Below are 55,954 nucleotides of genomic sequence, written 5' to 3' on the forward strand. Positions count from 1 at the left end.
TTCTTCCCCCCTGTCGGCGTTGGGGGCTGCCCCCCCGGCCTAGCCGCCACTCGGCATTCCGGGGTCAAGGGATGCGGCGGGAGCAGATCGCTGCGGTCAGGTAGACCAGCGCGGCGGTCGCCAAGGGAAGCGCGAGGCCGGTGGTAAGGGTCATCAGAGACGCCAGAACTGCCACGCCCAAGGCCGAGCCGAACTGACGGGCGGCGTTGAAGGCTGCCGCCGCCAGGCCGGTGTGCGCGGGTCCGGCGGCCGAGACGGTCAGGCTGGTCGCGGCAGGCATGGTCAAGGCCATCCCGAATCCGGTGAGCAACAAAGCGATCGCGATGACCGGGTACGGGGTGTGCGGCCCGACGCAGCCCAGGCCGAACAGGCCCGCCGCACCCGTGGACATGCCGATCAGGATGACCCGCCGCGGCCCGTAGCGCGCGGTCATCCGGCCACCAAGCGCGGAGCCCACAATCCCGATCGCCATCTCCGGAAGCAGCGCGAGACCTGCGGTGGTAGGCGAATAGTGCAGGGACCGCTGGAAGAAGAGACTGATCACGAACAGCTGACCGTAGAAGCCGAAGTTCTGGGCGAAGCCGATCAGCGAGCTGCCGACGAAGGCGTGCGAACGGCGAAGACTGTTGGGCAGCAATCCTTTTCCGGAACGAGCAGCGTGCACGCCCAGCAGCAGCCCAGCGACCGCGGCCACCACGGCGACCGTCAGAGGCCCCGGTGGTACCGGACGCGCGCCCGCAAGGATCGCGGTCGCCGTGACACCTGCCACCGCAAGGGCGGCGGCAGCCTGACCGAACACCGGAATTGGTTGTGCGGCACCGAGAACCGGCGGCACGGTGCGATTCAGGAGCACCGCCGCCAGCGCGCAGATGGGCACGTTAACAGCGAAAATCGCAGGCCAGCCGATGTTTTCGGAAAGCACACCGCCGAGCACCGGCCCGCAACTGGCCGCTGTGGAGCCGATCGCACCCCAGATCCCGGTGGCGCGGGCGCGGTCCTTCGGATCGGGGTAGGTGTGGCGGATGAGTGCCAGCGAGGCCGGAATCAGCAGCGCCGCACCGATTCCCTGCAGAATTCGGGCGGCCACCAGCACCGCGACGGTGGGCGCGGCAGCGCAAGCCAACGAGGCAACCCCGAAGAACGCCAACCCCACCTGAAACGAACGACGAGCACCGAACCGATCGGCCAGCCCACCCCCCGCCATGAGCAGTGCCGCGAGCGTGACGGTATACCCGTCCACCACCCACTCCAGCCCCGCCACCGTGGTGTGCAACCCGACCGCCATCCGATCCAGCGCGATCGCAACAATGGTGGTGTCGAGAATGACGAGAAAATACCCCGCCGAGATCGCGGTCAACGCGAGCCCTCCGCTCGCGGCGCGGGTCGGTTCCAATGTCCGGGTCATGCCCCAAGCCTGGTGCGAAATCCCTTCGGCCCGAACCGAACCATCCCCACGGCACGAGAGGGGGTTAGGCGCTTCGCAGGGTTGTGGTGTCGACGCCCAGGGTTCGGTGCAAGGCTTGCCAGCCGTGGGGGGTGAAAGAGATAGCGCGCGGGGTTTTGCCTGGGGCACACCACTTTTCGTCGATCATTCGCTGGAGCAGCAGAGCGCCCAGGCCGCCTGACAGGTGGTGACGGCGCTCGGACCAGTCCACGCAGATGCGGACCGCCGTTCGGCGACCGAACCGGTGGGAATCCGTTGCGCTGATACCCAACTCGCTCAGGAGGGGGTGCGGGCCCGCCGCTGTCCAGCGACCGCCGATCATGTCGAGGGTTCCGCTGCCGCTCAGCGAGTCGAAGACCGCCACCCCGACCGCACCGGCCAGGTGGTCGTAGCAGGTGCGAGCGACTCGGAGATCGCGGTGGACGCGTGCGCCACGTAGCGAGCGGACGGGTTGGACCGGGGAGATGAGGGCCATCGCCTCGAGGACCTGGACTACCTCCGGCAGCGCAATGCTGTAGTAGCGGTGGCGGCCTGCCTTCTCCACTGTGAGCCAGCCCTGGTCGACCAGCTTCGCGAGGTGCTCGCTCGCCGTGGCCGCACTCACGCCACCGGCCCGTGCCAGCTCACCGGCGGGCTGGGCTCGGCCATCGGCCAGCACGGTCAGCATCCGGGCCCGGGCCGGGTCGGCCAGCAGTCGTGCGACAGCGGAGACATCCACGTCGCCGTCTCTGATCGGTTCCATGGGTCCAGTCTGCCGCTCGAACATTTCGGCACCGGCCGAACCGTCCCGCGTCAGAACAGGGTCATCGGATCGGTGGGGAGGGGGTCCGGGAGGGGGTCGAGTTGCGGGAGGTGGGAGCGGACTTCGGCGTGGAAGCGGCGGGCCAGGGTGCGGGCGGTGGCGTTGTCGGGGGTGTGGATGAAGATGGTCGGTGAGCGGCCCTCGCGCAGCCAGGCGACGGTGGTGTCGATCCAGGGCTGCCAGCCGGCGATGGTGGCGGCGGGGTCGTCGCGGCCGTGGTAGCGGACCATCGGGAATTCGGTGAGGGCCCGGCTGCGGCGGGGGTTGTTGGGTTTCTTGACCCGGGCCTCGTATTCGGCGGGGCTGGCGGCGGGCCCGGTGAACAGGACCGTGGTGTCGAAACTGACCCATTCCGCGTTGACCGCCTCCAGCATCGACTCCAGCTGCGCTGTGGCGCGCGGGTTTTCGAAGAAGACGGGGTGGCGGATCTCGACGGCGCAACGATAGTGCGCGGGCAGGCCCTCCAAGAGCTCGGCAAGGGCGGGGAGGTTGGTGAACGAAGCGGGCAGCTGCACCCACAGGGCGTGCAGGCGGCGGCCCAGCGGCTCGATGGCGTCGAGGAAGTGCGCCATCTCGTCGTCGATGCCGGTGAGGCGGCGGTCGTGGGTGATGGTGCGGGGCAGCTTCATCACGAAGCGGAAGTCGGGATCGGTTTGGCGGGCCCAGGATTGGACGGTGCGGCGTTGCGGGACGGCGTAGAAGGTGGTGTTGCCCTCCACCGCGTTGCAGTGCGAGGAGTAGTCGCGCAGGCGCTCGGCCGGGGGTAGCGGCTTCTCCTGCCAGTCCGGGTGTTGCCACATTGCGCAACCGACAAAAAGCCGCATACCTGTCACATTATGTCAATGACTTCCGGGGCCGCAGCCAACCGTAGGTAAGCTTTACCGCCCGAGTCCAGTTCTCGTATTCCTCGGCCCGCAGGGTGGGGTCCATGCGCGGCACCCACTGCGCGGCGACGCGCCAATTGTGGCGCAGGCCCTCGAGATCCGGCCAATAACCGACCGCGAGGCCTGCCGCGTAGGCCGCGCCGAGCGAGACGGTCTCGGCCACGATGGGCCGCATCACCGGGATATCGAGGACATCGGCGATGATCTGCATGAGCAGGTTGTCCGACGTCATGCCGCCCGCCACCCGCAGGGCCTGGGCCTGCAGTCCGGAGTCGGCGTTCATGGCTTCGAGGACGTCGCGGGTCTGCCAGGCCGTCGCCTCCAACACCGCACGGGCGATGTGTCCCTTGGTGATATACGAAGTGAGCCCGATCAGCAGGCCGCGCGCATCACTGCGCCAGTGCGGTGCGTAGAGGCCGGAGAAGGCGGGCACCAGGTAGCAGCCGCCATTGTCTTCGACTGTGCCCGCGAGGGTTTCGATCTCCGGCGCGCTGGCGATGAGCCCGATATTGTCGCGCAGCCACTGCACCAGCGACCCGGTGACCGCGATCGGCCCCTCCAGCGCGTACACCGGTTCCGGCCCCACCTGATAGCCGATGGTGGTGAGCAGCCCGTGCTCGGAGCGCACCAGTTCGCGCCCGGTGTTCATGAGCAGGAATCCGCCTGTGCCATAGGTGCATTCGGTCTCCCCCGGCGCGAAACAGGTCTGACCGAACAGCGCAGCGTGCTGATCGCCGAGCGCCGCCGCGATCCGCACCCCCGGCAGCACCCGCCGCGCCGTCCCGAATTCACCGGTGGAAGGCTGGATGTCGGGCAGCATGGCGCGCGGAATATCGAAGAACCGCAACAGTTCCGCGTCCCACTCCAGTGTGGACAGGTTCATCAGCAGCGTGCGCCCGGCATTGGTGACATCGGTGACGTGGATCCCGTGATCGGCTCCCCCGGTGAGATTCCAGATCAGCCAGGTCTCCATGGTCCCGAACAGCACCTCGCCGCGCTCGGCCCGCTCACGGAGCCCCGGCGTGCGATCCAGCAGCCAGCGCAGCCGCGGCGCGGCGAAGTAGGTGGCCAGCGGCAGCCCGCACAGTTCCCGGATCCGTTCCGCCCCAGCCGATTCCCGCATCTGTTCGACGAGCTCCTCGGTGCGCACGTCCTGCCACACGATGGCCCGGCCGATGGGCGTCCCGGTGTTCCGATCCCACACCACCGTGGTCTCGCGCTGATTCGCGATCCCGACGGCCGCCACCTGTTCCAGGGTGATCCCCGAATCCCGCAGTGCCGCAGGCACGATGCGCTCCACATTGCGCCAGATCTCCAGCGCGTCCTGTTCCATCCACCCCGGCCGCGGATAGTGCTGCTTGTGTTCGCGCTGCGCCACCCCGGTCAATCGGGCCCGCTGATCGAAGAGGATGGCCCGGGTCGAGGTGGTGCCCTGATCGATGGCCAGCACGTACTTCTGCGTCATTGTGAGCCTCCGAGATCGCGTGAGACAGCGGCCGCCGCGTCGCGAACCTGGGCGATCGGCGCGGGCCGGAAGTGCAGTTGCCCGTCGCAGAGCCGATCTATCGGCCCGCTGATGCCTATCGCACCGACCACCAAACCACCTCGGGAGCGAATCGGCGCGGCGACTCCAGCCTCGCCGGAACGGTATTCGCCGATCTCCCCCGCCCAGCCGGTACGCCGCACCTCGGAAATGGCGCGGCGCACGGTGATCGGATCGGTGATGGTGCGATGGGTGAGCGCGGGCAACCCGCTGTCCTCGACCGCGTCCGCCAGTTCCGTGTCGTAGGCCAGCAGCACCTTGCCCAGCGCCGTGGCGTGCGGCGGCAGTTCCTCGCCGACGGTCAGTTCCTGTTCGGTGTTGTCGGGCCGGAACACGTGGTGGATCACCACGACTCCCCCGTCCACGTCCGCGGCGATCCGCACCGATTCCCCGCTGCGGGCGGCCAGCGCGTCGGCCCGGTTGATGGCTCGCGAGCGCAGTTCGTTGGCGTCCAGCCGCCCGGCCCCGAGATCGGACAGCGCGGGACTCAATTGATATTTGCCGCTCCCCGCGTCCTGATCCACGAACCCCACGCCCTGCAGCGTCCGCAGAATGCCGTGCGCGGTCGGCTTGGCCAGTCCGAGAGCCGCGGCGATCTCCCCCACTCCCATGCGCCCGGACCCGCGGGCGAGTAGCCGCAGAATGGCCGCGGCACGCTCGATCGACTGAATCGGTCCCGGCATGCCCGTAACCTATCAGCAAACCGTTCGGCATTGTCGAACGCGTCGCCTGTCTTAGCGCCCTTTCACTTCGTAGCGTGGACGTCGGGCTTGCTGAACCCAGGCCCACCAGCGCAGACGGACTCAACGACGAGTTTGGTGGAAAGGACCGCGATGACGCAGTACGTCGGAGCCATCGACCAAGGCACGACCTCCACGCGATTCATGGTGTTCGATCACGGCGGCAATGTGGTTGCCCGCCATCAGCTCGAGCATGAACAGATTCTTCCGCAGGCAGGCTGGGTCGAGCACAACCCGGCGGAGATCTGGGAGCGCACCCGTACCGTCATCAAGAGCGCCCTCGCCGGCGCCCGCCTCACCGCAGCGGATCTGGTCGCCGTCGGCGTCACCAATCAGCGCGAGACCACCATCGTCTGGGACCGCCGCACCGGCGTCCCGTACTACAACGCCATCGTCTGGCAGGACACCCGCACCGATCGCATCGTCGCCGAGATCGACAAGGCGGGCAAGGGCGATCTCATTCGTCAGCGGGCCGGTCTGCCGCCCGCGCCGTACTTCTCCGGCGGCAAACTCAAGTGGATCCTCGACAATGTCCCGGGCGTACGGGCGGACGCGGAGAACGGCGACGCCCTCTTCGGCACCCCCGACACCTGGTTGATCTGGAACCTCACCGGCGGTGTGCACGGTGGCGTGCACGTCACCGACCCCACCAATGCCTCGCGCACCATGCTGATGGATCTCGAAACCCTGGACTGGGACGACGAATTGCTCGCCCTGTTCGATGTGCCGAAGGCCATGCTGCCGCGCATCGCGCCGTCCTCGAACCCGGAGGGCTTCGGCACCAGCTACCCCGACGGCCCGCTCAAGGGCGCGGTCAAGATCACCGGTGTGCTGGGCGACCAGCAGGCCGCGACCGTCGGTCAGGTCTGCTTCCGGCCGGGCGAGGCCAAGAACACCTACGGCACCGGTAACTTCCTCATGCTCAATACCGGTACGGAGATCGTGCACTCCAAGCACGGCCTGCTGACCACCGTCGCCTACCAGTTCGGCGATGAGAAGCCGGTGTACGCGCTGGAGGGTTCCATCGCCGTCACCGGGTCGGCCGTGCAGTGGCTGCGCGACCAGCTCGGCATCATCTCGGGCGCGGAACGCGTTGAGGCCCTTGCGCTTCAGGTGCCCGACAACGGCGGCGTGTACTTCGTTCCCGCCTTCTCCGGCCTGTTCGCCCCGTACTGGCGAGCGGACGCGCGCGGCGCGATCGTCGGCCTGTCCCGCTTCAGCAATAACGCCCACATCGCCAGGGCCACACTGGAATCCATCTGCTACCAGACCCGCGACGTGGTCGAGGCCATGCAGCAGGACTCCGGGGTCAAGCTCGACACGCTGCGCGTCGACGGCGGTGTCACCTCCAACGAACTGGCCATGCAGATCCAGGCCGACTTCCTCGGCGTCCCGGTCTCGCGCCCGGTGGTCGCGGAGACCACCGCGCTCGGCGCGGCCTACGCCGCCGGTCTCGCGGTCGGATTCTGGTCCAGCACAGACGAACTCGTCGCCAACTGGCACGAGGACAAGAACTGGCAGCCCACCATGACCGAACAGGCACGGCAGAAGGGTTACGCGCGCTGGCTCAAGGCCGTCTCGCGCACCCTCGATTGGGTCGATCTCGACGATGACGACGACCAGCACCGCTGAGCGGTCCCCACAGACTCACATCACCGATCACAAGGAGTATTTCGTGTCCGCACAATTGGATCCCGCCTACCGCGCCCGGGCGATTGATTCGCTCGGCGACACCGAAATCGACGTGCTCGTGATCGGTGGTGGAGTGACCGGAGCGGGCGCGGCCCTGGATGCCGCCTCGCGCGGTCTGTCCGTCACCCTGGTCGAGGCGCGCGACTTCGCCGCCGGTACCTCCAGCCGTTCCTCCAAGCTCATCCACGGTGGCCTGCGCTACCTCGAGCAGTACGACTTCGCCTTGGTCCGTGAGGCTTTGCGCGAGCGCGGGCTGCTGCTCAACAAGCTGGCCCCGCACCTGGTGCACCCGGTCTCGTTCCTGTTCCCGCTGCAGAAGCATTACGAGCGCTTCTACATCGGCGCGGGCATCGCCCTGTACGACACCCTGGGCGGCGCGCGCTCGGTCCCGATGCACCGGCACCTGAGCCGTTCCAAGGCACTGGAATTGGCCCCGGCGCTCAAGGAAGACGCCATGACGGGCGCCATCCGCTACTACGACGCGCAGGTCGACGACGCGCGCCACACCATGACGATCGCCCGCACCGCCGCCCAGCACGGCGCGACCGTGCTGACCCGCACCAAGGTCACCGGGCTGCTGCGCGACGGCGAGAAGGTCGTGGGCGCGAAGGTGATGGATCTGGAAACCGGTCTGGAGCACAGCATCCGGGCCAAGACCGTGATCTCGGCGACCGGCGTGTGGACCGACGACATGATCAAGATGACCGGCGTCGACTTCCCGTTCCACGTGCGCATGTCCAAGGGCGTGCACATCATGGTGCCGCGCGAGAAGCTGGATATGGGCAGCGGTATCGCCATGAAGACCGAGAAGTCCGTGCTGTTCGTGATCCCGTGGGCCGAGCACTGGATCATCGGCACCACCGACACCGACTGGTCGCTGGACAAGAACCACCCGACCGCCACCGCCGGGGATGTGCAGTACATCCTCGACCACGTCAATTCGCTGCTGCGCGAACCGCTTACGCGGGCCGACATCGTCGGCACCTACGCGGGCCTGCGGCCGCTGATGACCGGCGCGAACAAGGAGACCTCCAAGCTCTCGCGTGAGCACGCGGTCGCCGAGCCGGCCCCGGGTCTGTTCGTGATCGCGGGCGGCAAGTACACCACCTACCGGGTGATGGCCGCCGACGTGGTCGACGCCGCCGCCGAGCGTCTCGGCAGCGATGTCGCGCCGTCGGTGACCGCGAGCCTGCCCATCCTGGGCGCGGTCGGCTACCAGGACATGCTCGACACCGTCGCCGATGTGGCCGCGCGGGCCGAACTTCCGGTCGAGACCGTGGAGCACCTGCTGGGCCGCTACGGCTCGCTGTCGGAGGAGATCTTCGACCTCATCGCCGCGGTTCCCGCACTGCGCGAACCGATTCCGGGCGCGGAGGACTACATCGGGGCCGAGGCCGTCTACGCCGCCACCCACGAGGGCGCGCTGCACCTGGACGACCTGCTCACCCGCCGCACCCGCATCTCCATCGAGGTGCCCGACCGCGGCCTGAAGGCGGCCCCGGAGATCGCCCGGCTCATCGCCCCGCACCTGGGCTGGACCGACGAGCGCACCAACACCGAGATCAACCGGTACTTCGATCGCGTGCACGCCGAGCTGGCCGCCAATGAGGAGAACGACGACGAGGCGGCCAATACCGCTCGCCTGATCGCCACCGCCTGAACTCCATAGCAAGGCGTTTCCGAACTCCATAGCAAGGCGTTTCGACGTCGCGCGGACCTGTTGCCGCGCGGCGTCGAAGCCGTCTCCCGATTCATGAAAAGCGCCGTGCCGGAAGCATTTCCGGCACGGCGTCGGCGTTTTCGGAATCACGAAATTACCGGCCTGTTGGACTTGTGTCCGACGTCCCTCACCCTTTAGCGTGTTTCTAGATATTTGCTGAACGGTGGATAAGAGAATCCGGTTCAGAGTGGCATCGGACGCCGATCGGAAGGCGAATCAATGGGCTTCAGCTCTATTTTTGTCAGTGAAGCATTGGGCACCGGGGTACTGATACTCCTGGGCGCAGGCGTGGTTGCCAATGTGGTGCTGGCCAAATCGAAAGGCTTCGACGGCGGCTGGCTGCTCATCACCTTCGGGTGGGGCCTGGGCGTTTTCGGCGGCGTGTATGTCGCCTACAAGACCGGCGGTCACCTGAATCCGGCGGTCACCATCGGCAATCTGTTCTCGGGCGCGAAGGAATACGCCCCCGGTATCGAGGTGAATTTCACCAATACCGTTGCCTACCTGTCGGGTCAGCTGGTCGGCGCATTCCTCGGCGCGTGCGCCGCGTACGTGGTCTACAAGAAGCATTTCGACGAGGAGCCCGACGAGGGCAAGAAGCTGGGCGTATTCGCCACCGGCCCGGCCATCCGCTCCTACAAGTGGAACTTCCTCACCGAGGTCATCGCCACCTTCGCGCTGGTCTTCGTCATCCTCGCCTTCGGTAAGACCCCCAGCGGCCTCGGCCCGCTGGCGGCGGCCCTGCTGGTGGTCGGCATCGGCGCGTCGCTCGGCGGCCCGACCGGCTATGCCATCAACCCGGCCCGCGACCTCGGGCCCCGCATTGCCTACGCCCTGCTCCCCACCCGTCGCGCGGCGAGCGTTGCACCGGAACGGATTCCGGCGACCGTCGCGGCGGGCGGCGCGGCCCAGCGCGTCATCGAGGAGAACCCGGGCGACCCGGTCTCCTCCACCGAGAAGAACGCCGACTGGTCCTACGCGTGGGTCCCCGTGCTCGGTCCGCTCGTCGGCGGCGCGCTCGCGGGCCTCGTGGCCCAGTGGTACATGTAGTCCCCTCCCCCTCCAAGGCCCATCGACCTCGGCGAACGCCGAATGTCGGTGGGCCTTGTTAGTTTTCGCGTCATACCAAGTTCGACGCGGGGAGCAAGATATGAGCGGCGGGGAAACCACTTACCTGGAGCTGTCGGAGGACAGCGGTTCGGCACACAAGTTCTACGAGATCGTCGTCGCGGGGACCGGCGTGACGGTCCGGTACGGACGCATCGGGGATGCGGGGCAGAAATCGTCGAGTAACTATGCGACAGAAGAGAAAGCACGCGCGGCGGCGGCCAAGAAGATCGCAGAGAAGACCCGCAAGGGCTACGCACCGGCGGTGATGGGAGTGCGGGGAAAGCGGCCGATCACGCGGCGGGCCATCGTCAGCCAGCGTTCGACCGCGAAGAAGGCCCCCGTGCTGTGGACCTTCGATTCGGGTGCGCCCGCGTTCGGAATCTTCGCCGACGCCGAGCGCTGCCTGGTCGGCAATCAGCGCGGAGACGTCTTCACGCTGACCCCGGGCGGCGAGGTGACCGGGCATTTCAAGCTGCCCGATGGCGTGAAATGCATTGTGGCCGACGACTTCTGGATCTACGCGGGCTGCGACGACGGGCGCGTGTACGACCTGTCCGGGAAGGTGCCGCGGGCGGCCTACGATATCGCCGCCGACGTCGACATCTACTGGCTCGACATCCACGACGGCATCCTCGGCGTCGCCGATCGGCAGGGTGGGCTGACGGTCATCGACCACGAGGAGGAGTCGCTGTGGACGCGACGCTCCAGCGGTAATGCCGGATGGATGGTGCGCATCGACAAAGACGGTGTGTACCACGGGCATTCGAACGGTGTCACCGCCTACGGGCTGGCCACCGGCGACCAGAAATGGCATGTCGGCACCGCCGGCTCGGTGCTGTTCGGGTGGCAGGAGACCGACGCCGTGTACGCGGGCACCGCGCATCGGCAGGTACGCATGGTGGCCAAGGACGGGCAGGCCGAGCGGACCTATCAGTGCGACGCGGCCGTATTCTCCTGTGCCACTTCACCGGACGGTCGATACGTCTTCGCCGGTGACAACCATTCGTCCGTGTACTGCTTCGATGCCGAAGGCAAGCGGCTGTGGAAGCTGGCCACCGGCTGTGGGTCGGCGTATTCCATGCAGTACCACGACGAGAAGCTGTATCTGGTCACCACCAACGGCACCCTCGCCTGCCTGGATGTCAGTCAGCCCGCCATCGGCAATGCCGAGCAGGGTGTGCTGCCGGAGACCCTGTCGATCAAGGCCCCCGAGATGTCGGCCGTGGCCCCCAGCGCCACCGTGGAGGTGACCGCCGACGCCGGGAACGGCATCGTGGTCGAATGCGTCCAGGAGGGTACGCACCTGCGCGTGCACGTGGTGTCGGACGGCTACCAGCGCGGCTGGAATGTGCAGTTCCCCCGCGAGATTCGCGAGGCCGGGGTGCGGTACGTGGTCGACGCGGTCTCCGAGTCGGCGCGCGGCGGGTTCTACCGGGTGCGCGGCGACATCCGTAAGCTGCGCTGAGCAGGCCGGATCAGGCTCCTACGCTGGACAATTCGCCGGGGGTCGCGCCCAGACGGTGAAAGTGCTCGGGGCCGACCTCGACGAAAATGGCCTGGCCGGTGGCGATGACGGTGTCGCCATCGGTCAGCGTGCTGTCGATGAAGAATTTGCGGCCCTCCCGGGCACGCAGCAGCGAAGTGACCACCAATTCCCGGTTCAGGCGGGCGGGGGCGGAGAACGTGACGTCGAGTTTCACGGTGACGGCCGACAACCGCAGGGGCATCAGGATCGAGCCGGAGGCTTCGTCCAGGGCCGCCGCGATAATGCCGCCGTGCGCGACGCCGGGCGCGCCCTGATGCCGCTCATCCATGGTGAAAGTGCCACGGACGGTGTCACCGCGACGCTCGAAGGCGATCCGCGGCGAGGCCGGGTTCGAGGGTCCGCAGCCGTAGCAGTGGGCGTGGTGCGGCGGGAAAGGGCCCTCGGCGAGCAGGTCCCCCAGGGGCAGCGGCGCGACGGCGCGATCTTTCTCCATACCGATAAGTTAACCCAGATTCGAAACCGGGTGAGGCATCGGTACGGGTCGAATAACCGACCGGGTTCCATGTATTGGGAATTCGGTTCCACATTCTGACAGCGGTGCGAGAATACCCGGGTCAGACATCGGATCTACTCCGAGAGAACGTCATGAACCGCATCGCTCGCCGCATGGCCGCCGTTATCGGCATCCTGATCGCAGCCGGGACCACGGCCTGCGGCTCCGACCACTCCACCACGACACCGGCCGCTCTCACGGTTCGATCGGGCATCCCGAATTCCGCCAAGAAGTTCGAGGTCGTCAGCCCGGACCTGAAGGACGGGCAGGCCATGCCGCAGGGCCAATGGGCCAACTCGAACGGTTGCACCGGCGGCAATCAGGCCCCGAAAGTACAATGGTCGGGCGCGCCCGCCGACGCGAAGAGTTTCGCGGTCACCATGTTCGACGTGGACGCGCCCACCGGCAGCGGCCTGTGGCACTGGCTGACCTGGGATATCCCCGCGACCGCCACCGACCTGACCGCCGCCCCGAATGCCGTCTCCGGCACCAACGACCTCGGCATGGCGGGCTACCTCGGCCCCTGCCCGCCCACCGGCGACGGCCTGCACCACTACTGGATCACGGTGCTGGCCTTGGACACTCCGACTCTCGGTCTGCCCGCCACTACGCCGCCGGCCCTGGCCGCGTTCGCGCTCTACCACCGCATCCTCGGCTACGCCCGGATGACCGTGACCGCCCAGCAGTGAGCGAGGTCAGCGTTTGCCGCTGGACGCTTTGCTCTTGCCGTGGCCATTGCCGTTGGCGCTCTTGGCATTCGGCTTGGACTTGTCCTTGCCGACGCTGAGGATGGATTCCTCGGTGATGGTGGCGTCGGTCTTCTTGCCGCCGGTGTGGTGGATGGCCTCGATCTGCAGGCCGTTGTCGTCGGCGTCGATGCGGACCGTGTCGCCGGGGGCCAGCGAGCCCTCGAGCAGCTTGCGCGACAGGGCGTTGTCGAGTTGCTTCTGGACCGTACGGCGTAGCGGGCGGGCACCGAATTCGGGCTGATATCCGTTGTCCGCCAGCCAATCCATGGCCTTGTCGGAGACATCGAGGGCGATGTCCTGGGCGTGCAGGCGGCGGCGGGTGCCGTCGAGGACCAGGTCGACAATGGTGCGCAGTTGGGCCTTGTCGAGGCGGTGGAAGATGATCTGCTCGTCGAGGCGGTTGAGGAATTCGGGGCGGAACTGCTTGCGCAGGCGCTCCTCCAGCTGCGGTGTGATCGATTCCAGCTCACCGTCTTTGGCGCTCAGGATGAGGTCGGAGCCGATATTGCTGGTGAGGATGACGATGGTGTTCTTGAAATCGACGGTGCGGCCCTTGGAATCGGTGACACGGCCGTCGTCGAGCAGCTGCAGCAGCACGTTGAACACGTCCGGATGCGCCTTCTCGACCTCGTCGAACAGAATCACCGAATATGGCTGCCGCCGTACCTTGTCGGTGAGCTGGGCGGCATCGTCGTAGCCGACGTATCCGGGCGGCGCGCCGACCAGCCGCGACACCGTGTGCTTCTCCTGGAACTCGCTCATATCGAAGCGGATGAGCCGGTCCTCGTCGCCGAACACGGCCTGCGCCAACGCCTTCGCGAGTTCGGTCTTGCCGACGCCGGTGGGGCCGAGGAACAGGAACGAACCGATGGGCCGGCCGGGGTCGCCCAATCCGGCGCGGGCGCGGCGCACCGCCTCGGCCACCGCCACGATGGCCTCTTCCTGGCCGATCACCCGCTTGTGCAGATCCTGTTCCAGCTTCAGCAGTTTCGCGCGCTCCTCGGTGGTGAGGTCGGCGACCGGGATGCCGGTGCGCCGCGACACCACCTCGGCAATATCCGTCATCTCCACCGTCGGGATCGAAGTGCGGTCCACCTCGTCGGCGGTCTTGCGCTCGGTCTTCGCGATTTCGGCCTTGATTTTGTTGGCCTTCTCGTAATCCTCGGCCGCGACGGCGGCGTCCTTCTCCCGATTCAGGTGCGCGAGCTTGTCTTCCAGCTCCCGAACCTTCGGATCGGGGGTGCGCTCGCGCAGCCGCACCCGCGCGCCCGCCTGATCCACCAGATCGATCGCCTTGTCCGGCATGAACCGGTCGGTCAGGTAGCGGTCGGACAGTTCGGCCGCCGCGATCAGCGCCTCGTCCAGGTAGCGCACCTGGTGATGCTCCTCGTACACGTCGGCGAGCCCGCGCAGGATCTCGATGGTGTCGGCCACCGACGGCTCGGACACCATGACGGGCTGGAAGCGGCGCTCGAGCGCGGCGTCCTTCTCGATGTAGCGACGGTATTCGTCGATGGTGGTCGCGCCGATGGCATGCAGTTCGCCGCGGGCCAGCGCGGGTTTGAGCATGTTTCCCGCGTCCATCGAACCGTCGCCACCGCCGCCCGCGCCCACGATGGTGTGCAGTTCGTCGATGAAGACCACCAATTCGTCGGAGTGCTCGCGCACTTCGTCGAGCACCTTGGTGAGCCGCTCCTCGAATTCGCCGCGATACTTGCTGCCCGCCACCATGGCGCTCACATCCAGCGCGATGACGCGGCGGTCCGCGAGCGTCTCGGGGACATCGCCATTGACGATGCGCTGGGCCAGGCCCTCCACGATGGCGGTCTTACCGACACCGGGATCGCCGATGAGCACCGGATTGTTCTTGCGACGGCGGGAAAGGATTTCGACGGTCTGCTCGATCTCCTCGGCCCGCCCGACCACCGGGTCCACCTTGCCCGCACGGGCTTCGGCGGTGAGGTCACGGCCGTACTCGTCGAGGGTCGGGGTTTCCGAGGGCTCCTTCGCGGCGGTGGCGGCCGCGGGCATCTTGGTGCTCGCCAGGGCCTGTGCGGCCGGACTCTCGTGCACACCGGCGATGCCGAGCAGGATGTGCTCGGGACCGATGTAGCTGCTGCCCGCCTCGGCGGCACTGCGCTGCGCGGTGCGCAGGGCGAGCTTCGCACCCGGGCTCAAGGCCAGCGCGTGATCGTCGCCGTGCGCGCCGACGCCGCTGCCCGCGGCAGTCTGCATCTGCTTGCGCAGTTGCTCGGGCTCCCTGCCGATTTCGGCGATGATGCTCTTGGACGGTTCGACCGCGGCGGCGGCGTAGAGCAGGTGTTCCGGGGTGATCTCGGCGCTGCCCCAGTCGTGCGCGGCCTGCCGCGCGTCCTCCACGATCTGTTTGGCGCTCTCGCTCAGCAAACGCGTCAGATCGATGCGTTGCACCGGGGGCTGGCGGGACATTCCGGATCCGAAGAAGCGGCTGAAGATGTCGTCGAAGGAATCGAAGGATCCCATCGAACTGGGCCAACCCTGGGTCATGGTCACCTCGCGGCTCGGGTATCAGCTAACTGATGGCGAACTCGGCATCCACAGTAGTAGCCTCGGCCCGGACGGCAAGGGGCCGTGATGACTTTGTTTCGTTCGATCGAACGGAGTCCGATGAGCACGATCTACGACGATCTCGATGCCCGCGCGGCGGCCGTGGCCCGGCAGGTGATCGGCTGGCGGCACCACCTGCACCAGCATCCGGAGCTCTCCAACCGCGAGGTGAACACCGCGGCCCTGATCACCGATCATCTGAAATCGTTGAGCCTGGACGAAGTTCGCACCGAGATCGCCGGTCACGGCGTGGTCGGGGTGCTGCGCGGCGGGCAGCCGGGCGAACGGGTCATCGCACTGCGCGCCGATATCGACGCGCTGCCGGTGCCGGATCTGTGCGGGGTGCCCTTCGCCTCGCACGTGGTGGATCAGAAGTATCCGGGCGGGCCGTTCCCGGTCTCGCACGCCTGCGGGCACGACTGCCACACTTCGATGCTCATGGGCGCGGCCACGGTGCTCGCGGGCGTGCGCGAAAAGCTGCCCGGCACGGTGCTTTTCGTCTTCCAGCCCGCCGAAGAGGGGCCGCCGATCGCCGAAAAGGGCGGCGCGAGCGAGATGCTCGCACAGGGCGCTCTCGACCATCCGGTGCCGACCATGGCGTTCGGATTTCATGTGACGCCATATCCCAAGGGCTACATCGGATATCGGGTCGGCAATCAGTTCGCGGCGTCCTGCCTGGTCAAGATCACCATCACCGGACAGCAGGTGCACGGCTCGACCCCGTGGATGGGCATCGATCCGATGCCGGCGGCGGGCGCGATCCTCACCGGGGTGGGCCAGATCTACCGGCAGGTCAATGCTTTCGATCCGGTCACCGTGAGCATCGGACACGTCGAGGACGTCGGACGCTTCAATATCATCGGCCAGACCGTGACGCTGTGGGGCACGATCCGGTGCGCGGTCGAGAGCGATATGAGCCAGGTGCAGCAGCGGCTACGGACCTTGGCGGTCAATTCCGCTGCGGCCTACAACTGTTCGGCCACCATCGAATTCCTGCAGGATGTGCCCGCGGTGCACAACGAGCAGGCGTGGATGGACGCGGCCCTGCCCACCTTCCGCCGGGTGGCGGGGGAAGATCGGGTGGTCGCGACCGGCGCCACCCTCGGATACGACGATGTATCCGAGTTCGTCAACAAGTACGGCGGGTTGTACGTGACGCTCGGCGTGCAGGATGCCCAGCTCACCCCCGAAGGCATGCCGACGCCGATGCCGGGCGGACGGGGACTGTTCATGAACCACAATCCGCACTTCTACGCCGACGACGACACACTCGTCACCGGGGTGCGGCTACACGCACAGGTGGCCTACGACCACCTCAAAGGCGCGCTAGTACCGGCATGAACGGCGCGTAGTCGCGAACGTGGCCTTCGGTCCAGTCCCACAACGAGTTCGGGTCGACGGCCACACCGCGCTGCAGCATCAGTCGCCAGCCGCTGTCGTTCTTCTCCCAGATATCGCCGTCGCGGTCGACGTACATGCCGGAGTTCTCGGGCTCGACACCGACGTCACCCATTCCCCGGGGAAAATCCAATCGCTTCGCCACACCAACCATCCCCTTAAATCTCGGGTTGTTTCCAACCAGAAGTATTGTCCCCGCCTCTTGCGGTTCACTTCCGGTTCGGTTGCGCGATTCCGGCAAACTGTTAGCATTGGCAACAAATATCCGTACCAGATGGTCTTCTTCATGGACACGGACGGTCGCAACAATCCGACAACTATTCCGCAACCTTTTGGCATCTCCAGGTTTTTGAGGGATAGTGCTCTTCTTGCGGCGAACGTCCAGTTCGCTTCCCGTCGCAGGAGGACCCGATGGCAGGCGCGGAGCTGAGAGTGCTCGGCCCCCTGCATCTGTCCGTCGACGGTCACGACGCCGCCCTCGGCACCCCCATGCAACGCGCCGTCCTCGGCCGGCTCATCGTGGCCCGTGGCCAGGTCGTGAGCACCGAGCGGCTGATCGACGACCTGTGGTCCGGGTATCCGCCACCCAAAGCCACCGCCGTGCTGCAGGTGCACATCCACACCCTGCGCCGGCTGTTCGAACCGCAGCGACCGCGTCGCGCGCCGTCCCGTTTCATCGTGTCGGAGTCCTCCGGATACGCCCTGCGGATCCCCGAGAACGCCGTCGACGCATGGCATTTCGAACAGCAGCTGCGCACATATCAGGAACTGGTCAGCAATCCGGATATCCGAACCGAACCCGCCGAACGCAACGCCCTGCTGGAGGCCGCGCTCGCGTTGTGGCAGGGCCCCGCGCTGGAGGCGTTCGCCGAAACCGAGTGGGCCGCAGCCGAAGCCGACCGCCTCACCGACCTCCACCTCACCGCCGTCGAACTCAATGCCCGCACCAAACTCGAACTCGGGCGACCCGGTGATGTGGTCCGCGAACTCCGCCAGCTCTTCGAGGACCACCCCGGCCGTGAGGAGATCGTGCGCCTGCTGGCCCTGGCCCAATATCAGCTGGGTCAGCAATTGGAGGCCCTCACCACCATTCGCCGCTCCCGGGACTTCCTCGCTACCGTCTTCGGCGTCGACCCCACCCCCGCGCTGCGCGAACTCGAGATGGCCATCCTCAACCACTCGGCCACCCTGACCGCGGCCGTGGAACCCGGGCACCGCCGGATCGGGACGACGAGTGACACCGGTGCGGCGACCGGCAATCCGGGCACCTCGAGCATTGCCCCGGCAGACCCGGAAGAGTCCACGCCAGGGCCGGGGGCCGTCATTGTCAGCGCCGATATGGCCCCGGCGGTCGGCGGGGAAACATCGGCCACAGCTGCCCCGACCATCGAATCCCATTCCGCCACCGGCTATACCACCGAACTGTCCGAGCTCCTGAGCACCGCCGAGGCGGCCCGCGGCGGGCGATTGCGCCTGGCGTGGGTGGCCGGTGAAGCCGGAATCGGCAAGACCGTACTCGCCGAAGCCACCTGCTCGGCCCTCGCGACCGCGGGCTGGACGGTAGCCGTCGGCACCTGCCCGGAAATCGACGGCGCGCCCACCGCGTGGGCCTGGTCGGAGATCCGCGCCGCCCTCGACGGCCACGAACGGCGGGCCGGCGGATACCCGGCCTCCCCGGCTGACGAACCGGTGCTGGACAGCGCCACCGGCAGTTTCGAACGACCGGCCGCACCACCGCTGGTTCTCGACAGCGATCGGCCCGGCTCATCCGCACCGAACGGGGCCCGCGACAGCGACCCGAACGCGTGGCCGACGGTGCCGGACGCGTCTCTCTCCGCACGGGCGGCGGGTTCCGGAGCGCGGGACGGGAGCGCGGACGGGTTCGTACTGGCCCGCCTTATTGCCGAGAAGTGCAGGCGCGCAGCACGCGTCGGGCCGGTGGCGTTGCTGCTGGAGGATGTGCAGCGGGGGGATGCGGCGACGCTGCAGGTGCTGCGGCAGGCGGTGAGCTGGTTGCGGGACGAGCCGGTGTTCGTGCTGGTCACGCTGCGGCGGTCGGAAGCGACACAGGGGACGCACAATACGGTCGCCGCGCTGGCGCAGCACACGGGCGCGTGGGTGGAGCTCACCGGGCTGGATCTCGAGGGCACGCGGCGGACCGCGCTGGCGACCGGGCTGGGCGAAATCGACGACGAGGTGCTCGAGCAGTTGCATCGACGGACCGGCGGTAGACCCTTGTTCGTGCGGGAGGTAGCGAAAGAGCTTGCTGCGCACGGGAATTTGGACGGCGTGCCGGATTCGATCCGGGAGTTGATCGAAGACCGCATCGCGCAACTGCCGGACGGCGTCACCGAGGTGCTGCGGCAGCTGTCGATCTGGGGGGACAGTGTCGACCTCGCACTGCTGAGCACGGCGGCGGAACTGACCGAGGACACCGTGATCGACCTGGTCGCGGCGGCCGAATCGGTGGGGCTGGTGGATTCCGGCAGCGGCGGCAGCATCCGATTCGCGCACCCGCTCATCCGCGACGCCGTCTACCTGAGCATTCCCCCTCTTCGACGCGGCCGAATGCATTGGGCCGCATTGGAATTGCTGGAGACCCATGCGGCGGTCTTTCCCGCGGTGGCACGCGATCCGGACGTGCTCGCCCGGCACGCGATTGCGGGAGCGACCGCCGAAACAGCGCCGCGGGCAATCGAATACGTGGAACGTGCGGCCGAACGCCGCAGCAGTCGCGGCATGCGCAGCGCCAGCGTGCGGCTGCTGCGGTCGGCGGTGGACCTGCACCGGCTCGCGCGCCACGACGCCGATCACGCGCCCGCCGCCGATCGAATCGGGCTGCTGCGCACCCGATGTGCGCTGGTCACCGCGCTGGCCTACGACAACCGGCACCGAGAGGCGCGGGCCGAGCGCGACCGTGCACTCACCCTCGCCGAACAGCTCGACGACCCGGACCTGGAGACGCGAGCACTGACCTGCTGGCGCGCCCCGGTGATCTGGGCGATCCGCGACTGGCGCAATCCCGATCAGCACATGCGCCGGGCGCTCTCGCGCGCCCTGGCCCGCCACGGCGTGCGCCCAGCGATGCTGGCCCTGCTCGAAGGCTCCGCCACCGCAGTGCGCGGTTCGGCCCACGCGGCACCGCCCGGTTCAACAGACTCGACACCACCCGGATCGGGGGACCGGGTGCCGCCTGCGGCCGACCGCGCCACGGGAATCGAGTCGATCGGTGCGGCGGAAATGCTGGCGGGTAGGCATGATTCGACCGATGCGATGGACGGTGAGCTGGTGTTGCTGCTGGTGACCGCCACCTTCGAGACCGGGTTGGTGGAGTATTCGACCGGGCATCGACTGGCGACGCTGGCGCTCGAGGTCGCGCGGCGCACCGGAGATCCCGAATTGCTGTGTACCGCCATCAACGCGGTCGCGTACCTGGCCTACGACTACGACGCGGAGTTCTCGGCGCTGGTCGATGAGCTGGAGGCGGTGGCCACGGCCGCCGGGCTGGCCGAGTATCGCGCGCTCGCACAATATCTGGGATATCGGGCGGCGGTGGCGCGGGCCGATCTGCGGGAGGCCGGGCGGCGGGTGGCGGCCGCGGTGGAGTTCGCCGACGAGGGACAGTTGCGGCCGCTGCTGGATATGGTCAGCTGCTTCGCGGCAACGATGGAGCTGCTGCGCGGCGATATCGACCGGGCCGACGGGCTGTATACCCAGTTCACCACCCGTACCAGGCAATCCGGCGTGGCCAATCACGCGGAGTCGGAACTGTTCTGCGCGCTCTCGATCGGCTGGGCCCGCCGCGAACTGGGCGGGCTGCTGGAGCGGCTCGCCGCGGCCTATGCGGCATTGCCCGCGGCGGCCGCACCCGCCTACACCCTCGCCTTACTGCAGGCCGGGCAGCGCGAGCGGGCCCGGGAGGTGTACGAGGATTCGGATCCGATTGCGGCGGGCTTCTATCCGGTCCTCATGTCGGCATTCCGGGCGGTAGCCGCCATCGAGCTCGGCGACACTCCAGCAATTGCCCGGCTCTATGAATTCCTGAGCCCGCACGGCGGCACGCTCATCGGGTTGGAAACCGGGCTGACCGAGTTCGGTCCGATGGACTCGATCCTGGCCGAACTGGCCGCGGCCCGGGGTGACGACGACGCGGCCGCGGCGCATCGCGACCGCGCCGAACGCCTGCTGGAAAGGATTCGCGCGGAACTCCCCGAGTGCGGAAGCGCACTGTTGCGCGCCGCCTGAGCACAACCGGCAACCGACGGAATCCGAATCGGGCCATTGGCCGGATATGTCAGGAGCCGATGGTCTGTGACCATCGGCTCCCAGCTATTTTCCATCCCAGCGATTTGTGCTGGTTAATTCTTGGCACGCTGGTAAGCGTCGACGATCTCGGCCGGGATACGACCGCGCGACGAAACCTGATGCCCCTGCGCCCGCGCCCATTCCCGGATGGCGGTGCTCTCTTCGCGATCCACGGCCGGACGGGTACGACCCGGAGCGACCTTGGTGCTGCCCCGCTTCGAACGGCCCACCTTGCGGGCCTTCTCGGTCCACGACTCGAGGGACTCCCGCAGCTTACCGGCGTTCTTGTTCGACAGGTCGATCTCGTAGTCGTTCCCGTCGATCGAGAAAAAGACGGTTTCGTCGGCCTTCGATTCGCCGTCGTAGTCGTCAACCAGAGTTACGGTGACTTTCTTCGCCATGGACTGCCCTTCCACGTGTGAGGTGCCGCTATTCGCCGAAATGCTAATGCCGCGGGAAGCAGGATTCAAACCAGGCGCGAATCGAATTACGCGCGACCAGACTATTCTGCTATTACCGCAGAGACCAGACGGTCTTCAGCACACCCGGAATGCGGCCAAGCGCCACCCGGAACGACCGCGGACAATGCGGGCGGCGAGTGCGAAATGTCGCATGCCGCGGTCGTAACTCGCGCAGACTTCCGCCTTCCCGGGCTCGGCGATGATCACATCGACCCTGGTGAGCGTCGCACTCCCGAGTTCGCGACCGGGCAGCCGCCCGGCACTCGCGAGCGTGCGCACCGCGGCCACCACCGACGGCTCGGCGAGCGGGGCTAACTGCCCCGGGGAACGCCGGCCGTCGAGCACCTCCATTGCCATCCGCAGCGCCTTGCCCGCGAATTCCCTTGCCGCGGTGTTGCGCTCATCACTATCGGTGGCTTTCACAGCGTGCGAAGAACGCAAAACCCGTTGCAGCCCCGCCGAACCCGCGGACCGGGACCTCGCATTCGAGGACAACCGCGAACGATCCACCCGATTCCGGCAACCCGCCGGATCAGGCTGCGGCACACTCGCCCGCGGCCGGGGCGGACAGGCCGCCAACGGCGGCTCGAACCGCGGTGCGGGCAACAGGATTCCGCCCTCGGACGCCACAGGCACTCCCCTCGACTCGGAGATTACGAATGCCGCGACAGCGTGGCACGACCGGAGGCTCCGAGGAGGGACAACCAGAACTCTGCACCCCTCCCGCGCTACCTCAGCAGGGCGAGGCGGCCGAGGTAATCGGTAGGGAGGTACAGGAGGGGGCTGGTGGTCCAGGTCTGACCGGACTGCGGGTCGTACTGATCGGGCATGGCGACGCCCTCCGGGGCGAAGGCCCGGAAGCCGTGCTTGGCAGTCGTTTTCGTGGCCCGCCACTGGTGATCGTGGAACGCCACCACTGCGGCGGCGTCGGTGGCGACCGATGCGCCACGCAGCGTGGCGACCTGGGCGGCCACGCCGTCGGTGGAGAGGTACACCAGCGTGCCGTCCGCCGCGCGCTCCGGATCGATGGAGATCACATCGGTCATCCCGTACCGCTGCTTCAGCACCTCCGCGATTTCCGTCTGCGCGTAGACCGGAACCGCCCGATCCCCGCGCGCGGCCACAACAGCGGCCGCCAGCGCCTCGTTCACCGGCCCCGGCTCACCGACCGTCCGCGCCGGATCCACTCCCGCCGGAATCCGATTCCCGAAGCTGTAGGCCACGATCAGCGTGGCCGACTCGGCAGGCGCGGTCGGCACGGCCCAAAGATCCAGCGGCCCTTGCTCGCTCACCAGCACACCGCCCGGCGCGGACGAACCGACCGGCGCAGCGGAGGCCACCGACCCGATCCCCGACACCGCTCCCAGCACCGCCGCACACACGACGGTCACTGCCGCCCGAATCGACCGTACCGGGCTATTTGTCCGCTTCGACCTCATGCCCGCCATGCTAACGAGCCGTCTCACACCCGTTCGAGGGTCTTGGCCGCATCCACCGGGCGGAGGGTTTTGCTCAGGTCGGTGCGCATGACGGTGGCGGTGTCGATGAGGTAGTTCTGGCGGACCTGCCAGGGGTGGCGGTCGCCCTGGCTGGGGAAGTCGCCGATGGAGCGTTGGATGTAGCCGGACGCCAGGTCCAGGAGGGGGCGTTCGTTCAGGGTGGCTTGGGGTTGGGGGACGACGGCGGTGTAGCCGTTGCGGTCCATGTAGCCGAGGACCTTGCAGACCAGGCGGGAGGTGAGGTCGGCGCGGAGGGTCCAGGAGGCGTTGGTGTAGCCGATGCAGACGGCGAAGTTGGGGACGCCGGAGATCATGGTGCCCTGCCAGACGAACTCGTCGGAGAGCTTCACCGGGCTGCCGTCGACCACCAGGTCGATGCCACCGAAGGCGAGCAACTGCAGGCCGGTGGCGGTGATCACGATGTCGGCCTCCAGGACGCGGCCGGACTTCAGCCGGATGCCTTCGGGCACAAAGGTTTCGATGTGGTCGGTGACCACCTCGGCCTGACCCTTGCGCATGGCCTTGAAGAAGTCGGCGTTGGGCACCGCGCACAGGCGCTGATCCCACGGGTTGTAGTCGGGGGTGAAGTGCTCGGCAACCAGGCTCTCGTCCTTGAGGATTCGCGTGGTGAGCCCGGTCAGCAGCTTGCGGGCGGCCTCGGGCCGACGCCGGCAGTACTGGTAGAAGCCGATATTGAACAGGATGTTCTTGGTGCGGATGACCCGGTGCGCCAGATCCGGCGGCAGCAGCTCGCGAATCCGGTCGGCGATCTTGTCGCGGCCGGGCACCGCCGAGATCCAGGTGGGGCTGCGCTGCAGCATGGTGACCAGTTCGGCCTGCTCGGCCATGGCCGGGACCAGGGTGACCGCGGTCGCGCCGCTGCCGATGACCACCACGCGCTTGCCCGTGTAATCCAGGTCCTCGGGCCAGAATTGGGGGTGCACGACGGTGCCGGTGAAGTCGTCGATGCCGGGGAACTCGGGCGAGTGGCCCTGCTCGTAGTTGTAGTAGCCCGAGCACGAGTAGAGGAACCCGCAGGTGAGCGTGCTGCGCTCGACGCCGTCGGTGCTCGTGTGCTCCAGGGTCAGGGTCCACCGCGACGCGGCGCTGTCCCATTCCGCGCCAACGACTTTGGTGCCGAAGCGGATGTGACGGTCGATGCCGTTCTCGGTGGCCGTCTCGGTGATGTAGCGCAGGATGGACGGCCCGTCGGCGATGGACAGGGCGTCACGCCACGGCTTGAACGGGTAGCCGAGGGTGAACATGTCGCTGTCGGAGCGGATGCCCGGGTAGCGGAACAGGTCCCAGGTGCCGCCGAGCGCCGCGCGCGCCTCGAGGATGGCGTAGCTGCGGCCGGGCTGTTCGGTCTGCAGGCGATACGCCGCGCCGATGCCGGAGAGCCCGGCTCCGACGATGACGACATCGAGGTGTTCGGCGGAGGCGGGTGCGGCGTTCATGACTTCCAGTCTGTTGTCCCCGCCACCCGGTTTCTTGACTCTGCGCGACAAGTATTTGATACTGAATGACATGTCGGTGATCAGATCGGCCGGACTGCGAGGATTCCGGGCCACCGTGGCCGAACTCGGCGGGGATGCCGAGGAGCTGGTCGCGGTCTGCGGCCTGCCCGTCGCGGCCCTCGACACCGACGATCTACTGGTCCCCGACCAGGCCGTGGGCGCGGTGCTGGAGCTGGCCGCGCATCAACTCGACTGCCCCGATCTGGGCCTGCGCATGGCGTGGCGGCAGGACCTGGACATGCTCGGGCCACTCGCGCTGGCCATCCGCAATGCCACCACCCTGGCCGGGGTGCTCGACTGCACCTCGCGCTACCTGTTCGTGCACGCCCGCTCACTGAGCCTGACCATGGAACCCGACCCGTACGGCGACCGCGGCGTGATCGCCCTGCGCTACGGGGCGAACGCGCCCGGCCTGCCGACACCCGTGCAGGGCACCGATCTCGGATTGGCGTTCGTGCACAGGACGATTCAGCGCCTCGCGGAGGATCGCTACGGCCTGCGCTCGGTGGAACTGCCCTACCGTCCCGCCGCTCCGATCCAGGCGTACGAGGAATTCTTCGGCGCGCCAGTGCGAATCGAGCGCCCGGCCGCCCTGCTGCGGGTGCCCAGCAGTCTGGCCAAGCGGCCGCTGTCGGGCGGTGACGAGAACCTGCATCGGCTCGCCATGGCCTTCCTGGCGCAGCAGTCCGGCGGCGCGGCCGCGGCCATCACCCCGCGCGTGCGCACCACCCTGCAGAAGCTGCTGGGCACCACCGCCCCCGAAATCGACGCTGTCGCACGGCTGCTCACCATCCACCCGCGCACCCTGCAACGCCGCCTCGCCGCCGAGGGCACCACCTTCGCGGCCATTCTCGACGAAGTGCGCCGCACCGAGGCCCGTCGCTATCTGACCACCACGGACATGCCGATGAGTCAGGTGGCCTCGCTCATCGGGCTGTCCGAACAGTCCGTATTCACCCGGTGCTGTCAACGCTGGTGGGGCGCTACGCCTACCGCCGTGCGGCGCGGCAAAGCAGGCTGAATCTCCGGCGTTTCATTCGGTGTGTCTCGAGATTCGCTGGGCCCATTGGCAAATCAGACACGGCGAGTCTCGCGTAACACGCAATCATTTTGCGAGTTGCCGCGTGTCGATCATGGTCATCCAGGGCTCGCACCACCAGGATGTGCTGATGATCGCCGAATGCCCGTCCTGCGCTTGGCCCTCGCCGACCGCCGTATCCTCGCATCGCAGTGTGCAGTACCTGCGCTGTGTGTGCGGCCAGTGGCTGATCAGCGTGCACGGGAAGGTGGTCGGCGCGGCCGGGGGCACCACGTTCAGCAGCAACAACGCGGTGGCCGAGATCGTCGGCAGCCGGGATTAACCGGCCTGCACGAAGATTCGCACGGACTCGATGCGCAGTCCGGCGGTGAAGTCCAGCTCGGCGATGCCGCGGCCCTGCCGGGTCTCCACCGTGGCGGTCACCGTGCGCCCGGCGGCGATCGGCTTGCTCCAGCGCAGCCCCTTCACCCGAGTGGTGAAGTCCTCCAGCGACATCACGCCGTCGGTGCCCCACTCCAGGCGCGGCACCGGGGCCAGCGCGGCCCGGGCGGCCCCGGCATCGCCGTGTCCGAGTGCGTCCAGCAGTCGCCCCGCCGCCGCCCTGCCCGGCTTGCCGACACCGCGCAGCCCGGACATGAAACCGATTGCGCCACCGACACCCTGGTTGCCCAGCAACTGCGGCCCCAGCTTCGCCCCCGCCAGCAGGCCCTGCATGCCGGAGCCCAGCAGCTGGCCGATCATGCCCGCCAGCTCCCAATGTGCGCGCAGGACACGGATTCTCAGCGTGCCGTCGACGTCGGCGAGGTCGTAGCGCAGGTGCATGGGCACGTGCAGCGTCACCCCGGTCGACATGGTGGTGGCGATGGTCAGATCGCGGAAGACGGTCATCCCGCACACCACGTCATTGGTGACGTCGAAGGCAATCCCGTTGGGCGCGATGAAGGTGTCGTAGAAGCGCTCGATGGCCGCGCGCCCGACGTGCGGGCGCGAGCCGACGGGGTCCTCGACGCTGCCGTCGTCGGCGAACAGGCCCACCCACGCGGCCTTGTCGTGCGCACCGACCGCCTTCGGGGAAGCTTCGACGGTCGCCAGTAGTTCAGCGGCGGTGGGGTTCGCGGGCACGGGTCCTCCAGGTGGTGAGCAAGCGCGCGCGATGATACCGAACTCCCGGAATCCCCGAAGGCGGTCGGGCACTTTCGGATCGGGACCAGGCCCGATCAGATAGAGGTCAGGCGCGGCAGCAGGCGCTCGGCGAATTCGGTGGCGTAGGCGACCGGATCGCCGTTGGGCATGAAGTCCAGCTGCGTGATGCCCAGCGCGGACAGCTGCTCGGCGTCACGGATCACCTTGTCCGGATCGGCGAGTGCGGGGGCCACGTAGACGGCGGTCTTGCGGATCGCGTGGTAGTCGCGGCGCTCGGCCGCACAGTGCGCGCGCAGCACTTCCAGCTTGGCCGCCACATCCTCGACACTGCTCGCGAACAGATTGCAGGCGTCCGCGTACCGCGCCACCAGCAGCAGCGTCTTCTTCTCGCCACCGCCGCCGACCAGGATGGGCGGGTGCGGACGGGTCAAAGGCGCTGGCACACACAGGGTCTCGGCCAGCTGGTAGTGCTCGCCCTTGTACGGGCCGTTGTCCGGACCCCACATCTGCAGGCAGATCTGCAGCGTCTCCTCGAGCCGCTCGAACCGCTCGCCCATCGGGACCACCGGCACGCCCAGCGCCCGCTGCTCACGCTCGTACCAGGACGCCCCGATGCCGAGTTCGGCGCGACCACCCGAGAGCACGTCCAGCGTGGTGACGATCTTGGCCAGCAGGCCGGGGTACCGGTACATCACACCGGTGACGAGCAGGCCCAACCGCATGCGCTCGGTCAGCGCGGCCAGATAGCCGAGGGTGGTGTAGCCCTCCAGCATCGGCTCGTCGTGCTGCCCGCTGTGCTCCATCTGGAAGTAGTGGTCCATGACGGTGAACTGCGCGAACCCCGCCTGTTCGGCAATGCGGGCGGTGTGCGCCAGGGTGGACGCGATCCGCTCTGGTTCCGCCGGCGTCGAGTAGTTCCAGTAGTGCAGCCCCAGTTCCATGCACTCCAGTTTGCCCGATCCGGCCTGGTTTTCGACTCGATTACTGCTTGGGCAGCGGGAGGTCCATGCCGCCGACGTCGGTGACCTTCCAGTCGCCCTTCGGATCGACATTGACCGTGTAGTAGATGGTGGTCAGCACGCCGTCCGGGTTCTGGGCATTGGTGGAGTTGACGTTCAGATAGACATTGACCTTGTAGACGCCGTTGTCATGGTTGACGACCTGCGAGCTGAGCAGGGTCGGGCTCGAGGTCCACTTGAGCGGGACCAGGATCTCCTGCAGCTTCGAGGCGGTGGCGTCGAACTTGGCGGCCAGCGCCGGCGTGGTGTTGGCCTTCAGGCGCACGGTCCAGGCGTTGAAGTCGGCGTAGTTGAGATTGGCCGCGCCCATGGCGTAGTCGGAGGCCACCTGCTCGGCGTGCTTGTCGTCGGCGGCCTGGTTGTCGCGGCTCTTCAGGTCGCTGCGGGCGGACTGCCACAGCACGGTGACCGTCACCAGCGCGGCGATCAGCGCGATCCCGGCGGCCGCGGTCAGCAGGGCCGACAGCTTGATCGACACCGTCTTGGCGGCGGCTGCGGGGGCGGCCGGTTCGGAGACGGCGGTGGTCTCCGGGTCGACCGGCCGATTCGGTTCGGTGTCCTGAGACATGGTCTGCTCCTTGCTGGTGTTGCTATTTCACGCCGACCTGCACACGCACGGCACCGTCACCGGTGGACGCGAGCGCCTGCGAGATCAAGTCGCTGAGGTTGATCTGCGGCCCGGCCGTGCGCGCCGCGTCGGCGAGCGGTTGCAGCTGGGGCGCGAGGGTCTTCAATTCGGGTCCGGCCTGCTGGAGCCATTCGGTCAGCTTCGCCAGGAAGGGTGCCAACCCGTTGCCGCTCACATCGGCCTGTGGGCCGGGGGCACGGTCCGTCAGTCTACCGACGGCATTGATGAGCTGCTCGAGCGACTGCTCGAACTGCACGAATGCGGGTGCGGCCGCCCCGGTCGCTTCACCGATGCCCGACATATTCGAGGCCGCCGCCTGGAAGCTGTTGAGTAGCTGGGCGATCTTGGGTTCGCGGCTCATGATCGCCTTTGCCAGCAGATCGCCCGCGCGGGTGAGGTTCGGCATGGCCGAATCGGTGTCGTGGAAGGCCGTGCCGAGGGTACTGGCCAGCGAGGCCGCCACCTTGGGATCGAGCTGGTTCATGACCTTGTTGACCAGCCGCGACACCTCGGGAATCGACAGCGGCGACTTGACCGACGCGGCGTCGAGGCGCTGCCCGTCGGTCAGGTACGGCCCGCCCGCGACCTTGGGCCGGAACTCCACGTACGGCTCGCCCAGCGCGGAAAGCTGTTCGATGGTGACATCGCTGTTGGTGGGCAGCTTGCGGTCACCATCGATGCGGATGCCCACCTCGATGCCGCGCGCCGTCGAGTCCACCGAGGTGACCTTGCCGACCTTCATGCCGGTCAGCAGGATCGGCGAACCCACGCTCAGGCCACCGGAATTCGGCATCACCATGGACGCGTTCGTGTAGTGCGCGAACGGATCCGCCCGCACCACACCGAAGGTCAGATAGCTCGCGCCCACCACGGTGACGACCGCGATGCCGCCCAGCGACGCCAGCGAACCCCATCTCATCGCACCGCCCCAATCATGCGCAGTCCAGCCAGAATGTTGGCGACCTGGTCGTCGCGGGAGACCGAATCCGCCTTGACGCCGGTGATGTTCACCTTCGGCCCGTTCTCCACGAACGGAATCAGCTTGTCCCGCACGAGAGAGACCAGGGCAGACAAATTGGAGGGCTGCGACAGGTCCAGGGGCTTGCCCGAAAGCGCCAGCGGTGCAAAGGCTTGCGTCACCGGATCCAGCGCGCCGGCCAGCGGGGCCAGCCACACCAGCGACTGCCCGAGCTGCCCGAGCACCGCGAAGATCTGCGTGACGCCCTTGATCGAGTTGGTGACCCCGGTCATGGCGTCCACCGACTCCTGGCTGAGCTGGTGATCGAGGAAGTCCGCGCGATCGTGCAGCACTTGGGCATTCACGCCGAGTCCGTTGAGCAGACTGTCGACCTGGTCCAGATTCGCGGCCAGATCCACGGCATTGCCCGCCGCGTTCTGCGCGATCCGCTTGGTCTCGTTCGGATCCTGCGGCAGCACCGCATTGAACCGATTGATGATGTCCTGCAACTGATTGATCGCGCCGCCCTGGGTGAAGGCGGCCAGCGCGGCCATGGTGTCCTCGAGCTGCACGGGCGGCTTGGTGTGGTCCTGGGTGATGGTCCCGCCGTCTTTCAACAGCGACGTGAAACCATCCGGCGGCGTGGTCAGCGCCAGATGGATATCACCGAGCACCGTGTTCTGCCGCAGCTCGGCCACCGAGGCGGTCGGCAATTGCACCTTGGACGAAATGTCCGCGTCCACCACCACATACCCGCCGCGTCCACCGGCGTCGGCGGGACTCACCACGCGCACCCCGGCCACCGAGCCGACCTGCGCGCCATTGGCGATCACCTTCGCCTTGGCGGGCAGATTCAGCACATTGCCGAACTCGATGTGGATGCGATAGGTCGGCCCGGAGACGGTCGTGCCCGGCACCGGCACCGACGACGGATCGAAGGCGCACCCACCGACCCCGGTCAGCAGTCCGGCGGCCAGCAGCACCGCACCGGTTCGCTTGGCCACGCCCTGCGGCATGCGGAAGCCCTCGGTGTCGACGGTGAGGTTCCAGCGTCCGATTCTCATCGCGCACCTGCCATTCCGAGCACCAGCGGGACGAGCGGCACGTTCACCAGGCCGTTGGCGGCGTCGGTGCAGGCGCCCGGAGAAGCGGCATTCACTGCGGCGCAGACCTGTTCGGCCTGCGGGGCCGGAAGCGCGGCACGCGGAGAGCCGTAGGTGATGCCGTTGGACATGATGTTCTGGGCGGCGTTGGTCAGCACCGGAAGCTTGAGCATGACCTCCGAGAGCGAGCCGACATTGGCACGCAGCAGGCGGACCAGCGGCAGCGTGTCGTCCAGGGCCTTCATGATCGGGTCACCCGCGATGGTGACCAGATCGTTGAGCATGGGCAGCACGGCGCCGAGGCGGTCGATGAGTTGCGCACCGGGACCGATCAATTCGGTGGTGGCATTGTTCAGGGCCGGGCCCAGCCGCAGCAGCATGGAACGCAGGTCGCCCCAATGGTCCTCGACCTTCGCACCGACCGAGGCGAAGGCGTCGAAGATGCCCGCCAGGTGGCCGATATCGGCATCCGGTTGCGACAGCGCCGAACCCAGCTTCTTGACGATCTCGTTGATCTGCGGGCCCGCGCCCTGGGTGGCCGTGTCCAGTCCGGACAGTCCGTGCGCCAACGCATCCGGGGCCTGCGCCTGCTGCAGCTGCGAGGACAGGTCGGCCAGCGCGGTCAGCGTCTCGGTAATGCTCTTGGGTGTCAGGGATTTGGTGATGCACTGCGAGGAATCCCAGCGCGCCAGGTTCTTACCGCTGTTGAGCACCGCCAGATTACGGTCGGCCACAATGGAATCCGAGACCGTCGTCGCGGCTGCGTCCGCGTACACCGGGTACTGGGCGTCGACGGAGAACTTCACCTTGACCTTGGTGCCGTCGGCATCGATGGAATCGACGGTGCCGACCGGGATTCCGCGCATGGTCACCTTGTTGCCCGCGTACAGACCGACAGCATCGGGCATGATCGCGCAATAGGCGACGGTCTTCTTCATCGGATCGAAGATGATGAAGTAGCCGACCACCGCCAGCACCACCACGAGCACCGCGCCGGCGACCGACATGAACGCCTGCGATCCGAGCATCCGCTTGAACATCAGCAGTCCTTCCCCGGCAGCGGAATGCACACCTGCGGCAGGGTGACGGTCTGCCCCGACTGATCGACCTTGACGCCGCCGTCGGGAATCACCAGGTCCGACAGCTTCTTCTGCAGATCCTGCGCGGCGGTCAGCGTCGGCGCGAACTTCTCGCCGAGCTGCTGCAACTCGGTGACCGCATCGGTCAGCTTGGGCTTCAGATCCGTCCAGGTCGGTTCGGTGCCGCCGAGCCGGTCGAGGATGTCGCTGAGCAGCCGCAGTGCCTCGGCCATTTCCGAATGCTTGTCGTCGAGCACGGTGACCAGCAGGTTGGCATTGTCCATGAGCCTGCCGAGATCGGTCTTCGCGCCGTCGTACATGCGCACGTACTCGTCGGCCACGGCGACCGCGTTCGACACCTGGGTGCGCTGCTTGTCCAGCGCGTCCACATAGGTGGCGACGGTCTGCAGCGTGGTGCGCAGGCTGTCGGGCGCGCCGTCGATCGAATTGCCCAGCGCCGCCAGGTTTCTGTTGAGCGTCGACCCGTCGAGCTTGGCCAGCGGCGCGGCCGCGTCCTGGAAGGTCTCGACCAGGCTGTAGGGCAGGCGCACCCGGTCCGCCGGAATCGCCGCGGATCCGAGGGGTTTGGTCCCGGCCGGGAACAGCGCCACGTAATGCCCGCCGACGATGGTCAGCATGCGGATGTCCAGGGAGGTCTGATCACCCAGGAACACATCGGAATTCACCGTGAAGCGCATGACGACCTTGTCCGGCTTCAGATCCAGGGACTGGACCGAACCGACCGAGATTCCGGCGATGCGCACGTCGTCGCCCGTCTTGACCGACTGCGCCTCCGACAGTTCCGCGGTGTAGGTGTGTTTGCCGAGCGGCACCACGTACAGCGCACCGGCGGCGATCAGGCCGATCACCAGCGCGATCGCGCCGAGAATGCCCTTGCGCAGGTGCCGCTTCTGCTTGGTCGCGTCGTCGACCACACGGTCGTCACGCTTGAACAGGCGGGGCAATGTCATCCGTTGCATATCGCCACCTGCTGTCCCGAGACCAGCACCTTGACCACCGCGGGCAGATCAGCGCTGCCCTTGCTGCACACCGGCTTCCAGCCCGACGGGCTCGACGGCAGCGACACGTCGGCCGCGCCCAGCACCGCGGGTAGGCGGCTGAAGGTGTCCACCGCTTCCTTCGCGTCGGGGAAGATCCGGCGGATCAACGCGTCCACATCGGATCCGCTGTTGATGCCCAGCGAGTTGAGCAGATTGTCGATGGGCCGCAGCACCGACGGCGCGGTCATCGCGAATTGCGCCAGCCCGCCGATGTTCTGCTGCAACGCCTCGAAGATGTCGGAGAGCTGCTTGAGCAGCGGCACCAGGTAGTGCACCCGCCCGCCGAGGCGGTCCGACAGATCCGACATGTTCCGGATCAGCGTCCAGATCACCTGCTGCCGATTGTCCACGTACGACGCCAGTTTCCCGATCGCGTCCATGGCCGGGCCGACACCACTGCCGTCACCCTCGATCAAAGCGACCATACTGGCGCTGAACTGGTTGATGGCTTCCGGAGACACCGTCTGCAGCACCGGCTTCAGACCGTTGAACAGCTGCGTCACATCGAACGAAGGCACCGTGTGATCGGTCCCGATGCGCGCGCCCGACCCGATCCGGTTGCCCGGCTGCGGTTGCTGCTGCAGATCGATGTACCGCTGCCCGGTGAGGTTCTGATACCGGATGGCCAGCTTGGAGTTGTCGTAGATCGGCGCATCGGTCTTGACCGCCACCTGGACGCGCGCCTGCGCGCCTTCGAGGTTGATGGCCTTCACCTTGCCGACCTGCACGCCGTACATGCGCACGTCATCGCCGACCTTGAGGCCGTTGGCATCGACGAACAGGGCGTCGTGCGACTCGGTCTTCCCCGACACCGGACGCTGAATCGCGGTGAGCACCAACATCAGCACCACCCCGATCACGCCCGCGAACAGGGCCAGCCGCCACGCCGCGGCTTTCACACTCATCGCGCACCTCCCAGCAGTGGCACCGCGATGGCGGGAACGCCCTTCAGGTCGACCTCCACATTCAGCACCGGCCCCTGCCCGTTGTCCGGCATGGCGGCGCTCAAACGCGCCAGCAGTTCCCGCAATTCGACCGCCGACTGCTGCGGTCGCGGCACCATCTGCGCCAGCGCGGTCAGCACCGGCACCAGCATGTCGGTGGTGCCCGAGAGCTGAGTTCCGGCCTGCGAGAAGGTGTTCGCCAGGATCGGCAGCAGCTGCCCGGTCACGATGGCCACGTTCTTGTCGTAGTCGGCGCGGTCGGTCTGCAAGCGCTGCATGCTGCGGATCAGATCCACCACCTGCACCGTCGCACCCGCGAACTGCCCGCCGCCGTCGAAGGCCGGGCCGAGCTGACCGAACAGCTCCGACATCGGCATCTTCTGGTTATTGGTGATGGTGCGCTGCGCGGTGATCAACGCCTGCGCCAGCGGAGTGAACGCCTGGGTGTCGGCCGCCGCCTGCGCGATGACCGAGGCCATCTGCGGGGTCAGCACCGAGCCGCCCACCTGCGAGGCACTGCGCAGAATCGAACCCATGGTGGCGTCGTAGACCGCGGCGGCATGTGCGCCCGTGAAGTCCAGCACCGTGCCCGCGCGCAGCGGGGAACCGCCTGCGCCCTTACGCAATTCGATCTCGCTGATGCCGAAGAGGTTGGCGGGCGCGTAGTCGACCTGCAGGCTGTCGTCGATCCCGAACAGCTTCTTGTCATCCAGGCGCAGCGAGATCTGCTGCGTCCCATGCTGATCCGGGGCGATATCGGTGACCTTGCCGACCACTACCCCGTTGGCCCGCACATCGGTGCCGACCAGCACGCCGTCACCGATCTGCTCGGTGCGCAGCGAGATCGCCAGCCCGTCCTCGGTCTGCTGCGACCGGTACAGCGACCAGCCCGCCAGCACCGCGACCACCAGCGTCAACGCGACCGCGCCGACCGTCATCGCACGCTTGCGATCGACGGCCACACCCGGCATTCCGTAATTCGGCATCCCCTACCCCGTGAACGTAATCGCCGAGTTGAAGCCCCACAGGGACAGTGACAGCACCATGTCCATGGCGATGATCGCCACCGAGCTCGCCCGCACCGCCTTACCCGAGGCGATACCCACGCCCTCCGGGCCACCGGTCGCGAAAAAGCCGAAGTAGCAGTGGATCAGGATGACGACCACCGCGAAGATGGCCACCTTCACCACGGCCGCGATCACATCGAACCCGGACACGAACTGGAAGAAATAGTGGTCGTACACGCCCGCCGACGCCCCGTGCACCAGCGTGATCAGCCCGCGGCAGGACGCGTAGGACAGGATCAGCGCGATCAGGAAGGTCGGCACGATGGCGACCGCGCCCGCCAGCACGCGCGTGGTCACCACGAAGGGAACCGAACGCAGACCGAGGGATTCGATGGCGTCGATCTCCTCGGAGATGCGCATCGACCCGATCTCCGCGGTCATGCGGCAGCCCGCCTGCGCCGCGAATCCGATGGCCGCGACGATCGGCGCGAGCTCACGGGTGGTGGCGTAGGCCGACACCAGGCCCGACACCGGACCCATACCCAGCATGTCCAGCGTCGTGAACGACTCCACCGCGACCGACGCGCCCATCACCAGGCCGAGCACGATCATCATCGGCACGGTCCCGCCGCCCACGATGACCGAACCGCGACCCCAGGTCATATCCGAGATGGCGCGCATGGTCTCGTCGCGATACCGCTTGAGCGTCAACGGGATCGACGAGAGCACCTGCCAGACGAACGACAGGATGAAGCCGAGTCCTTCGACCCGGCGCAGGATCAATCCCCGGCGGCGGTAGGCGCGCGCGACCCAGCCCAGCCCCTTGGGCATGTAGGTGGCCGACATCAGGCGAGCCTCGTGGGCAGGAACAGATCGGTGAGCTGGGTGGCGACCAGGTTGACCGTCACGATCGACACCACCGACAGCACCACCGCGGCGTTCACGGCGTCGGCGACACCGCGCGGTCCGCCCTTCGCCTCCAACCCGCGCTGGCAGGCGATGATCACCACCAGAAAGCCGAAGATGACGGCCTTCAACAGCGAGATCCAGACATCGGCGGTGGTGGTGAAGGACCCGAAAGTGGACCAGTAGGAGCCGGGCGTCACGCCCTGCCCGCCGATGGCCACGCCGTACCCGGCCAGCACGCCCACGAAGATGATGAGCACGTTCAGCAGCGGGGCCACGAAGACCATGGCCACCAGGCGCGGGATCACCAGCCGGTGAATCGGGTTGATGCCCATGGTGTTCAGCGCGTCGATCTCCTCGCGAATGGTGCGCGCGCCCAGATCGGCGGCCAGGGCCGCGGCTCCCGCGCCGCCCAGCAGGAAGCCGGTGGCCAGCGGTGCGCCCTGCTTGATGACGCCCAGGCCGCCGGTCGCGCCGAGCAGCGAGTCCGCGCCGAGGGTGTGGATGAGATTGCCGACCTGCACCGAGACGATGACGCCGAACGGGATCGCGATGAGCACGGCCGGGATCGCGGTGACGGTGATGAGCCGCCACGCCTGCAGGATCGCCTCTTTCCACTGGAACTGGCGACGCACGATATCGGTGAAGGTGCCGATCACCGCTTCCTCGGCAATGCCGACCGCGCGGCCGAAGGTGCGCAGCGAGGCGACGGTGGTGCCGGAGAAGTTGTCACGGACGATGCGCGCGGCGGAACGGCTCTTGACGGCCCGGGTCATCGCGGGACTCTTTCATCGGGACGGAACCGACGCGGGGTGACGAGCTTCAAATTTCTTCTCCGTGATCGGCAACACTGCCCGCCCTCAAAGCTAATGGTTACGACGAGTTACAACAAATCGACTGCGGGTGTGATCGGAGCCTCTAAGTTACCGTCTGGTACACCTCGGGTAATGACCGGTCAGTGGGACGAATAGGCATGTGACCTGCGGTTCTAGAACGCGTTATCAGATCGATCAGCTATGAATACGACATCGGGCACCGCCGAGGCGAACGTCTCGCGAAGCCGTTTCGATGGCCTTGGCCATACCCGGCACGAGATTGAGTGATCTGTCAGCAAATTCCGTTTAGCACCGAACCCACGCGTAATCCGGACGCGGCGTGTTCACTGTGGCTGTGGACAACACGGTGTCGGCGGTCCTGCACACGATCGAGACCGGCGACTGGGCAGAATTCGCGAAACTGGTGCACCCCTACGTGCATTGGACCGAGGCGGGCGCCACCACCCGTGGGCGCGTCCAGGTGATGGCATTGCTATCCCGGCACGACGCGACAAAGGCCGCGAACACGTACGAACTGCGCGACGGCCAGATCTACCGCTGGAACTCCTGACCCCCGCTAGGGGCTGACGGCCAGAAATACGAAGGCCGAGAACAAGACCAGGTGCACTCCGCCCTGGAGCAAGGTCGCGCGTCCCGGCACCACGGTGAGCGCGCCCACCACCACGGTCAGCGCCAGTAGCACCATCTGGGTCGCGCCCAGTCCCAGCATGAGCGGGCCCTCGATCCAGATCGAGGCCAGCGCGATGGCCGGAATCGTCAGGCCGATGCTGGCCATGGCCGAACCCAGGGCGAGGTTCAGCGAGATCTGCACCTGATCGCGACGCGCGGACCGCACGGCCGCGATGGTCTCGGGCGCGAGCACCAGCAGCGCGATCACCACACCGACCGCGGACTGCGGCAGCCCGGCCGATGCGATCCCGGATTCGATATTGGGCGAGACCACCTTCGCCAACCCGACCACGCCGATCAAGGCAACCAGCAGCAAACCCAGACTCAGCAGCGCCTGCCGCTTGGTGGGCGGCTCGTCGTGCTCGTCCTGCGCGTCGCCGGCCGGGGCCGAACCACCCTCGCCCGGCAGGAAGCCACCCTCGACGGGGAGGAAATCGTCGGGATGCCGGATGGTCTGCACCATCACGAATACGCCGTAGAGCACCAGCGAGGCCACCGCCGCGAAGATCAACTGGGAGGCCGAGAAGACCGGGCCGGGCTCACTGGTGGTGAAGGTCGGCAGCACCAAGCTCAGCGTCGCGAGGGTGGCGACGGTGGCCAGGGCCGCGCCGGTGCCCTCCGCATTGAAGACCGCGACCCGCCGGCGCACCGCTCCGACCAGCAGCGAAAGCCCGAAAATGCCGTTGCACGTGATCATTACGGCGGCGAAGACGGTGTCACGGGCCAGCGAGGCGGCCTTCTCACCGCTGGACACCATGAGGGTGACGATCAGCCCGACCTCGATGATGGTCACCGCCACCGCCAGGATCAGCGATCCGAACGGCTCGCCCACCCGATGCGCCACCGTCTCCGCGTGATGCACCGCCGCGAGCGTCGCGCCCATCAGGAACACCGCGACCAGTGCCGCCAGACCCGGGTTCAGCGCGTGCCCCCAGGCCGCCGCCAGTACCAGGGCCCCGACCAACGGAAGGATGACCGACCAGTACTGACTACAGAAGCGCACCATGACCCCCATCGTTGCAGCAAACTGTCCGCATACCGTGGAAATGGGAGGCATGCCTCCACCGATCGCGTTACCGCATGACTGTCCGCCGGTGAACTAGGCTGCCCACGTGGACGACACCCCCGCAGCGGACACTACCGGCGCGACGCACCCGCACGAGCCGCACGACGCGAGCCTCGCGTCCCGGCTCAACTGGCTGCGGGCCGGGGTGCTCGGCGCGAACGACGGCATCGTCTCCACCGCGGGCCTGGTGGTCGGCGTCGCCGCCGCCTCCACCGAGACCGACGCCATCCTCACCGCCGGTATCGCGGGCCTGGCCGCGGGTGCGATCTCCATGGCGGTCGGCGAGTACGTGTCCGTCAGCACCCAGCGCGACACCGAACGCGCCCTGCTGACCAAGGAACGCCGCGAACTCGCCGAGGAACCGGAATACGAACTGGCCGAGCTCACCCAGATCTATCGGGACAAGGGCCTGTCCGCCGAGACCGCGCGGGTGGTGGCCGAGGAGCTCACCGCGCACGACGCCTTCGCCGCCCACGCCGAGGCCGAATTGGGTTTGGACCCACACGATCTCACCAACCCGTGGCATGCCGCCCTGTCCTCGGCCGTCTCCTTCACCCTGGGCGCGATCCTGCCGATTCTCGCCATCCTGCTGCCCCCGACCCAGTGGCGCATCCCGGTCTGTTTCGCCGCGGTCCTGGTGGCGCTGGCCGTCACCGGCTCGGTGAGTTCCCGCCTCGGCGGCAGTGATCCGCGCCGTGCGGTACTGCGGGTCGTCATCGGCGGCGCGCTGGCCATGGCCGTCACCTACGGAATCGGGCAGCTCGCGGGTGTCTCCGGCCTCTAGTCGTTGAACGGGGTCGAATCATCCGGCGGCGCGGGAAGATCCGGCACGTCCACCGGACCGGCGTAGCCCGGCACGATCACGACCGGAACATCCACCGCGTGCGGGGCGACCGGAGCTATCGGGGCGGGCGGCGGTGCGGGCGGGGCAGGCGCATCGGCCGGAACCTGCGCGACCGGGGCGACCGGCGCGACCACGGGACCACCGCGCCCGGGCACGATCGGATCATGGCGCAGGCGTGGCACATTCACGATCGAGGTGTCGGCGATCGGGCGCTCCCCGGAGGCGGTGAGCCAGATGCCGGCTCCGAGGCCGACGGCCATCAAGGCCGCCACCAGCAGCACCAGGCCCAGGCGGCGCGGGTCGATATCCCCCGTGTCGGGATCGAAATCGCCTCCGTTGCGCTGGATCTCGTCGGCGGTGCCGAGCATGGCTGTCCTCCTTCGGTTTCCGGGCCCGCCGGTGCGGAGCATCAGGGGGCGGGCGGCGGGGGCGGGGGTGGCGGCAGCAGGAACGGGAGGATCGGGGCCAGGATGTCGGGCAGTGCCGGCGGGGCGGGCGCGGGTGGCGGCGGCGGTGGGGCGGCCGCGGTTTCGGGAGCCACCTCGACCTGCGCCGGTGCCGGCACGTATTGCTGGGTCTGGGGTGCGGGCGCGGGCAGCTGCACGGGCGCGGCCGGGGCGGGCGGCGGCGGAGGCGCGGGGGCCGGGGCGGGCGGCTGGGCATTGACCGGCTGGGTGGTGCTCGAGGACGGGGCGCCGGTCTCGTCGGTGGTGCCGGCGGGGCTGTCCAGCCCGGCCCGCAGCGTGCCACCGATCAAGGCGAAGACGACACCCATCGAGAGGATGACCAGACCGGCGAGCACCTTGGGCGACATCTCCCCCGGCGCAGCCAGCCCGGGGGTGCCGTCGGCGGACGGGACGGCGGGCTGTTCCCGCGCCGCGTCGGGTTTCTCGCGTACCGCACCCACCGTCACCCGGAAACTCCTTCGACTCGAAGACCGTGCCCGCCGATCCGAAAAGCTTCTCCTTCAAGGAACCGTACACAGATTTGCCGGTTGCCTTAATGGGCTACACGGTAAGGAAATAGTTCCAGGTGGATATCTATTCGAACCGATTGCCAATAAGTTGCGCATGCCGCGTTGCGTGAATCAGGAAAGGGTGATCACCACCTTGCCGAACGGCTCGCCCTCGGAGAAGTAGCGGTACGCCTCGAGTGCCCGCTCGAACGGGTAGACCCGGTCGATCACCGGGCGCGCGCCGTGCTCGGTCATGGTGCGGGTCAGCAGCTCCAGATCCGCGCGGCTGCCCACCGCGACCCGGCGCAGGCTGACATACTTGCCGCCCAGCGGGTCGGCGGGCTGTTGTCCGGGCCCGGCCGGGAACGCGCCGATCAGGATCACCTCGCCGTTGTAGGCCGTCGCCGCAAGGGATTTCGGCAGGGTCAGCTTGCCGACGCCCTCGATGACGCGTTGCACGCCGAGACCGCCGGTCAACTCCAGCACCGCGTGCTCCCAGTCCGGCGTGACCTTGCGATCCACCACTTCGTCCGCGCCCAGCTTGCGCAGCCGCTCGCCCTTCTCCGCGGAGGAGGTGATCGAGATGACCCGTGCGCCGAGCATTTTCGCGTGCTGGACAGCGAACAATCCGACCGGTCCCGTGCCCACGGTCAGGACCGTGTCCCCGGGGCCGACCGGCACCGGCTTGATCAAGCCCGCCCAGGCCACCAGCCCGGCGCAGGTGATCGCGGCGGCTTCCGCATCGGTGAGATAGGCCGGTACCCGCACCACCGACTCCTGCTCCAGCAGCACATAGGTGGCCAGCCAGCCGTCGTGGTTCGCACCGTACTGCTGCCCGGTCAGCGCCTGCGTCTGCGGGCCGTCGACCCAGCCGACGAAGTAGGTGCTCATCACCCGCTCACCCAGCGCGGTCCGGGTGACATCCGAACCCATGGCGATCACCTCGCCGACGCCATCCACCAGCGGCACCACACCCGGCCGGGCGGGCAGCGGGTAGGTGCCCTCCATCAGCATGATGTCGCGTCGGTTCAGCGACGCCGCCCGCACCCGCACCAGCACCTGATTCGGCCCGGGGACCGGAACCGGCTGGACCCGAGCGCTCAGACCGTCGAGCCCGCGCAGCGGCTCCAGTTGGTAGGCAACACCATTCGCGTTCTGCTTCTGTCCATCACTCATGACGACGAGTCTGCGCGGCGGGTGATTCGGTGGCGATTCCCCGCAGGGAATGAGAACGGTGCCGTGTGACGATTCCCTGGAGGGAATCGCGGGGCAACGCTCGCCGCCGCAGAGTGGAGGTATGACGACCATGGCCGTGGCTACGACGAGCACCCCGTTCGCACAGCAACTCAAGGGCTGGCGCACGCGGCGACGGCTCAGTCAGCTCGATCTGGCCATCGCCGCCGAGACCAGTCAGCGGTATCTGAGCTTTCTGGAGCAGGGGCGCTCGCATCCGGGTCGGACCATGGTGGTCCGGTTGGCCGAGGTGCTCGGATTGTCGCTGCGCGAGCGCAACGCTTTGCTGCTGGCCGCCGGGTACGCGCCGATCTTTCCCGAATCCTCTTTGGACGCACCGGAACTCGATGCCGTGCGATACGCGCTGGACACCATCCTGCAGGGGCATCTGCCGTATCCGGCGGTGGTAACCCGGCCGTTCGGGGTGCTGGTGGCCGCCAATCCGGGCTTCGCGCTGCTGACCGAGGGCTGCGCACCGGAACTGCTGGCGGCACCGCTCAACGTGCTGCGGCTGGCACTGCATCCGGACGGCCTGGCGCGCCGGGTGCTGAATCTGCCTGAGTGGGGCCGCCACGTCACCGACAGTCTGCGCAATCGGGCCGGCCGCAGCCCCGATCCCTTGCTCGACGATCTCATCGCGGAGCTGGAAGGCTATCTCCCGCCGGTGGATCCGGGCCCCGGCCACCTCGGCTTCGCGGTCCCGCTGCGACTGACCTCGGAGGCCGGGGAACTGCGCCTGATCACCACCGTCACCTCCTTCGCGACGGCCACCGACATCACGCTCTCGGAGCTGCACCTGGAAGCCTTCCTCCCCGCCGACCAGGCCACTTCCGACTATCTGCGCGAAAGGTTCTCGCAGACTTAGACACTCACCCGATCGTCCGGGCGTTCGGGCCATCGTGCGCCGATGTGCCCATCGGGCCGCACCAGCAGCGCCCCGTGCGGTCCGATGCCACAGCCGGCGGCATGCGCCGCGGGCAATCGCTCGACGCGGAGTGGAAAACCGGTGTCGATCAGCTTTTCCCACGCCTCGGGTTCAGGACTGAATACGGTGAACCACTCACCGACGGCGTCCAGGGTGGAACGGCCGTCATCGAGCGGGAGATGCGGCATTCGGATCCCATCGGGACCGTACGTGACACCGAGAACCAGCTCGATCTGGTCGAAAAACCTTTCGGACCACGGCAGTTCGACGACGGTACCGATATCGCCGGACTCCCGCTGGGCTCGCCGCGTCGCCTGTGCGAGGCGCACCCGCTCGGCATTGGCCACCGCCTGCCGCAAAGTGCGGTGGGCGACCGGAAGTCGTTCGGACTCATACGTTTCCAGCAATTCCGAGGCCGCCCAGCCGCGCAGCACGCCCGCCAGCTTCCAGCACAGGTTGTGCACGTCGGCGAGGCCCGCGTTCATACCCAGGCCGCCGAGCACCGGGACCGCATGCGCGGCATCACCCGCCAGGAAGACTCGGCCGTGCCGAACATGGTCGGCCACAAAGGCGTTCATCACCCAGTGCTGGATTCGCAGTATCTCCACCGGAGTGTCGATACCGGGTCCGAGGGCGTGGGTGACCAGGGCGGACCAGTCGATGTCCGGATGCTTCGGCGTCGCACCGAACCACGCCCAGCCGCCCTCCGGATACAGCGGGGTGAACGATCCGTAGGTCGTGAAGTAGACCCCGGCGGGCTGATCGGCACACCAGCGACCGAGGTCGGCGTCGAAGACCACGGTGGTCACCTCGCCGAGCGCGCCCGGACCGCTGGTTCCGAGGCACAACCGTTGCCGGACGGTGGAATTCGCACCGTCGGCGGCTATCACATACCGGGCCCGCACCCATGATTGCGTGCCGCCGTCACGGTCGGTGAGCACCGCGGTGACGTACTCGCTCTCCTCGATCAGATCCACCAGTTCGACTTCGAATCGCAGCGGCGACGAGGACGCCGACAGCAGGATCGGTTCCAGCCGATCCTGCGAGGTGATCGCGCCGGTTTCGGGGCTCTCGGGGATCGGTGCCCGCACCCCGACCATCGCCTCGGTGCCGAAGTCGCTGCCGCCCAGGGTGTCCCGGAACCGCACCCGGCCGAACTCGGGCCCGAAGGCTCGGGCGCGGACGGTCTCGGCAATGCCGAGTTGCCGGAAGATCTCCATCGAGCGCACATTGACCAGTCGCGATCTCGGGAACGGTGAGAGTTCGTGGTGTCGCTCCACCAGCAGGGTCCGCACGCCCCAGCGCTCCAGTAGGGCGCGGGCGGTGAGTCCGACCGGACCGCCCCCGACGATCAACACGTCGATCTCGGCGTCTGCCATTCCCCAAGTCTGCCGCCGAGCCCCGGAAACCGCCAACGACGGCGTGTTATGTCTAATTCGCGTGAGTCCTTGCGGCCGAATACTCGTGGACGTATATTCGTAGACGAGTAAGGAGGTGCCGGATGGCCCGCAAGCGCAAGGTCGCGAATCTCATGGGTCTGGCGGTGCTCTCCGCGGTGGTCGTGCAACCCATGCATCGGTATGAGATCGCTGCACGGTTGCGCACCTGGGGCAAGGACACCGATATGAGCATCAAATGGGGATCGCTCTACACGGTGGTGGACAACCTCACCAAGCACGGCTTCCTGGAGATCACCGGCAGCGAGCGCGACGGCGCGCGCCCGGAACGCACCATCTACACCATCACCGAAGCGGGGCGGGCCGAACTCACCGACTGGACAAGGGAACTCATCGCCGAACCCGAACCGGAGCAGCGGCGCTTCGTCGCCGGACTCTCGGTGCTGGCGGTGCTGCCGCCCGATGAGGTCATCGAGCTGCTGACCAGCCGAATCGCCAAGCTGGACAAGACCGTCGCCGAAGCTCGGGCCCAACTGACAGCGCTGGAGGGCACGGTGCCGTGGCTCTTCCTGGTCGAAGAGGACTACGCGCTGAACATGCTGGCGGCGGAATCCACCTGGGCTCGCGGCCTGCGGGATTCGCTGTCCGACGGCAGCTTCCCGGATGTCGAGGGCTGGCGGGCCTGGCATCGCGACGGGGCCATGCCACCCGAACTCGTCGAACTGGCCGAAAGGGGGGCACCCGAAACACCCACCGCGACCGACTGATCAACACCGTCGGTCCATGAACCGGGCCCCGGCGAAGGTGCTGCAACACCACCGCCGAAGCCCGGGAACACACCGTCTCGAACCGCGTCCGTGCAGGCGAACCCGGCACCGAGTTTGGCAACTACAGGATAACTGGGTTCTCCATACGCGCGCCGGTTCGGGGTTTTTCGTAAGCCTTCGAACACTTCTCGGGAGAGAACCATGCCCAAATCCATCAACTCCGCGATCGTCATCGGCGGCGGCATCTCCGGACCCGTCACCGCCGCCGCCCTGCGTAAGGCGGGCATCGACGTCACCGTCTTCGAGTCGTATCCGGGTACCGCCTACGGCATCGGCTCCAATCTGGCACTCGCCCCCAATGGCGTGGCCGCACTGGACATCGTCGGGGCGGGCGATGCCGTGCGCGCCCGCGCCGTACCGATCAGCAAAACGTCGATGTCGGTCAACGGCAAGCGTTTCGAACTGCCGGGGATGACGAATATCGAGCCCCTACGGGTCATCGACCGCGCCGACCTGCACCAGGTGCTGCACGACAGTGCGGTCGCCGCGGGAGTGCACTTCGAATACAACAAGCGACTGGTCGAGGTCGAGGAGCACGCGAGCGGCGTGACCGCCCTCTTCGCCGACGGCGGCAGCGCCACCGCGGATGTCCTGATCGGCGCGGACGGCATCCGCTCCACCGTCCGCGGCCTCGTCGATCCGAAGGCCCCCGGCCCCACCTATCTGCGCATGCTCAGCTTCGGCGCGTACATCGACTGCGACCTGGAACTGGAACCGGAGGCCATGACCTTCGCCTTCGGCAAGCGGGCCTACTACCTGTACTGGGCGATGCCCGACGGCCGGATCTCATGGGGCGCGAATCTGCCCAGCGAGCAGTACTTCTCGCTGACCGAGGCCCGGTCGGTGCCAGTGGAGCAGTGGCTGCGCAAACTGGCCGACGCCTACGCCGGGGAAGGCCCGGGCGAGTTACTGGCCCGCAGCACCACCGCCGAGCAACTGGCGGTGATCGGGGCGCTGCACATCATGCCGCCGGTGCCGCACTGGTACCGGGGGCGGATGGTGCTCACCGGCGACGCCATCCACGCACCCAGCAATACCTCCGGGCAGGGCGCGTCGATGGCCATCGAGAGCGCGATCGAGCTGGCCCGCTGTCTGCGCGATATCGACGATCCGGCACGGGCTTTCGCCGCCTACGAGGCGCTGCGGCGCCCGCGGGTGGAGGGGGTCGCGGCCCGGGTCGCCCGGATGAACCAGACCAAGGCCGCCGGGCCGGTCACCCGCAAGGCCATGCAGCTCATGATGCCGTTCATGTTCAAGCGCATGGATCCGGAGAAGTTGCTGGGCGGCGAACAGCGCTTCCGGATCGACTGGGACGCGACGGTACGTCCGGTGGCCGTCTCCGCCTGATCGAAAAACGCTGCCCGCCACGAGAATCTCGTGGCGGGCAGCGTGTCGTCCAGACCTCGTCAACGGGCCGGCAGCAGGTCCGGATGGTCGGCCTCGTCGAGCAACTTGGTGGCGATATTGTCGATGGCCTGCTCGAGCAGCGCACGATCGGCCGGATCGGTGGCATCCCAGTCGGTGAGCTGCCCGGCGAGCCAGCGCTTCCACGCCCCGCGCACCCGATCCACTTCGGCCACACCCTTGTCGGTGAGCGTCAGCTCGTTGCCTTCACGCAGCAGCAGCCCGTCCCGTTCGGCCTTGTCGTAGACCGGGCCGATCAATTCCGCTGGGATCCAATGGGTTCGGGCGATGTCGTCGAGAGTCGCGGTGCCGCGCAAGCGGTTGTACATCCGGACCTGCCCGAGCGCCCATGCTTCGTCGCGGCCCAGTGAACTGCCCGCCGCCGCAAGGATTCCCGGATCCGGCACCGCATTGTCGCGCTGCTTGCGCAGCACCCGGGCAATGGCACGTTCCAGCTGCATCAACCGGTCGCCGGAGTCCGGCATGGCGAATTGCTCACCCACATCGGTGGCCTCGGCCCGCACGCTGTCGCGCAGCTTGACCTGCTTCAAGAAGAACGCCACCACGAAGCCGAGCAGCGCCACCGGCACCACCCAGCGGAACAGGAAGTCGATGGAGTCCGCGTAAGCCTGCACGATCGGCGCGGCCTGCGCCTTGGGCAGGTCACGCAGGGCCGCCGGGTTCTGCGCCACCTGCGGCGGCACCCGCGATTCGATCAGGGCCGTTTCCAGGTGCGGGCGCAACTGATTGGAGTAGAGCGTGCCGAACACGGTGGTGCCGAACGCACTACCGATGGTCCGGAAGAACGTGACACCGGAGGTGGCGGTGCCCAGATCCGAGTACGGGACGCTGCTCTGCACCGCGATGGTCAATACCTGCATGGCCAGACCCACACCCAGACCGAGGATCAGCATGTACAGCGACATCAGCCAGAAACCGGTGTGCGGGCCCATGGTCGACATGAGGAACAGGCCCACCGCCATGATCGCGCAGCCCAGGATCGGGAAGATCTTGTAGTGCCCCGTCTTTCCGACGATATTGCCCGACAGGATGGAGGTGAAGAACAGGCCCACCACCAGCGGCAGCGTGCGCACCCCCGACGCGGTTGCCGAAACCCCCTCCACGTACTGCAGATACGCGGGCAGGTAGGTCATCGCGCCCAGCAGCGCGAAACCGACGATGAAGCTCAGGATCGAGCACACCGTGAACACATTGCTGCGGAACAGGTGCATGGGCAGCATGGGTTCGGCCGCGCGGAACTCCACGAACACGAAGCTCACCAGCGCCACTGCCGCGGCCCCGAAGAGGCCCAGGATCATCGAGGAGCCCCACGCGTATTCCTGTCCGCCCCATTCCAATCCGAGGATCAGGCAGGTGACGCCGATGGCCACCAGCGCGATGCCGAGGTAGTCGACGATCGGCTTGACGATGGACCGGGTCATCGGAATCGTGCGGGCCGCGACCACGATCATGACGACGGCGATCGGCACATTGACGTAGAAGCACCAGCGCCAGCTCAGATGGTCGGTGAACAAGCCCCCCAGGGTGGGTCCGATCACCGTGGTGACACCGAAGACCGCGCCCAGCGCGCCCTGATACTTGCCACGCTCACGCAGCGGGATCACATCGGCGATCAGGGCCATCGAGGTGACCATCAGCCCGCCCGCACCCAGACCTTGAATGGCACGCGCGAAGATCAGCAGCGTCATGCCGTGCGCGAGCCCGGCGACCATCGAGCCGATGATGAAGATCGCGCCGCTGAGCTGGAACACCAACTTGCGGCCGAACAGGTCGCCGAACTTGCCCGACAGCGCGGTGGCAATGGCCTCGGCCACCAGATACGAGGTAACCACCCAGGCCATGTGCCCGGCACCGCCCAGATCCGCGACGATGGTCGGCAGGGCGGTGGAGACGATGGTGGAGTCGAGCGCCGACATGAGCATGCCGAGGGCGACGGTTCCGAAGACGACGTTTCTGCGGGCCCGGCTCAGCGGCTGCGGCGGGGCTGGCTTCTCGGCGGTGACGCTGGCACCGGTCATCGGCCCAGTATGTTGCGCTCACCAGCCGAGATACCGCAACGACACGGCTAACCGGTCATTCCTGACAGCCGACCGATCAGTTCGCCCGGACCGCGTAGTCGCCGAGCGCGGGCTCGAGAATCTCGAAGGCGGCGGCGACCCGCTCGGCCAGTACCACCGCAATGGCCTCGTTGGACTCCCTCGCCACCGTGCGGCGCTGCACCTCCTCGAACAGCGTCCGATGCACGCCACCCAGCAGGGCGGCTGCGACCCGTGCCGTGAAATCTTCTGCGGGAGCGGCGGTTTCCTCCGCCAAGACCGTGGCAAGCAGTCGTTCGCGCTCCTCGTGGAACTCCCGCATCCGCGCCACCAGGGCCGGACTGCCGGTGATCAGGGCGACGAAGTCCGGACCCGAGAAGCCCGCCAGCACGGCATCTTTCGCCGTGGCCCCCGCGAGGTACGCGCGGCGCAATGCGGCCAGCGCCGACTCCCCCGGCTGCCGCTCACGCACCGTATCCGCCGGACCCGCAACGAAGGCGTCGCGAATATCCAGCACCAGATCTTCCTTGCGCGGGAAGTAGTTCGTCACCGTCATCTTGGCGACCTCGGCGGCCACCGCGATCTCGGCGATGGTGACCGTGTCGTATCCGCGCTCCAGAAACAGCCGCGTCGCGGTGTCGGAGATGTTCTGCCGGGTCTGCAGCTTCTTGCGCTCACGCAGGCCCTGCGGAGCGCCGGTCGACGACGGTGTCATAAAATCATTATGATCATCTTTTTATGACAGTCACAAGTTTGAGCCGCGGAGCGCCGGGCTATCGCTAGAACTTACTCTGAAGTAAGGTCGAACAAACGACTCGAATTGTGAGGTCAACAGCCATGGCATGGAAGCCAAGCGAAATCACGGACCAGTCCGGGCGCACGTTCGTGATCACCGGGGCCAATGGCGGACTCGGCGAGCAGACCACCAAGGTGCTGGCGAGCAAGGGCGCGACGGTCATCATGGCCTGCCGCAATGCCGCCAAGGCCCAGGAGGTCGCCGACCGCATCGACGGTGACGTCCGCGTCGCGGCCCTGGACCTGGCCGACCTCGCCTCCGTGCGGCAGTTCGCCGAGAACACCGGCGAATTCGACGTCCTCATCAATAACGCCGGCCTGATGAACATTCCGTTCTCGCGCACCAAGGACGGCTTCGAAACCCAGTGGGGCGTCAACCATCTCGGGCATTTCGCGCTGACCGGGCTGCTGCTGGACAAGATCGGTGACCGCGTGGTCTCGCTGGCGTCGATCGCGCACAAGCAGACCCCGAAGCTGTACATCGACGACCTCAACTACGAGAACCGCCGCTACCAGCGCAATCTCGCCTACGCGCAGTCCAAGCTGTCGAACCTCATGTTCGGCCGCGAACTGCAGCACCGCCTGGAAGCCGCGGGCTCGACCAAGCGCTCCTACGCCGTGCACCCGGGCGTCTCGGCGACCGATCTGTTCGCCCGCACCGAAACCCCCCTCGACAAGATCTCCAAGCCGTTCATCCGCATCGTCGGCCAGTCGCCCTTCCACGCGGCCTACTCCTCGATGTTCGCGGCCACCTCCCCCGACGCCGACCCCAACATCTACTGGGGCCCGACCCGCTGGTTCGGCAGCCAGGGCCCGGTCGAGGCCTCGCCGTCGAGCAAGACCTCCCAGGACCGCGACCTCCAGCGCCGCCTGTGGGAAGAGTCCGAGCGTTTGACCGGCGTCACATACAAGTTCTGACCGCCCGTCTCCCACCTTTCACGAAGGTCCGCCGCACCTCTCGGTGCGGCGGACCTTCTATTACCCACCTACTACGCAGTGCGTAGTGCCCAGGTACCGTGGAGGTCGTGTCCGCTCCCCATCGCCGTCCGGCCCTGATTGTCTTCGTGGTCGTGGCCTTCCTGGCGTGCCTGGGATTGGGGTACTGGCAGTGGACCCGGTTCCAATCCGGTGGCGGCACCTATCAGAATCTCGGCTACGCATTGCAGTGGCCGTTGTTCGCAGGCTTCGTGATCTGGGCCTATGTCCGCTTCGTGCGCCTCGAGAAGGAAGCGGTGGAGGACGCCGCTCCGAATCCCGAGGTCGGCGAGTCCACGGCGGACAGCACGCCCAATGCTCGGCCGCGTCGACCGAAAGCGGCCGCGCCGCGCGAGATTCCGGCGGGCCTGCTACCTGAGCGCCCCAAGGCGGCCCGGGACGAAGATCCCGAACTCGCCGAATACAACAAATACCTGGCCGATCTGCATGCCCAGGACATGGACGACAAGGTCCGTGACGCGGGGCTGCACCACACCGAGAGGAGCGCCGGTTGAGCACCCGCGACAACTCCGCAGAAACCCCCGTCGCCGGTGAGACCACCACGCTGGCTCCCCGCCCGCTCGGTGCCGCGACGGCCGAGAAGATCCGCGGCGCGCTGACCCGCTACCGCGTGCTGGCCTACATCACCGGTGTCTGGCTGCTGGTGCTGTGCGGCGAGATGATCTACAAGTACGTCATTCTCGACGACAGCCACACCGCCCCGCACTGGCTGTTCTACATCGGCCAGGTGCACGGCATCTTCTACATGATCTACCTGGTCTTCACCATCGACCTGGGGATCAAGGCGCGCTGGCAGCCGCTCACCACCTTCCTGACCTGCCTGGCGGGCACGATTCCCTTCGCGTCCTTCTTCTTCGAGCACTACCGCACCCGCGAAGTGAAGGCCACCTTCGGCCTCTGACGCCGGACGAACGAAAAACGCCGGACGAACGAAAAACCGCGCCCCGCCGAGGAATCGGCGGGGCGCGGTCGTTTCCGGGGTTCCCTCAGCTCTCGGCCAATGCGGTCAGCGCCGGGAGGAGCTGCCGCAGGGCGCGGCCACGATGCGAGGCGGCGTCCTTCTCGGCGGGGGTGAGCTGGGCGGAGGAGACGTCGCCGCCGTCCGGGAAGAACAGCGGGTCGTAGCCGAAACCGCCGTCGCCCACCGGCTTTCGACCGATGACGCCGGGCCATTCGCCGCGCACGACCTCTTCGACACCGTCGGCCACCAGGGCGCAGGTCGAGACGAAGCGCGCGCCACGCCGCTCGTCGGGGACGTCGCCGAGCTGGGCCAGCAGCAGCGTGTTGTTGGCCTCGTCATTGCCGTGGGTGCCCGACCAGCGCGCCGACAGCACGCCCGGCATGCCGTTGAGGGCATCCACTTCCAGACCGGAATCGTCTGCGACGCACGGCAATCCGGTGGCGGCGAAACCGTCACGGGCCTTGGCGAGCGCATTACCCTCGAAGTCCGGTGCGGTCTCGGGGGCCTCCGGATACTCCGGCACGTCGTTCAGGCCGACGATCTCGATGCCCGCGACACCGGCCTCATCCAGGATGCGGCGCAACTCGTTGAGCTTCTTGGCATTGCGGCTGGCGACCAGGACGCGACGGGTCATCGCTTCTTGGATTCCTCGGGCTCCGGCAGCACGCCCGGGTACGGCAGCGCCAGGGCTTCCTTCTGCACCACGAACAGCTGCTCGCAGCCCGCCAGCGCGGAATCGAGGAGCTTGTCGAGGGTGGAGCGCGGGAAGGTGGCGCCCTCGCCGGTGCCCTGGATCTCGACCAGGGTGCCGGTGTCGGTGGCGACCACGTTCATGTCGACCTCGGCGCGCGAATCCTCTTCGTACGGCAGGTCCAGGCGAACCCGGCCGTCGACGACGCCGACGCTCACCGCGGCGATGGCGCAGGAGATCGGTTGCGGGTCGGACAGTTTCCCGGCCGCGCCCAGGTAGGTGATGGCGTCCGAGAGCGCCACGTACGCGCCGGTGATGGCGGCGGTGCGGGTGCCGCCGTCGGCCTGCAGCACGTCGCAGTCCAGGGCGATGGTGTTCTCGCCGAGCGCGGCCAGGTCGATGCAGGCGCGCAGCGAACGGCCGATCAGCCGCGAGATCTCCTGGGTGCGGCCACCGACCTTGCCCTTCACCGACTCTCGGCCCGAGCGGGTGTGGGTGGCGGCGGGCAGCATCGCGTATTCGGCCGTCAGCCAGCCCAATCCGGAGTCGCGACGCCACGGCGGCACGCCGTCGGTGACGCTCGCGGTGCACATCACCCGCGTTCCACCGAACTCCACCAGCACCGACCCCGCCGGGTGCGAGGTGAAGCCCCGGGTGATCCGTACGTCGCGGAGTTCGTCATCCGCCCTGCCATCGGCTCGTTTCGACACGACGCACAGCGTAACGGGCGGCGAGCGGCCGCCGTCCGCGCCCCGCGCAACGACATCGGGGGCGCGGAATCAGCTCAGATGTCGAAGACCTCGCCGGGCGAGACCGCGTGCACCGGGCCGGAGAACACTGCCTTCGCTTCGGCGATGACGTCCTCGCGGGAAGTCCACGGCGGAATGTGGGTCAGCAGGAGTTCGCCGACACCCGCCTGGGCGGCGATCAGGCCCGCCTCGTGGCCCGACAGGTGGATGCCCGGCGGACGGTTGGCCGGGTCGTGGGTCCAGGACGCCTCGGAGAGCAGAACGTCTGCGCCGCTGGCCAACTCGAAGACCTCATCGCACAGGGCGGTGTCGCCGGTGTAGACGAAGGTGCGGCCCGCGGCGGTGTTGATGCGCAGGCCGTAGGACTCCGGCGGGTGGTACATGCGCCGCGCCTCGACGGTGTGGCCGGGACCGAAGGTGGTCGGCGTGCCCGGCTGCCACACCCGCATGTCGATGACGTCGGACCAGTCGTCGGTCTCGCCGCCGATCTCGGCGGAGGCGTTGCCGATCCGCAGCGAGGTGTCGGTGGGGCCGTAGACGATGGCCTTACCCGTCGGCGGATTCGGGTGGTAGCGACGCCACACCAGCAGGCCCGGCAGATCCAGGCAGTGGTCGGCGTGCAGATGGGTGAGGAAGATGTCGACCTCACCCGGATCGAGGTACCGCTGCAGCGCGCCCAGCACGCCGGGACCGAAATCGATGACGGTCGGTGTCATATCCGGGCCGGTCAGCAAGTAACCCGAGGCCGGAGAATCCGGGCCGGACACGCTGCCCGAGCACCCGATCACGGTGAGGCGCATTCCCCCATGCTGCCACGCTGCATTCTCACTCAAAGGAGGGATCCCCCAAATCGCCGACCGCGTTCAGCGTCACCCCTGCGACGCGGTACGGCCGGCTTCAACCCCGCGACGATGACGACGTTCATTCCCAGAGAGTACCCACCCGGCAACCACTCCACCTATCGCCCCGAAAAGATGTCCTTGCCAAGAGATTTCCGGGTTGCCGGGCAGGACGCCCAACAGGATCGACCCGTAGAACACCAAAACCACCAGACCGACCACGATCTGCAGCACATTCCGCGAGAACCAGCCCCAGCAGATCACATAGGTGAGCCAGCCGAACACCAGCACCGAGGCCCCCACCGAAACACTGTGCGCGGGCGCGGTGAGCCACTGCCCGAGCCCCGCGATCACCCAGATGATGGCCGTGGCGGTCAGCCCCCGCCCGATCCCGGTCAGCAGGGCGAGCAGCCCGAGCACGATGACCGGCAGCGTGTTCCCGAACAGATGCCCCCAATTGGCATGCAGCACAGGCGCGAACAGAATCCCCGACAGCCCCGCCTCACTGCGCGGCTTCACCCCCGCATTGTCGAGCTCACCGTTGGTCGCGCTGTTGATCGCCTCGATCACATAGAGCAGCGCCGTGAATCCGAGCGTCAGCACAATAGCCCGCTGCCACAGCAGCTTCACCGCGGCATTCCCGCCCGCCCGCTCGACCCCGCCCGCCGGTTTCGCCAGCTGCCCTTGCAACCGCTTGATCCGATCCGGATCGAACGATCCCATCCCACTGCCGCCGCTCATAGCGAAACCTCCTAGGCGCGCCCCTGCCCCGAGCGTACCGCCGCCCCAACCCCGCCGCCTCGGGGAAATCCCCGACCCGGAGCATGTCAGCGCCCCGCCCGCCCCCCTTCATTCCCCGGAATCCACCGCGCGCGGCGAGATCCCGGCCGAAACGCCGCGCGCCCGCTGCGGTTATCGCAGCGGGCGCGAGATGTCCTGGCTCTGATCAAGCCCAGAGTTGGCCGTCGAGTTTTTCTTCGGCCTCTTCCAGGGTGCCGTCGTAGGCGCCCGTGGAGAGGTACTTCCAGCCGCCGTCGGCGACGACGAAGGCGATGTCGGCGCGGTGGCCGGCCTTTTGGGCCTTCTTGGCGACGCCGAGGGCGGCGTGCAGGATCGCGCCGGTGGAGATACCCGCGAAAATGCCCTCTTCCAGGACCAATTCGCGGGTGCGGCGGACCGCGTCGTAGGGGCCGACGGAGAAGCGGGAGGTGAGGACCGATTCGTCGTAGAGCTCGGGGATGAAGCCCTCGTCGAGATTGCGCAGGCCGTAGACGAGTTCGCCGTAGCGGGGTTCCGCGGCGACGATGTCGATATCGGCGACCTTCTCGCGCAGGAAACGGCCGGTGCCCATCAGGGTTCCGGTGGTGCCCAGGCCCGCCACGAAATGCGTGATCTCGGGCAGGTCCGCGAGGATCTCCGGGCCGGTCGTCTCGTAGTGCGCGAGCGCGTTGGCGGGATTGCCGTACTGGTAGAGCATCACCCAGTCCGGATGCTCGGCCGCGATCTGCTTGGCCAGCGCCACAGCCTGATTGGAGCCGCCCGCGGCCGGCGAGTCGATGATCTCGGCGCCGAACATGGTCAGCAGCTGACGGCGTTCCACCGAAGTGTTCTCCGGCATCACGCAGATCAGCTTGTAGCCCTTGAGCTTGGCGGCCATGGCCAGCGAGATGCCGGTATTGCCACTGGTGGGCTCGAGGATCGTGCAGCCCGGCGTGAGCCGCCGGTCGGCCTCGGCCGCCTCGATCATGCGCAGCGCCGGACGGTCCTTGATGGATCCGGTGGGATTGCGGTCCTCGAGCTTGGCCCACAGCCGCACATGATTCTCACCGTCCCACTGCGGGGAGAGCGTCTTCAGCCCGACCAGCGGGGTATTGCCGAGTGTCGCGATCAGCGACTCGTAGCGCGCCACGATCAGTCGAGATCCGCGGCGCACGAACCGCCGGCGACCGCCGGGAGGATGGTGACGGTGCCGCCGTCGGTGACCTCGGCGGCGAGCCCGCCGGAGAACCGCACGTCCTCGTCGTCGATGTAGATGTTCACGTAGCGATTGAGCTTGCCGTCCTTGAGCAGCTTCGCCTCGAGACCCGGGTAGTTGGATTCCAGATCGGCGATGACGGCGGCCAGGGTCGCGCCCTCGGCCTGAACTCGCTTCTGGTCCTTGGTGATCGGACGCATGATGGTCGGAATGGACACGGTGACCGACATGAGGGGGGACTCCTTGTTTATGCGGGGTAGGTGGCGACGATCTCGACGGGTTCCTCGGTGACGACGCCCTCGAGGATCCGGTAGCTGCGCAGTTCGTGTTCGTGCGGTTCGCGCGTGGACACCAGCACGTAGTGGGCGTTCGGCTCGGAGGCGAAGGAGATGTCGGTGCGGCTCGGATACGCCTCGGTCGCGGTGTGCGAGTGGTAGATGACCACCGGCTCCTCGTCGGCGGCATCCATCTCCCGCCACAGGCGCAGCTGCTCGGTCGAATCGAACTCGTAGAAGGTGGGCGAGCGCGCGGCATTCACCATGGGGATGAAGCGCTCGGGACGATCGGAACCCTCGGGACCGGCGATGACACCGCACGCCTCATCGGGGTGGTCGGCACGCGCGTGCGCGACTATCGCCTCCACGAGATCGGCCCTGATCACCAGCACAGTCGCATCCTTCCGCTCGACCCCGGCCGAACGGCCGAAACGCTGTCGTCAACAAGGTGACAATATGCGGCTATTCCCGGTGGAACCGGTCACACCCCGAACAGGTCGCGGTAGGCCGGAATGCCCGCCACCGAGGTCGCCGACAGGATCGCGTCCACGATCGCGCGCTCGACTACGACCGCGGCGGCGGTGCACAACTGGTCCAGAATCAGCAGATCCGCCGGAAAGGCCGGGGGCAGCGGGAAATTCGGCTGCTGTTCGGCGGTGCCGGTGGCCAGCGCGAAGATCGTGTCCCCGTCCAGCGGCGAATGCGCGGGCCGGATGGCCCGGGCCAAACCGTCGTGCGCGGTGGCGGCAAGCCGTTTACACGCGGCCGGATCCAGCGCGGCATCGGTGGCGACCACGCCGATGGTGGTGTTGAGCACGGTGCCCTTCACCGCCAGTGCGTTGGCGGCCGCCAACTGCTCCGCAGTGGCCGGGCCCAGCCCGAAGTATTCGGGGCCGTCGGTGCCCGCACCCCACGGGATTCCGGTGCGCGGGTCGAAGACCGAGCCCACCGGATTGGCGACGATCACCGCGCCGACGGTGATCCCGGCCGCCGGACCGTCGGTGAAACGCACACTGGCGCTACCGATTCCACCCTTGAGCGACCCCGCCCGCGCCCCGGTGCCCGCACCTACCGACCCGCGCGT

Annotated in this window: 55 protein-coding genes (1 of these 55 cut by a window edge); 17 read left to right on the plus strand and 38 right to left on the minus strand. The window is 67.5% G+C overall.

Going from position 1 to position 55,954, the window contains the following annotated elements:
* Positions 1–64: 64 nt before the first annotated feature.
* From ACFXHA_RS18420 to ACFXHA_RS18440, 5 genes are all read right to left on the minus strand, one after another.
* Entirely contained in the window at positions 65–1,405 is a 1,341-nt protein-coding gene (locus ACFXHA_RS18420; protein WP_379358113.1) for an MFS transporter, read from the minus strand.
* A gap of 64 nt (positions 1,406–1,469) precedes the next feature.
* Entirely contained in the window at positions 1,470–2,186 is a 717-nt protein-coding gene (locus tag ACFXHA_RS18425; protein ID WP_379358115.1) for an ArsR/SmtB family transcription factor, read from the minus strand.
* Between the two features lie 50 nt (positions 2,187–2,236).
* On the minus strand, positions 2,237–3,070 hold the full coding sequence (locus ACFXHA_RS18430; protein WP_379358117.1) for a DUF72 domain-containing protein: 834 nt from the start codon (positions 3,068–3,070) through the stop codon (positions 2,237–2,239).
* A gap of 10 nt (positions 3,071–3,080) precedes the next feature.
* The gene (glpK, locus tag ACFXHA_RS18435) at positions 3,081–4,595 is read right to left on the minus strand and encodes a glycerol kinase GlpK (protein ID WP_379358119.1); all 1,515 of its coding nucleotides are present in this window, start codon (positions 4,593–4,595) and stop codon (positions 3,081–3,083) included.
* Complete coding sequence (locus tag ACFXHA_RS18440) at positions 4,592–5,356, minus strand: IclR family transcriptional regulator (protein ID WP_379358121.1); 765 nt, start codon at positions 5,354–5,356, stop codon at positions 4,592–4,594. The genes glpK (ACFXHA_RS18435) and ACFXHA_RS18440 overlap by 4 nt, the downstream gene beginning before the upstream one ends.
* 150 nt (positions 5,357–5,506) lie before the next feature.
* Between ACFXHA_RS18440 and glpK (ACFXHA_RS18445) the strand changes: the two genes are divergently transcribed.
* From glpK (ACFXHA_RS18445) to ACFXHA_RS18460, 4 genes are all read left to right on the plus strand, one after another.
* Positions 5,507–7,045 carry a glycerol kinase GlpK gene (glpK, locus tag ACFXHA_RS18445; RefSeq protein ID WP_379358123.1) on the plus strand — a complete coding sequence of 513 codons (1,539 nt, stop codon included), beginning with the start codon at positions 5,507–5,509 and terminating at the stop codon, positions 7,043–7,045.
* A 43-nt stretch (positions 7,046–7,088) separates the two neighbouring features.
* Positions 7,089–8,765, plus strand: coding sequence for a glycerol-3-phosphate dehydrogenase (glpD, locus tag ACFXHA_RS18450; protein WP_379358125.1), 1,677 nt, complete (start codon positions 7,089–7,091; stop codon positions 8,763–8,765).
* 279 nt (positions 8,766–9,044) lie between these two features.
* Positions 9,045–9,875, plus strand: a complete 831-nt coding sequence (locus ACFXHA_RS18455; RefSeq protein ID WP_379358127.1) for an MIP/aquaporin family protein — start codon at positions 9,045–9,047, stop codon at positions 9,873–9,875.
* Positions 9,876–9,975: 100 nt separating this feature from the next.
* The gene (locus ACFXHA_RS18460) at positions 9,976–11,400 is read left to right on the plus strand and encodes a WGR domain-containing protein (RefSeq protein WP_379358129.1); all 1,425 of its coding nucleotides are present in this window, start codon (positions 9,976–9,978) and stop codon (positions 11,398–11,400) included.
* A 10-nt stretch (positions 11,401–11,410) separates the two neighbouring features.
* Here ACFXHA_RS18460 and ACFXHA_RS18465 read toward each other — a convergent pair whose 3' ends face one another.
* Positions 11,411–11,914: a PaaI family thioesterase gene (locus ACFXHA_RS18465; protein WP_379358131.1), complete on the minus strand. Its 504-nt coding sequence runs from the start codon at positions 11,912–11,914 to the stop codon at positions 11,411–11,413.
* A 152-nt stretch (positions 11,915–12,066) separates the two neighbouring features.
* On the opposite strand from ACFXHA_RS18465, the gene ACFXHA_RS18470 reads away from it, so the two are divergent.
* On the plus strand, positions 12,067–12,663 hold the full coding sequence (locus ACFXHA_RS18470) for a YbhB/YbcL family Raf kinase inhibitor-like protein (RefSeq protein WP_379358133.1): 597 nt from the start codon (positions 12,067–12,069) through the stop codon (positions 12,661–12,663).
* Between the two features lie 6 nt (positions 12,664–12,669).
* Here the strand turns inward: ACFXHA_RS18470 and ACFXHA_RS18475 are convergent, their stop codons facing one another.
* Complete coding sequence (locus tag ACFXHA_RS18475) at positions 12,670–15,225, minus strand: ATP-dependent Clp protease ATP-binding subunit (RefSeq protein ID WP_379358135.1); 2,556 nt, start codon at positions 15,223–15,225, stop codon at positions 12,670–12,672.
* A gap of 144 nt (positions 15,226–15,369) precedes the next feature.
* On the opposite strand from ACFXHA_RS18475, the gene ACFXHA_RS18480 reads away from it, so the two are divergent.
* On the plus strand, positions 15,370–16,650 hold the full coding sequence (locus ACFXHA_RS18480; protein ID WP_379358137.1) for a M20 family metallopeptidase: 1,281 nt from the start codon (positions 15,370–15,372) through the stop codon (positions 16,648–16,650).
* On the opposite strand, the gene ACFXHA_RS18485 is transcribed toward ACFXHA_RS18480, so the two are convergent.
* On the minus strand, positions 16,625–16,852 hold the full coding sequence (locus ACFXHA_RS18485) for a hypothetical protein (RefSeq protein ID WP_379358139.1): 228 nt from the start codon (positions 16,850–16,852) through the stop codon (positions 16,625–16,627). The genes ACFXHA_RS18480 and ACFXHA_RS18485 overlap by 26 nt on opposite strands.
* A 266-nt stretch (positions 16,853–17,118) precedes the next feature.
* On the opposite strand from ACFXHA_RS18485, the gene ACFXHA_RS18490 reads away from it, so the two are divergent.
* Complete coding sequence (locus tag ACFXHA_RS18490; RefSeq protein ID WP_379358141.1) at positions 17,119–20,952, plus strand: BTAD domain-containing putative transcriptional regulator; 3,834 nt, start codon at positions 17,119–17,121, stop codon at positions 20,950–20,952.
* Positions 20,953–21,065: 113 nt separating this feature from the next.
* On the opposite strand, the gene ACFXHA_RS18495 is transcribed toward ACFXHA_RS18490, so the two are convergent.
* From ACFXHA_RS18495 to ACFXHA_RS18510, 4 genes are all read right to left on the minus strand, one after another.
* Positions 21,066–21,413: an Lsr2 family protein gene (locus tag ACFXHA_RS18495; RefSeq protein WP_379358143.1), complete on the minus strand. Its 348-nt coding sequence runs from the start codon at positions 21,411–21,413 to the stop codon at positions 21,066–21,068.
* 135 nt (positions 21,414–21,548) lie between these two features.
* Positions 21,549–21,896, minus strand: coding sequence for an Rv3235 family protein (locus ACFXHA_RS18500; RefSeq protein ID WP_379358144.1), 348 nt, complete (start codon positions 21,894–21,896; stop codon positions 21,549–21,551).
* A gap of 305 nt (positions 21,897–22,201) precedes the next feature.
* Positions 22,202–22,912 carry a hypothetical protein gene (locus ACFXHA_RS18505; RefSeq protein WP_379358146.1) on the minus strand — a complete coding sequence of 237 codons (711 nt, stop codon included), beginning with the start codon at positions 22,910–22,912 and terminating at the stop codon, positions 22,202–22,204.
* Positions 22,913–22,935: 23 nt separating this feature from the next.
* Positions 22,936–24,429 (minus strand): flavin-containing monooxygenase, encoded by a 1,494-nt coding sequence (locus ACFXHA_RS18510; protein ID WP_379358148.1) that lies wholly within the window; start codon positions 24,427–24,429, stop codon positions 22,936–22,938.
* 70 nt (positions 24,430–24,499) lie between these two features.
* On the opposite strand from ACFXHA_RS18510, the gene ACFXHA_RS18515 reads away from it, so the two are divergent.
* Together ACFXHA_RS18515 and ACFXHA_RS18520 are read left to right on the plus strand one after the other, a co-directional pair.
* Entirely contained in the window at positions 24,500–25,510 is a 1,011-nt protein-coding gene (locus tag ACFXHA_RS18515) for an AraC family transcriptional regulator (RefSeq protein WP_379358149.1), read from the plus strand.
* A gap of 112 nt (positions 25,511–25,622) precedes the next feature.
* Positions 25,623–25,850, plus strand: coding sequence for a hypothetical protein (locus ACFXHA_RS18520; RefSeq protein ID WP_379358332.1), 228 nt, complete (start codon positions 25,623–25,625; stop codon positions 25,848–25,850).
* Here ACFXHA_RS18520 and ACFXHA_RS18525 read toward each other — a convergent pair.
* From ACFXHA_RS18525 to ACFXHA_RS18575, 11 genes are all read right to left on the minus strand, one after another.
* Positions 25,847–26,650, minus strand: coding sequence for a nuclear transport factor 2 family protein (locus ACFXHA_RS18525; RefSeq protein WP_379358151.1), 804 nt, complete (start codon positions 26,648–26,650; stop codon positions 25,847–25,849). The genes ACFXHA_RS18520 and ACFXHA_RS18525 overlap by 4 nt on opposite strands.
* Before the next feature lie 95 nt (positions 26,651–26,745).
* Positions 26,746–27,612, minus strand: coding sequence for an LLM class F420-dependent oxidoreductase (locus ACFXHA_RS18530; RefSeq protein ID WP_379358153.1), 867 nt, complete (start codon positions 27,610–27,612; stop codon positions 26,746–26,748).
* Positions 27,613–27,652: 40 nt separating this feature from the next.
* Positions 27,653–28,258: a hypothetical protein gene (locus ACFXHA_RS18535; protein WP_379358155.1), complete on the minus strand. Its 606-nt coding sequence runs from the start codon at positions 28,256–28,258 to the stop codon at positions 27,653–27,655.
* Between the two features lie 22 nt (positions 28,259–28,280).
* A complete protein-coding gene (locus ACFXHA_RS18540; RefSeq protein WP_379358156.1) occupies positions 28,281–29,237 on the minus strand; it encodes an MlaD family protein in 957 nt (318 codons plus the stop codon).
* Positions 29,234–30,340: an MlaD family protein gene (locus tag ACFXHA_RS18545; RefSeq protein WP_379358158.1), complete on the minus strand. Its 1,107-nt coding sequence runs from the start codon at positions 30,338–30,340 to the stop codon at positions 29,234–29,236. Before ACFXHA_RS18545 ends, ACFXHA_RS18540 begins: the two co-directional genes overlap by 4 nt.
* Positions 30,337–31,419: an MlaD family protein gene (locus tag ACFXHA_RS18550; protein WP_379358160.1), complete on the minus strand. Its 1,083-nt coding sequence runs from the start codon at positions 31,417–31,419 to the stop codon at positions 30,337–30,339. Before ACFXHA_RS18550 ends, ACFXHA_RS18545 begins: the two co-directional genes overlap by 4 nt.
* The gene (locus ACFXHA_RS18555) at positions 31,419–32,438 is read right to left on the minus strand and encodes an MlaD family protein (RefSeq protein ID WP_379358162.1); all 1,020 of its coding nucleotides are present in this window, start codon (positions 32,436–32,438) and stop codon (positions 31,419–31,421) included. Before ACFXHA_RS18555 ends, ACFXHA_RS18550 begins: the two co-directional genes overlap by 1 nt.
* Positions 32,426–33,424, minus strand: coding sequence for an MlaD family protein (locus ACFXHA_RS18560; RefSeq protein ID WP_379358163.1), 999 nt, complete (start codon positions 33,422–33,424; stop codon positions 32,426–32,428). Before ACFXHA_RS18560 ends, ACFXHA_RS18555 begins: the two co-directional genes overlap by 13 nt.
* A complete protein-coding gene (locus ACFXHA_RS18565) occupies positions 33,421–34,449 on the minus strand; it encodes an MlaD family protein (RefSeq protein ID WP_379358165.1) in 1,029 nt (342 codons plus the stop codon). The genes ACFXHA_RS18560 and ACFXHA_RS18565 overlap by 4 nt, the downstream gene beginning before the upstream one ends.
* 3 nt (positions 34,450–34,452) lie before the next feature.
* Positions 34,453–35,316, minus strand: coding sequence for an ABC transporter permease (locus tag ACFXHA_RS18570; RefSeq protein ID WP_379358167.1), 864 nt, complete (start codon positions 35,314–35,316; stop codon positions 34,453–34,455).
* Positions 35,316–36,152: an ABC transporter permease gene (locus ACFXHA_RS18575; RefSeq protein ID WP_379358169.1), complete on the minus strand. Its 837-nt coding sequence runs from the start codon at positions 36,150–36,152 to the stop codon at positions 35,316–35,318. The genes ACFXHA_RS18570 and ACFXHA_RS18575 overlap by 1 nt, the downstream gene beginning before the upstream one ends.
* Before the next feature lie 379 nt (positions 36,153–36,531).
* Between ACFXHA_RS18575 and ACFXHA_RS18580 the strand changes: the two genes are divergently transcribed.
* A complete protein-coding gene (locus tag ACFXHA_RS18580) occupies positions 36,532–36,762 on the plus strand; it encodes a nuclear transport factor 2 family protein (protein ID WP_379358171.1) in 231 nt (76 codons plus the stop codon).
* A 6-nt stretch (positions 36,763–36,768) separates the two neighbouring features.
* On the opposite strand, the gene ACFXHA_RS18585 is transcribed toward ACFXHA_RS18580, so the two are convergent.
* Positions 36,769–37,896, minus strand: coding sequence for a calcium:proton antiporter (locus tag ACFXHA_RS18585; protein ID WP_379358173.1), 1,128 nt, complete (start codon positions 37,894–37,896; stop codon positions 36,769–36,771).
* A gap of 97 nt (positions 37,897–37,993) precedes the next feature.
* On the opposite strand from ACFXHA_RS18585, the gene ACFXHA_RS18590 reads away from it, so the two are divergent.
* Complete coding sequence (locus tag ACFXHA_RS18590) at positions 37,994–38,731, plus strand: VIT family protein (RefSeq protein WP_379358175.1); 738 nt, start codon at positions 37,994–37,996, stop codon at positions 38,729–38,731.
* Here the strand turns inward: ACFXHA_RS18590 and ACFXHA_RS18595 are convergent.
* From ACFXHA_RS18595 to ACFXHA_RS18605, 3 genes are all read right to left on the minus strand, one after another.
* Positions 38,728–39,159, minus strand: a complete 432-nt coding sequence (locus ACFXHA_RS18595; protein ID WP_379358177.1) for a hypothetical protein — start codon at positions 39,157–39,159, stop codon at positions 38,728–38,730. The genes ACFXHA_RS18590 and ACFXHA_RS18595 overlap by 4 nt on opposite strands.
* Positions 39,160–39,200: 41 nt before the next feature.
* The gene (locus ACFXHA_RS18600) at positions 39,201–39,704 is read right to left on the minus strand and encodes a hypothetical protein (RefSeq protein ID WP_379358179.1); all 504 of its coding nucleotides are present in this window, start codon (positions 39,702–39,704) and stop codon (positions 39,201–39,203) included.
* A 174-nt stretch (positions 39,705–39,878) separates the two neighbouring features.
* Complete coding sequence (locus ACFXHA_RS18605) at positions 39,879–40,922, minus strand: NAD(P)-dependent alcohol dehydrogenase (RefSeq protein ID WP_379358181.1); 1,044 nt, start codon at positions 40,920–40,922, stop codon at positions 39,879–39,881.
* Between the two features lie 121 nt (positions 40,923–41,043).
* Between ACFXHA_RS18605 and ACFXHA_RS18610 the strand changes: the two genes are divergently transcribed.
* Positions 41,044–41,844 carry a helix-turn-helix domain-containing protein gene (locus ACFXHA_RS18610; RefSeq protein WP_379358183.1) on the plus strand — a complete coding sequence of 267 codons (801 nt, stop codon included), beginning with the start codon at positions 41,044–41,046 and terminating at the stop codon, positions 41,842–41,844.
* Here ACFXHA_RS18610 and ACFXHA_RS18615 read toward each other — a convergent pair.
* The gene (locus ACFXHA_RS18615; protein ID WP_379358185.1) at positions 41,841–43,283 is read right to left on the minus strand and encodes an FAD-dependent monooxygenase; all 1,443 of its coding nucleotides are present in this window, start codon (positions 43,281–43,283) and stop codon (positions 41,841–41,843) included. The two genes, ACFXHA_RS18610 and ACFXHA_RS18615, sit on opposite strands and share 4 nt — an antisense overlap.
* Before the next feature lie 122 nt (positions 43,284–43,405).
* On the opposite strand from ACFXHA_RS18615, the gene ACFXHA_RS18620 reads away from it, so the two are divergent.
* Together ACFXHA_RS18620 and ACFXHA_RS18625 are read left to right on the plus strand one after the other, a co-directional pair.
* Complete coding sequence (locus ACFXHA_RS18620; protein WP_379358187.1) at positions 43,406–44,068, plus strand: PadR family transcriptional regulator; 663 nt, start codon at positions 43,406–43,408, stop codon at positions 44,066–44,068.
* Positions 44,069–44,269: 201 nt separating this feature from the next.
* On the plus strand, positions 44,270–45,475 hold the full coding sequence (locus tag ACFXHA_RS18625) for an FAD-dependent monooxygenase (protein ID WP_379358189.1): 1,206 nt from the start codon (positions 44,270–44,272) through the stop codon (positions 45,473–45,475).
* A 59-nt stretch (positions 45,476–45,534) separates the two neighbouring features.
* Here the strand turns inward: ACFXHA_RS18625 and ACFXHA_RS18630 are convergent, their stop codons facing one another.
* Positions 45,535–47,571 (minus strand): DHA2 family efflux MFS transporter permease subunit, encoded by a 2,037-nt coding sequence (locus ACFXHA_RS18630; RefSeq protein WP_379358191.1) that lies wholly within the window; start codon positions 47,569–47,571, stop codon positions 45,535–45,537.
* A 76-nt stretch (positions 47,572–47,647) separates the two neighbouring features.
* Positions 47,648–48,304, minus strand: coding sequence for a TetR/AcrR family transcriptional regulator (locus ACFXHA_RS18635; RefSeq protein ID WP_379358193.1), 657 nt, complete (start codon positions 48,302–48,304; stop codon positions 47,648–47,650).
* 122 nt (positions 48,305–48,426) lie between these two features.
* Here ACFXHA_RS18635 and ACFXHA_RS18640 point away from each other — a divergent pair, with 122 nt between their 5' ends.
* The 3 genes from ACFXHA_RS18640 to ACFXHA_RS18650 all read left to right on the plus strand — a co-directional run bounded on the left by ACFXHA_RS18640 (position 48,427) and on the right by ACFXHA_RS18650 (position 50,281).
* Entirely contained in the window at positions 48,427–49,302 is an 876-nt protein-coding gene (locus tag ACFXHA_RS18640) for an oxidoreductase (RefSeq protein ID WP_379358195.1), read from the plus strand.
* Between the two features lie 98 nt (positions 49,303–49,400).
* Entirely contained in the window at positions 49,401–49,874 is a 474-nt protein-coding gene (locus ACFXHA_RS18645) for a transcriptional regulator (protein WP_379358197.1), read from the plus strand.
* Positions 49,871–50,281, plus strand: coding sequence for a DUF3817 domain-containing protein (locus tag ACFXHA_RS18650; protein ID WP_379358199.1), 411 nt, complete (start codon positions 49,871–49,873; stop codon positions 50,279–50,281). The genes ACFXHA_RS18645 and ACFXHA_RS18650 overlap by 4 nt, the downstream gene beginning before the upstream one ends.
* 85 nt (positions 50,282–50,366) lie before the next feature.
* On the opposite strand, the gene ACFXHA_RS18655 is transcribed toward ACFXHA_RS18650, so the two are convergent.
* From ACFXHA_RS18655 to ACFXHA_RS18690, 8 genes are all read right to left on the minus strand, one after another.
* Positions 50,367–50,975 carry a non-canonical purine NTP pyrophosphatase gene (locus tag ACFXHA_RS18655; RefSeq protein ID WP_379358201.1) on the minus strand — a complete coding sequence of 203 codons (609 nt, stop codon included), beginning with the start codon at positions 50,973–50,975 and terminating at the stop codon, positions 50,367–50,369.
* The gene (rph, locus tag ACFXHA_RS18660) at positions 50,972–51,742 is read right to left on the minus strand and encodes a ribonuclease PH (protein ID WP_379358203.1); all 771 of its coding nucleotides are present in this window, start codon (positions 51,740–51,742) and stop codon (positions 50,972–50,974) included. The genes ACFXHA_RS18655 and rph overlap by 4 nt, the downstream gene beginning before the upstream one ends.
* A 74-nt stretch (positions 51,743–51,816) precedes the next feature.
* Positions 51,817–52,581 (minus strand): cyclic nucleotide-degrading phosphodiesterase, encoded by a 765-nt coding sequence (locus tag ACFXHA_RS18665; RefSeq protein ID WP_379358205.1) that lies wholly within the window; start codon positions 52,579–52,581, stop codon positions 51,817–51,819.
* A 69-nt stretch (positions 52,582–52,650) separates the two neighbouring features.
* On the minus strand, positions 52,651–53,343 hold the full coding sequence (locus ACFXHA_RS18670) for a rhomboid family intramembrane serine protease (RefSeq protein WP_379358334.1): 693 nt from the start codon (positions 53,341–53,343) through the stop codon (positions 52,651–52,653).
* A 223-nt stretch (positions 53,344–53,566) separates the two neighbouring features.
* On the minus strand, positions 53,567–54,529 hold the full coding sequence (locus ACFXHA_RS18675) for a PLP-dependent cysteine synthase family protein (RefSeq protein ID WP_379358207.1): 963 nt from the start codon (positions 54,527–54,529) through the stop codon (positions 53,567–53,569).
* Positions 54,530–54,531: 2 nt separating this feature from the next.
* Entirely contained in the window at positions 54,532–54,825 is a 294-nt protein-coding gene (locus ACFXHA_RS18680; RefSeq protein ID WP_379358209.1) for a MoaD/ThiS family protein, read from the minus strand.
* A gap of 17 nt (positions 54,826–54,842) precedes the next feature.
* Positions 54,843–55,262: a Mov34/MPN/PAD-1 family protein gene (locus ACFXHA_RS18685; RefSeq protein WP_379358211.1), complete on the minus strand. Its 420-nt coding sequence runs from the start codon at positions 55,260–55,262 to the stop codon at positions 54,843–54,845.
* Between the two features lie 89 nt (positions 55,263–55,351).
* Positions 55,352–55,954, minus strand: partial view of a P1 family peptidase gene (locus tag ACFXHA_RS18690; RefSeq protein ID WP_379358212.1) — the 3' portion only. Its footprint extends 459 nt past the window's final position; the window shows 603 of its 1,062 coding nt (coding positions 460–1,062); the start codon falls outside the window, past its right edge; it ends in the stop codon at positions 55,352–55,354.

The sequence above is a fragment of the Nocardia sp. NPDC059240 genome (genome assembly GCF_042753865.1).
In the GTDB taxonomy this organism is placed as follows: domain Bacteria; phylum Actinomycetota; class Actinomycetes; order Mycobacteriales; family Mycobacteriaceae; genus Nocardia.

Excerpts from the sequence above, each read along its gene's own strand:
- ACFXHA_RS18420 (WP_379358113.1), bottom strand. The coding sequence starts at position 1,405 with ATGACCCGGACATTGGAACCGACCCGCGCCGCGAGCGGAGGGCTCGCG.
- ACFXHA_RS18425 (WP_379358115.1), bottom strand. The coding sequence starts at position 2,186 with ATGGAACCGATCAGAGACGGCGACGTGGATGTCTCCGCTGTCGCACGA.
- ACFXHA_RS18430 (WP_379358117.1), bottom strand. The coding sequence starts at position 3,070 with ATGCGGCTTTTTGTCGGTTGCGCAATGTGGCAACACCCGGACTGGCAG.
- glpK (WP_379358119.1), bottom strand. The coding sequence starts at position 4,595 with ATGACGCAGAAGTACGTGCTGGCCATCGATCAGGGCACCACCTCGACC.
- ACFXHA_RS18440 (WP_379358121.1), bottom strand. The coding sequence starts at position 5,356 with ATGCCGGGACCGATTCAGTCGATCGAGCGTGCCGCGGCCATTCTGCGG.
- glpK (WP_379358123.1), top strand. The coding sequence starts at position 5,507 with ATGACGCAGTACGTCGGAGCCATCGACCAAGGCACGACCTCCACGCGA.
- ACFXHA_RS18455 (WP_379358127.1), top strand. The coding sequence starts at position 9,045 with ATGGGCTTCAGCTCTATTTTTGTCAGTGAAGCATTGGGCACCGGGGTA.
- ACFXHA_RS18460 (WP_379358129.1), top strand. The coding sequence starts at position 9,976 with ATGAGCGGCGGGGAAACCACTTACCTGGAGCTGTCGGAGGACAGCGGT.
- ACFXHA_RS18465 (WP_379358131.1), bottom strand. The coding sequence starts at position 11,914 with ATGGAGAAAGATCGCGCCGTCGCGCCGCTGCCCCTGGGGGACCTGCTC.
- ACFXHA_RS18470 (WP_379358133.1), top strand. The coding sequence starts at position 12,067 with ATGAACCGCATCGCTCGCCGCATGGCCGCCGTTATCGGCATCCTGATC.
- ACFXHA_RS18475 (WP_379358135.1), bottom strand. The coding sequence starts at position 15,225 with ATGGGATCCTTCGATTCCTTCGACGACATCTTCAGCCGCTTCTTCGGA.
- ACFXHA_RS18480 (WP_379358137.1), top strand. The coding sequence starts at position 15,370 with ATGAGCACGATCTACGACGATCTCGATGCCCGCGCGGCGGCCGTGGCC.
- ACFXHA_RS18490 (WP_379358141.1), top strand. The coding sequence starts at position 17,119 with ATGGCAGGCGCGGAGCTGAGAGTGCTCGGCCCCCTGCATCTGTCCGTC.
- ACFXHA_RS18495 (WP_379358143.1), bottom strand. The coding sequence starts at position 21,413 with ATGGCGAAGAAAGTCACCGTAACTCTGGTTGACGACTACGACGGCGAA.
- ACFXHA_RS18505 (WP_379358146.1), bottom strand. The coding sequence starts at position 22,912 with ATGAGGTCGAAGCGGACAAATAGCCCGGTACGGTCGATTCGGGCGGCA.
- ACFXHA_RS18510 (WP_379358148.1), bottom strand. The coding sequence starts at position 24,429 with ATGAACGCCGCACCCGCCTCCGCCGAACACCTCGATGTCGTCATCGTC.
- ACFXHA_RS18515 (WP_379358149.1), top strand. The coding sequence starts at position 24,500 with ATGTCGGTGATCAGATCGGCCGGACTGCGAGGATTCCGGGCCACCGTG.
- ACFXHA_RS18520 (WP_379358332.1), top strand. The coding sequence starts at position 25,623 with ATGGTCATCCAGGGCTCGCACCACCAGGATGTGCTGATGATCGCCGAA.
- ACFXHA_RS18530 (WP_379358153.1), bottom strand. The coding sequence starts at position 27,612 with ATGGAACTGGGGCTGCACTACTGGAACTACTCGACGCCGGCGGAACCA.
- ACFXHA_RS18535 (WP_379358155.1), bottom strand. The coding sequence starts at position 28,258 with ATGTCTCAGGACACCGAACCGAATCGGCCGGTCGACCCGGAGACCACC.
- ACFXHA_RS18540 (WP_379358156.1), bottom strand. The coding sequence starts at position 29,237 with ATGAGATGGGGTTCGCTGGCGTCGCTGGGCGGCATCGCGGTCGTCACC.
- ACFXHA_RS18545 (WP_379358158.1), bottom strand. The coding sequence starts at position 30,340 with ATGAGAATCGGACGCTGGAACCTCACCGTCGACACCGAGGGCTTCCGC.
- ACFXHA_RS18550 (WP_379358160.1), bottom strand. The coding sequence starts at position 31,419 with ATGTTCAAGCGGATGCTCGGATCGCAGGCGTTCATGTCGGTCGCCGGC.
- ACFXHA_RS18555 (WP_379358162.1), bottom strand. The coding sequence starts at position 32,438 with ATGCAACGGATGACATTGCCCCGCCTGTTCAAGCGTGACGACCGTGTG.
- ACFXHA_RS18560 (WP_379358163.1), bottom strand. The coding sequence starts at position 33,424 with ATGAGTGTGAAAGCCGCGGCGTGGCGGCTGGCCCTGTTCGCGGGCGTG.
- ACFXHA_RS18565 (WP_379358165.1), bottom strand. The coding sequence starts at position 34,449 with ATGCCGAATTACGGAATGCCGGGTGTGGCCGTCGATCGCAAGCGTGCG.
- ACFXHA_RS18570 (WP_379358167.1), bottom strand. The coding sequence starts at position 35,316 with ATGTCGGCCACCTACATGCCCAAGGGGCTGGGCTGGGTCGCGCGCGCC.
- ACFXHA_RS18575 (WP_379358169.1), bottom strand. The coding sequence starts at position 36,152 with ATGACCCGGGCCGTCAAGAGCCGTTCCGCCGCGCGCATCGTCCGTGAC.
- ACFXHA_RS18585 (WP_379358173.1), bottom strand. The coding sequence starts at position 37,896 with ATGGGGGTCATGGTGCGCTTCTGTAGTCAGTACTGGTCGGTCATCCTT.
- ACFXHA_RS18595 (WP_379358177.1), bottom strand. The coding sequence starts at position 39,159 with ATGCTCGGCACCGCCGACGAGATCCAGCGCAACGGAGGCGATTTCGAT.
- ACFXHA_RS18605 (WP_379358181.1), bottom strand. The coding sequence starts at position 40,922 with ATGAGTGATGGACAGAAGCAGAACGCGAATGGTGTTGCCTACCAACTG.
- ACFXHA_RS18610 (WP_379358183.1), top strand. The coding sequence starts at position 41,044 with ATGACGACCATGGCCGTGGCTACGACGAGCACCCCGTTCGCACAGCAA.
- ACFXHA_RS18615 (WP_379358185.1), bottom strand. The coding sequence starts at position 43,283 with ATGGCAGACGCCGAGATCGACGTGTTGATCGTCGGGGGCGGTCCGGTC.
- ACFXHA_RS18620 (WP_379358187.1), top strand. The coding sequence starts at position 43,406 with ATGGCCCGCAAGCGCAAGGTCGCGAATCTCATGGGTCTGGCGGTGCTC.
- ACFXHA_RS18625 (WP_379358189.1), top strand. The coding sequence starts at position 44,270 with ATGCCCAAATCCATCAACTCCGCGATCGTCATCGGCGGCGGCATCTCC.
- ACFXHA_RS18630 (WP_379358191.1), bottom strand. The coding sequence starts at position 47,571 with ATGACCGGTGCCAGCGTCACCGCCGAGAAGCCAGCCCCGCCGCAGCCG.
- ACFXHA_RS18635 (WP_379358193.1), bottom strand. The coding sequence starts at position 48,304 with ATGACACCGTCGTCGACCGGCGCTCCGCAGGGCCTGCGTGAGCGCAAG.
- ACFXHA_RS18640 (WP_379358195.1), top strand. The coding sequence starts at position 48,427 with ATGGCATGGAAGCCAAGCGAAATCACGGACCAGTCCGGGCGCACGTTC.
- ACFXHA_RS18655 (WP_379358201.1), bottom strand. The coding sequence starts at position 50,975 with ATGACCCGTCGCGTCCTGGTCGCCAGCCGCAATGCCAAGAAGCTCAAC.
- ACFXHA_RS18665 (WP_379358205.1), bottom strand. The coding sequence starts at position 52,581 with ATGCGCCTCACCGTGATCGGGTGCTCGGGCAGCGTGTCCGGCCCGGAT.
- ACFXHA_RS18670 (WP_379358334.1), bottom strand. The coding sequence starts at position 53,343 with ATGGGATCGTTCGATCCGGATCGGATCAAGCGGTTGCAAGGGCAGCTG.
- ACFXHA_RS18680 (WP_379358209.1), bottom strand. The coding sequence starts at position 54,825 with ATGTCGGTCACCGTGTCCATTCCGACCATCATGCGTCCGATCACCAAG.